Source organism: Streptomyces sp. ISL-100 (genome assembly GCF_018614615.1).
Classification (GTDB): domain Bacteria; phylum Actinomycetota; class Actinomycetes; order Streptomycetales; family Streptomycetaceae; genus Streptomyces.
Genome location: NZ_JAGGOK010000027.1, coordinates 57,391 through 115,061, shown reverse-complemented (window position 1 = coordinate 115,061; position 57,671 = coordinate 57,391). Strand labels below are relative to the sequence as shown.

Sequence of the window (57,671 nt, the reverse complement as noted above, 5' to 3'; positions counted from 1 at the left end):
GTCCGGCAGCACCTCACCCGTGACGGGATCGACGACCTCCGGAAAAAAGTGGTCCTCCCAAATGTGCAAACCGTCCTTGGTCTCCACGCACTCCTGGGCCACTCCCGGGCCGATGACCTCCGACAGCCCGTATATGTCGACGGCGTCGATCGCGAACCGCTCCTCGATCTCGCGCCGCATCTCCTCGGTCCACGGCTCGGCGCCGAAGATGCCAACTTTGATGGATGTCGTACGAGGATCGACGCCCTGGCGCTCGAACTCGTCGAGCAGCGTCAGCATGTAGGAGGGCGTCACCATGATGACCTCGGGCCTGAAGTCCTGGATCAGCTGCACCTGACGCGCGGTCATGCCGCCGGACGCCGGGATGACGGTGCAGCCGAGGCGCTCGGCCCCGTAGTGCGCGCCGAGGCCGCCGGTGAACAGGCCGTATCCGTACGCCACATGCACCTTGTGGCCGGGGCGGCCGCCCGCCGCGCGGATCGAGCGGGCGACCATGTCGGCCCACATGTCCAGGTCGCGTTCGGTGTAGCCGACGACCGTCGGGCGGCCCGTCGTACCGCTCGATGCGTGGATGCGCCGGATGTCGGACTCGGGAACGGCGAACATGCCGAAGGGGTAGTTGTCGCGCAGATCGGTCTTGACGGTGAAGGGGAAGCGGGCGAGGTCGGCGAGCGACCGGCAGTCGTCGGGACGCAGGCATGCCTTGTCGAACGACTGCCGGTAGAACGGGACGTTCTCGTACGCGTGCCGCAGAGTCGCCCGCAGCCGTTCCAGTTGCAGCGCGCCGAGCTCCTCGCGGCCGAGCTCCTCCGCCGCGTCCAGCAGAACCGTCATAAGTGACTCTCCATGACTCTCCCGCACCGACCGGACAACCGATCATTCGGTTGATCCTCTGGGGGCCAGTAATCCAGGAGCCCGGTCGGGCGTCAAGAGAAAAGCATTGCCTTGGGCGACCAGCAGTTGTAATGATCTTGTGCATGAGGGCCACGGGGACATTCAGCGCGTACGACGGGACCGAGCTCGCCTACCACGTCGTGGGCGAGGGAGAGCCTCTGATCTGCCTCCCCGGCGGCGCCATGCGCGCCTCCGCCTACCTCGGTGACCTGGGAGGACTCTCCGCGCACCGTCAGCTCGTCCTCCTCGACCTGCGCGGCACCGGCGGCTCCGCTGTCCCGGCCGACCCTTCGACGTACCGCTGCGAGCGGCTGGTCGCCGACGTCGAGGCGCTGCGCGAGCATCTGGGCCTGGAGCGGATGGACGTGCTGGCGCACTCGGCGGCGGGCAATCTGGGCATGCTGTACGCCGCTGCCCACCCCGGCCGCGTCCGCCGCCTGGCGCTCGTCACGCCGACCGCGTGGGCCGCGGGGGTTGCCGGTGACACCCGAGGACCGGCTGGCGGCGGCGCGGCTGCGAAAGGGCGAGCCGTGGTTCGAAGAGGCCTACGCCGCCCTCGACGCACAGCTGCGCGGCGTCGACACGGCCGGCTCGGCGTACCCGTTCTTCTACGGACGCTGGGACGCGGCCGCACAGGCGCACGCCGCGGCAAGTCCGCAGCAGCTCAACCGGGCGGCGGCAACGGTGTTCGCCACGGAGAGCACGTTCGACCCGCCGGCGACGCGCACCGCGCTGGCGGCGCTCGCAGTGCCCGTTCTCGTGCTCGCCGGGGAACGCGACGGCGTGCCCACCCCGGAGCGTGCCGCCGAGATCGCCGCCCTCTTCCCCGACGCCGAGTTGGCCGTCCAGCCCGGCGGCGGGCACTTCCCGTGGCTCGACGACCCGGGCTGGTTCGCCCGTACCGTCGGCGCCTTCTTCGACGCCGGGCTGCGGAGCGTACGGGCGAACGGCGTCCGGATCGCGTACCGCGCCTGGGGAGACCCCGCCGCGCCGCCCGTCGTACTGCTGCACGGCAGGTCCGGGAACAGCGCCCACTGGACGCACATCGCGGAGCGGCTCGCCGCCACCCGCCGGGTGTACGCCCCGGACCTGCGCGGGCACGGGATGAGCGACTGGCCGGGCAGCTACACGTACCCCCGGATGCGCGACGACGTACGGGCGTTCCTCGACGCGCTCGGTCTGGACCGTGTCGCCCTCGTCGGGCACTCCATGGGCGGCTCGGTCGCCTCGCTGGTGGCCCAGGCGTATCCGGAGCGGATCGGGCTGCTCGTGCTGGAGGACCCGCCGCCGCCGTTTCCCGCTGACCCGCGGCGACCGGTTCCCCGCCGTACGGACGAGGAACTCGACTTCGACTGGGAGGTCGTGCCGGCGACGGACGCGCAGTACAACGATCCCGACCCGGCTTGGTCCGAGGGGCTGGCAGGCATCACCGCGCCCGCTCTCCTGATAGCCGGCGGCTCCACCAGCCACCTGCCGCAGGACAGGCTCGCGCGGATGGCGGAACTGATTCCCGGCTGCCGCCTGGTGACCATCGACGCGGGCCATCACATCCATCATGAGCCCGAGGCGTTCCTCGCGGAGCTCAAGACGGCCGGCTGTTACTGACGCAATGTCTAGCAATGCGGCGTACCGACTGGTAATAATCATGCTGCCGGACTGCCACGACCGCCCAGGAGGCTCACGTTGACCGCTACCGACCGTTCCGCGCGTCTTCTCGTGGGTCTCCTCGCCGCAGCGGGCGCCGCCCACATCGTGGCGCCAAAGCAGTTCGACGCGATCGTGCCCGAGGTGCTGCCGGGAAGCCCCCGCGCGTGGACGCACGCGAGCGGCGTCGCCGAGCTGCTGCTTGCGGCGGGTCTCGCCGTGCCCCGTACGCGGCAGGTCAGCGCGGTCGCCGCCGCGTGCTTCTTCGCGGGCGTGTTCCCGGCCAACGTGAAGATGGCGTACGACTGGCGCCACAAGCCCGCCCCGCTCAGGGCCCTCGCCTACGCGCGGCTCCCGCTCCAGGTCCCGCTGGTGCTCTGGGCCGCCAAGGTGGGGCGGGAAGCCGCCCGCTGACTCAACGCCGGTGCGTGCGCGTGGTCTTGCGCCAGCCGAAGGGGCCGGGCAGATCCACCGAGGTGGTGCGGCGGCCCGTACTGCTGGTGGTGCGCCGGGGGCCGTTCCTGCCGCCCGTGGTGATGGACCAGGAGCGGCGGTTGATGTTCAGCCGCACCCCCGGGAGGATCCGGAAGCTCTTGCGGAATGTGATCGGCATGTGTGACGTCCTCCTGGGGTGGGACGGGATGGGTTGCTGTACGGGTTTCCCGTCCCGCCCGCGCCATGCCGCCTCCCGCCTGCCTCCGCCCCGCCGAATCTCGCTGGTGGAACGGAAACTGGCCTGCTTAGGATCCGACCGTGACCACGCCGACGGACGAACCCACCGAAACCTTCCCCCCGGCCGTCGTCCGGCGTCTCGCGCTGCTGGGAGAACGAGTCGCGTCGGGCGCCACCCCCGACGAGCGGGAACTCGCTGAACTGGCGGGGCTGATGGCGGGACCCATGGTGGAGTCGCCGGAGGCGGCGCTCGTCCTGGCCGGGCTGTACGAGCGACTGGGGCCCCTCATCGGCGGACCGCCCCCGCTGTCGTGGCGTACGGCCGCATTGCCGGTAAAGGTACGGATCGCCTGGCTACGCGCCGAGTTGCTCAACGAACCGACGGTGGTGCGGCAGGAGCTTCCGGGCGAACTCCTCTACCAGGCCGTGCGGCAGGCGAGCGTCACGAGTGCGCACCGGCCCAACCCCCTCGTGGCCGAGCTGGCGGGCAGCGGCGACCCCGTGCTCCAGGCCGAGGCGCTGCGGCTGGCCCGGCAGGGACTGCACGCCGGACTGCTGGCCCCCGCGCTCGTCCGCGAACACCTGGTCGGCCTGCTCGGCGCCGACAGCGCCGAAGTCGTGGCCGCCGCACTGGGCGAACTCACCCAACCATGGGCCGCGCAGCACCCCTTGCCGTCTGAACTCCTGGCCTCCTTTCTCGCCGCGAGCCCGGCGGCCACACGTCCCGGGGCGGCCGACGCCGCGCTCGCGGCCGCTGCCCATCACGGTCACCGCGACGTAATGCGGCAGGCTGTCGAGAATCCGGACCTGCCGCCACGTCTTCGGCGGCGGGCCCTGGAGCTGCTCGGCGACCTGGCCGAACGCGGCGACATCGGTGAACTGACGACCCTCGCCGCACAAGACCCGTTGCTGCTCGGCGGGCCGGCGGTGACCTGCCTGCGCGGTCTCCACCGGCGCGGGCACTTCCCGGACGACCGGGCCGTCCGGTCCATCGTCGGCCTGGCGCTCGCCGACCACACCATCGCCCCGGACGAGATCGCGACGGTCCTTTTCACCTGCCGCCAGGTGATGTTCCGGCTGCTGGTGGACGTGGCCGCCGACGATCCGAGCTGGCCCCGGCGGCTCGCCCTGTTGGTCGCCCTCGCCGGGCAGGGGCCGGGGGAACTGCCGATCGGGGAGGAAATCACGCGAGTGCTTCGCCTGTCTCCCTCACCCGGGCCGTTCCTCGACGCGATCCGTCGGCTGCGCCACGCCGAGGCCGAAGACGCCGTGATCGACCTCCTGCCCTCGGCACCCTTGGCGGCCCTGAACGCTCTGGAGGCCATGGGCGGGCACCGGACGGTGACGGCGCTGGCCGAAGGGCTCGGCCTGCCGCCGGACGGGGGGCCGGACACGGCCCCGGGCGAGGGCGAGGGTGTGATCGTGCCGCACCTTCGCGCCGTACGGAACCAGGCCCTTGAGGTCCTGTGGCATCTGAGCCACGAGCCGCACCAGCGGCACCGCATCCTCGTCCGTCTCGACCCAGCCGATCTGCCGGCCCGCATCGCGACCGATCTGGGCGCCCCCGATGAGCGGGAACTGGCCCTCCTCAGTTCCCACTTGGACCCGGACAAACCGGTGGAGGCCCTGTGTCGGCTGGCGGCCCACGGTGGCGCCCGCACGCTGCCGCTCGTATCCGACCTGCTGCTCGCCGTTGTGCGCGAGCAGGCGGCGGTATCGGAGCCGGGCGGCGCCGACACCCGGCCGCCCGCCAGTGGAGAGCCGGCCGGCGAACCCGCAGTGCCTCAGGAGGTGATTGACGCCCTGTACGCACTGGGCTGCCGCCTCCACGAGCGGGGGAAGATCAGACCGGCCTGCCTGCTCGACGCCGCCGATGCGCCGGAGGCCGGTCACGCCCTCGTCGCGACCGTGGCGCTGGATCTGCTGGACCGGCCCGGGCTGTCCGGCGGCGAGCAGTCGATTCTGCTCGGCATGCTGCTCGACGCCCCCAGCCCGCGCACCCGCCCGCGAGTGCACCGACTGCTGCGCTCCCGTGACCGGCATGTGCGCAAGCGCGTCATCGCGCTGCTCGCCCAGGACGCCACGGGACACGATGCCCAGGCGTTGTCAGCGACGTTGATCACCCTGACCGCCGCCCACGACATCCAGACCGTACGGCAGGCGCTCCTGGCCCTCGGTCAGGCGCGGGCAGGCTGGGCATCCGCCGCGATCGCCGCATGTCTGAGCCACCCGAACATGAACGTCAAAAAGACCGCCGCCGAGGTCCTTGCCCGGGCGGGCACAGCGGCGGCGGCGCCCGCCCTGCTCTTCTGGCTCGGGCACCACGACAATCCGGGCCTGCGCGCCACGCTCGTCAAAGCGCTGCGCGGGATACTCGGCGCCGCATACGCGGCGACCCTCCTCGCCGCCGCCGAACGCGGCGAGGACAGCCGCACGCGCGAACTGCTCCTGGCCGGCCTCGACGGCGTACTGCCGGCGCGTTCGGTTCTCGCCCTGGACGGCCAGGCATCACCGGTCGCACCGACGCTGCTCGCCCTGGTGGCGGCCGGGCGGGTGGCTCTCGCCTCCGGGACGATCGCGGATCTGGCGGTACCGCTGGCCAGACACGGCATCACCGTACCCGCGGCCCGGAAACCGCAGCCGGAGCCCGATCCGGACGAGAACGGAAAGGACCCCGAAGTCGCGTCGCTGCTGACCGAAGGCTGGAACTCCTCGGTCGCGCTGCGCATCGCGGACCGGCACGAGCCGCCGCACCCCGACCGCCTCCGGGAACTGCGGCCCATGCTGGCGGACTGGCTGCGCCTGGCGGGCTCCGCGCCCAACTCCGCAGGCACCGCACGAAGTCGCGTACTGGGGCTCACGCTCAGGCTGTGCCCCGCACCGCGGTCGGCCGGCGAACTGGCGACCTTCGCCCGGTTCGTTCACGTCCTGCTCGACGGGCTCACCGACGCTCGGGGCGGGCACGGGCACGACCTCGTCACGCTGCTGGAAGAGGTCGCGCCGATCCTGCCGGCCGTCGAGAAGCTGTCGGTGACGGACGCGGTACGCGCACTGCCCGCCGAGGCCGCCGGGGGCCGGTCCGTCCTGCCGCTGCTGCGACGATGTGGCGCGGTACTGGTCCGCACCGACCTCGACCGCGCCCTGGCCGCCGTCCGGCTCGGTGCTAACCCGTGGCAGGCTGAGACGGTCGTACTGCGTGACGCTTTCGCCGTTCCGCGCCCACCGGTTCCGGCCGGGACAGAGGCCGAGGCATGGGGGACCCGGCTGCGCGAGGCGGTACGTACGCCCAGCGGCCTGGAGGAATTCCGCCGCAACGCACCAGCCGACGACGCTCCGGGCTCACGGGACCGGCTGCGCGCCCTGATCGACGCCTATACGGCCGCTGGTCCGGACGTCCGCGACGCTCTCCTCGACTGGATGACGGTTCTTCAGCCCCTCGACGCACCGGCCTGGACCATCACGGAGACAACCGACGCACCGGCTCCGCGACTCGTGCACATTGACGATCTCGACCAGCCACGTTCCGCCGCACAGCGAGAGCGCCTGCTGGCCATGCTGAACGCCGCGGCCCCGGACCGCCGGGACGCCGCCGCCCTGACGCTCGCGAAGTGGCCGGAGCCCGAGATCGCCCGTCACGTGCTGCGAGCGTTTCTCCGGGGCAGTGTCACAGTGCCCGTCAACGCCGGTCTGGCCCGCACGCTGAACTCCTTCAGCGAGACGGAACTTACGAGCGACGAAATCCTGCCCGGCAGAGTGGTCTTCGCGGCCCGGCGACTCGACGACCCGGAGGGCCTGCGGCCGCTCCTGCCCCTGCTGCTGCGATGGTGGGAGCACGGCCCGCCCGCCATCCGCCCGGAAGCCGGACAAGCCCTGAACGGTGTCCCCGCGGACATGCTGGCGGCAGCCCTTGCCGACCGCATTGACGCAGGCGCCTGGGGGCTCCTGGACCTGCTCGCCGGCCGTCCACTGCTGCGCACTCCCCAACTGGACCGGGTCAACCGGCGGCTGCGCGCCGCAGGGCGCGACGACCTGGCGGACCGGCTCCGGTTCGTCGACGGCCCGCTGCGCGGCCCGGACGCCGAACAGCGGGACGCCGCCGTACTGGCCGAGCTGCGCGAGCGCGCACGAACGGCGCCCGGCCCTGCGGATCGTCCGTCCCGGGAGGACCTCCTGAACCTGGCCCGCACGGGTGACGCCGAGCAGATACGCCGCGCACTCAACCGCCTGGCCGAGGAGCACCACGGGCCAGCCCCGGACCAGGACCCCGCGCTGCGGCTGCTGATCGGTGAGCTGCTGAAGCACCCGAGGCCCAAGGTCCGTCTCCACGCCCACCGGACCTCGCGGGCGATGCTCGGCCGGCCGGCCCACATGCACCACACGGCGGTCCTGCTGGACGACCCCCAGCCCGACGTGGCGCGCCTGGCCGTCCGGACGCTCTGCCACGCCGCCTGGGAACCCGCGATCCCCACCGTGATCGACATGCTCACGCACTCACATCCCGTCGTCCGCAAGGCAGCACGCGAGGGACTGACCCGGATGGGCGCGTCGGTCGTCCCTGCTCTCAGACACGCCGCAGACCACGCCCGCCCCGACAAACGGTCCCTCTATACGGACCTGCTCACCCGGATCACGTCCGCCGACGACAGGCCCTAGGCCAGCCGAGTACGGCCGTTCAGTCCGGGGCCCGCACCGGACCCGTCGCCAGGACGGTCTCGACCGTGTCCGCCTCAGTGGCCGGCTTGTCCTCCCGGTAGCGCACCACGCGCGCGAAGCGCAGCGTCACGCCCTCCGGGTAGCGCGTGGACCGCTGAAGCCCGTCGTACGCGATCTCGACGACGAGTTTTGGACGTACGGTCACCACATGGCCGCTGTCGCCGGTGGCCAGCTCCAGCAGGCGCTGCGTCTGCCAGTCCAGCATCGCGTCGGTGAGTCCCTTGAAGGTCTTCCCGAGCATGGCGAACGTACCGTCCGGCCGCCGGGCGCCCAGATGCAGATTGGAGAGCTTGCCGGTCCGCCGGCCGTGTCCCCATTCGGCGGCCAGAACCACCAGATCGAGCGTGTGTACGGGCTTCACCTTGAGCCACGACGTGCCGCGCCGCCCGGCCTGGTACGGAGCGGCCAGCGCCTTGAGCACCACCCCTTCGTGGCCGCGCTCCAGTGTCTGCGCCAGGAAGTCTTCGGCCTGCGGCGCGTCGTCGGGGCCGGTCACCACCGTCCGGCGTACGCGCATCGGCTCGGGCACCAGCCGCGCCAGCCGCTCGTACCTGTCCGCGTACGGCAGGTCCAGGAGGACTTCATCGTCGAGCGCCAGTACGTCGAAGAAGACGGGGGACAGGGGAAGCGCCTCCCGCGCGGCCGCCACGTCGAGGCGGGAGCCGACGCGGCCCGCGATGTCCTGGAACGGGAGAGGCCTTCCTTCCGCGTCGAACGCGATGACCTCGCCGTCGAGAATGAACGGGTCACCGGTCAAGTCAGCGGCGACGGAAGCGAGTTCCGGTACGCGGTCCGTAATGTCGTCCAGGGTGCGCGTGAAGACGCGTACCCGGGTGCCGTCGCGGTGCACCTGCACCCGGATGCCGTCCAGCTTCTCCTCCACCGCGCAGGGCCCCAGCTTGCCGACCGCCGCGCCGACGCTCTGCCCGGGATGCGCCAGCATCGGCGGCACGGCGCGGCCCACCTGGAGGCTGAACTCCGCGAGCGCCGCGGGCCCTCCCGCCAGCAGCGCCTGACCGACCGCCACCAGCGAACCGCTCAGCATCACCGTCCGCCGCACATCGGCGGCGGGCACCGACGCCGCCGCGGCCAGCCCTTCCGCCGCCAGCGCGTCCAGCGCCCCTTGCCGCACCTCACCCGTGAGCAACCCGAACAGGAACTGCTGCTCCTCGTCGGTCGCCGCCCCCATCAGCTCCCGCACCAGCCGCCCCCGCTCCGCCTGCGCGCCCGGCCCGGCGACGCCCGCGAACGCGGTCAGCGCCGCGTCCACCTCACGCACGGTCAGCGTGGGTTCAGCGGCAGGGGTGACGGGCTCCCGCAGCAGACTCCAGCCGGTTCCGATGCGACCCTGGGGGAGGCGGCCCGCCAGATAGGGGATCGCGATCGGTACGTCGTCGGGCCCGGCGCTGCGGAAGAGCTCCGCCAGCAGCGCGGTCTTGCGCGAGCGCGCGGACGTCGAGGCGATCTCCCGCGACACCCGGGCGAGTGTGGCCAGCAGCATGCCCCCATCCTGCAACGCTGCCCGCCGTCCCGCCGCCCCTCAGCCCTATGGTCGGGCTGTGGCCCTCTTCCGTATCGAACGCCGAACACCGCTCTCCGTCGACGAGGCATGGCGGCGCCTGACCGTGTGGGAAGACCACGCCGCCCAGGTCCCGCTCACCCGCATCACCGTCACCACCCCGCCGCCGACGGCCGTGGGGACGGTGCTCGTGGCCCGCACGGGCCTGCGGCGCCTCGGCTTCGACGACCGCATGGAGGTCGTGGCCTGGGATCCGCCGGAGAGAGGCGGCTCCGGGCACTGCCGGCTGGAGAAGCGGGGCGCGGTGGTTCTCGGGTGGGCCGAGATCGACGTACGCCCGGCTCCGGGCGGGGCCGTCGTCGTCTGGACTGAGGACCTGCGGCTGCGGGGGCTTCCCCGGGCGCTCGACGGGGTGATCGAGCTCGCGGGCGGGATGGTCTTCGGCCGGGCGGTCAAGGGCCTGCTCGGCTCGCAGCCCGGCAGGTAACCGCCACCGCCCGGACCGGGACGGCGAACGGCCGTGCGATCGGGTGACTCTCGCGGTCGGACGACATGCGAGGACGGCCGGGAGGTTAATCGTGCGGTCATGAACCTTCAGCCCATTCCTGTGTACCGCGCTAGCACCCCGCGTGCCCGACGTGTCCGTACTGCCGGCGTCCTGTACGTCGCAGCCGCCGCCGCAGCCGCCGCGCTCCTGAGTGGCTGCGGGAACAGCGGCGACGACAAGACGGCCCGCGCCGCCGCCGGGCAGCCGGAGGTGCGGCAGACCCCCTCGCCGAGCCCCACGGGCTCCGCCCGGCTCACCGAGGACCAGGCCGCGCGCAAGGCCCTGGTCACGACCGCCAAGGTGACGGCAGACAAGGCGGCCGCCACGGCGGTGGGCGAGGTGTCGGGAAGCACGCTGCTCTCGATCGAGCTGAAGCGCTCGCCCCGTGGCGCCAGCCCCACCGCCAGCCCCACCGGCAGCCCGAGTCCGAGCCCGAGTCCCACTGGCAGCCCGAGCCCCGGCGCCCGTGGTGCGGTATGGGTCGCGGAGGTCTCGGAGAAGGACGGCACGGAGCACACCGTCCGCATCGACGCAGCGTCCGGTGACGTGATCCGGGCGCGGACGGACGCGGGTCAGGACGCCGACGACAAGGCGGAACGGGCCGAATGGCTCACCAAGATCAAGCAGACTCCGGAGCAGGTGGCCAAGGCCGCCACCGACCGGAAGAAGGGCACGGTCACCTCCATGGAGCTGGATGACGCCGACAGCGGTGACGTCATCTGGTCCGTCGAGGTCGTGACCACCGACGACTGGAACAAGACCACGTACGACATCGACGCGACGACCGGCGAAGTTCTGAGCGAGGACGTCGACCGCGACTGACACGTCGCGTCCCACCGGACGCGGTGGGCGACCGGCAGCCTCCTAACGGCCCCCGGAGCCCGCCGCGACGGTACGGGCCCATCGGTAGTCCGCCTTGCCGCTCGGCGAGCGCTGTATCTCCGGGGTGATCACCATCTGGCGGGGAATCTTGTACCCCGCGAGCCGGGTGCGGCAGTGAGCCTGGATGGCGTCCAGGCCAGGGGCGTCCGCGCCGTCGCGCAGCTGCACCACGGCCGCCACCCGATTGCCCCACTTCTCGTCCGGTACGCCGGCCACCAGCGCGTCGTACACATCCGGATGGGACTTGAGCGCCTGCTCGACCTCCTCCGGGTACACCTTCTCGCCGCCGGTGTTGATGCACTGCGAGCCCCGGCCGAGCACGGTAACGATGCCCTCCTCGTCCACCGTCGCCATGTCGCCCAGCAGCACCCACCGCTCGCCGCCCGCCTCGAAGAAGGTCTCGGCGGTCTTCTTCGGGTCGTTGTAGTAGCCCAGCGGGACATGCCCGCGCTGCGCGATCCGGCCCACCTCGCCGGGTGCGACGGGGGCGTACGTCGCCGGATCCACCACGGCGGTACGGGAGTTGACGCGCAGCCTGAACCCCTTGCCGGGACCCGAGTCGTCCGTCGCCGTGCCGTTGAAGCCGGACTCGGACGACCCGAAGTTGTTCAGCAGCATCACATGCGGCACCAGCGCCTGGAACTGCTCACGCACCGTCTCCGACATGATCGCGCCCGACGAGGAGACGCTGAACAGCGACGAGCAGTCGGTGCCCTTCATCGGGCCGTTCAGCGCGTCGATCAGCGGCCGCAGCATCGCGTCGCCGACCAGCGACACGCTGGTCACTTTCTCCTTTTCGATCGTCCGCAGCACCTCCTCGGGCGCGAACTTCCGGTGGACGACGACGCGCTGGCCGAAGAAGAACCCGATGAAGGCGGTGAGCGTCGACGTGCCGTGCATCAGCGGAGGAGTGGGGAAGAAAGTGATCCCGTCGCCGCCGGCCGCCACCCGCTCCGCCAGCTCCTGCGGGGACTTCACCGGATCGCCGGTGGGCGCGCCGCCGCCGAGCCCGGCGAAGAACAGGTCCTCCTGGCGCCACATCACCCCCTTCGGCATGCCGGTCGTGCCACCGGTGTAGATGATGAACTGGTCGTCGGCCGAGCGCGGCCCGAACCCCCGGCCGGCCGCCCCCGACGCCTCGGCCTCCGCGAACGGCACCGGCAGGACCGCGGGCTCCGGCGTGCCGCCGGTCGGCGTACCGACCCGTACGAGATGCCGGAGCTTGTCCGTCTGCGGCAGGGCGGCCGCGACCCGCTCGGTGAACTCGGCGTCGAAGACCAGCGCCACCAGGTTCGCGTCGCGGTAGAGGTAGACCAGCTCCTCCTCCACATAGCGGTAGTTGACGTTCACGGGAACGACGCGCGCCTTCAGGCAGGCCAGCACGGTCTGGAGGTATTCGATGCCGTTGTAGAGGTGCAGCCCCAGGTGCTCGCCGGGCTTCACGCCCGCGTCGATCAGATGGTGGGCGATGCGGTTGGCCGCCGCGTCCAGCTCGGAGTACGTGAGCCTGCGCTCCGCGCCCGTACCGGGATGGTCGGCGTACACGAGCGCCTCACGGTCCGGAACCGCGTCGACGACCGACTCGAACAGGTCGGCAAGGTTGTACTCCACCGTTCCTCCTGACCCAGGCTGCGGAATTCTCATCAGAGCAAACGGCGCCACAAGTGGGAAGGGGCTGCGCCGAATAAATCTGACTGACTGTCAGAAAGCTATTGAAGTGGGCGCCGCCCTACTGCAACCTGTTCTCGTTCCTGAGACGGGAGGCAGTCAAATGGGTGGTGGTACGGAACACCTCACCGTGCGGCGCGAAGGCGCCACGCTGGTGCTCACCTTGAACAGGCCGGAGGCGAAGAACGCGCTGTCGCTGCCGATGCTTGTAGGGCTGTACGACGGCTGGCTCGCCGCCGACGCGGACGACGAGATCCGCTCCGTCGTGCTGACCGGCGCGGGCGGCGACTTCTGCGCCGGTATGGATCTCAAAGCTCTCGCGGGCGACCGGGGCATGGGCGGTGACCAGTACCGCGAGCGGATGAAGGCCGACCCCGACCTTCACTGGAAGGCGATGCTGCGCCACCACCGCCCCCGCAAACCGGTCGTCGCCGCTGTCGAGGGTTACTGCGTAGCAGGCGGTACGGAGATCCTCCAGGGCACCGACATCCGCGTCGCCGGACAAAGCGCCACCTTCGGCCTCTTCGAGGCCAGGCGGGGGCTGTTCCCCATCGGCGGCTCGACCGTACGCCTGCCGCGCCAGATTCCGCGCACCCACGCCCTGGAGATGCTGCTCACCGGTCGCCCGTACCCGGCGGCGGAAGCCGAGCGCATCGGACTCGTCGGCCATGTCGTCCCCGACGGCACCGCCCTCGACAAGGCCCTCGCCATCGCCGGGCAGATCAACGCCTGCGGCCCGCTCGCCGTCGAGGCGATCAAGGCGTCGGTGTACGAGACGGCGGAGATGACCGAAACCGAAGGCCTGGCGGCCGAACTCAAGCGTGGCTGGCCCATTTTCGACACCGCCGACGCGAAGGAGGGCGCCCGCGCCTTCGCCGAGAAACGCGATCCACTCTACCGGCGCGCCTGAGAAGGAAGCCTGAGAAGGAGCCGTACATGCCCGAAGTCCTCAGTGCCCCGCTCGTTGTCGAGTTCCCCTTCACCCGCTCCCTCGGCCCCGTACAGAGCGCCTTCCTCACCGGACTTCGCGAGCGCGTCGTCCTCGGCGTGAAGACCGCCGGCGGCGGGGTGCTCGTGCCGCCCGTCGAGTACGACCCGGTGACCGCCGAAGAGATCCGCGACCTGGTCGAAGTCGCCCCCACGGGCACCGTCACCACCTGGGCCTGGAACCCGGCCCCGCGCCGGGACCAGCCCCTCGCAACGCCCTTCGCCTGGGTCCTGGTGAAGCTCGACGGCGCCGACACCGCCCTCCTGCACGTTCTGGACGCGCCGGGCCCCGACGCCGTACGCACCGGCATGCGCGTCCGCGTCCGCTGGGCCGGCGAACGTACGGGAGCCATCACCGACATCGCCTGCTTCGAGCCGTACGAGAGCGAGAACAGCGGGCCGGCGGCCCCGCACGACGGCGGCTTCGCCGACCCTGTCACCGGCATCACCACCCCCGCCCGCCTCGACTACACGTACAGCCCCGGCCGCGCCCCCACCGACTACATCAACGCGCTCGCCGAGCAGCGCACCGTCGGTGAGCGCTGCCCCTCCTGTCGCAAGGTGTACGTCCCGCCCCGCGGCGCCTGCCCCACCTGTGGCATCGCGACCGCCGAGCGGGTCGAGGTCGGCCCCCGCGGCACCGTCACCACCTTCTGCATCGTCAACATCAAGGCGCGCAATCTCGACATCGAAGTCCCGTACGTCTACGGGCACATCGCACTCGACGGCGCCGACCTGGCCCTGCACGGCCGGATCGGCGGCATCCCGTACGACCAGGTGCGGATGGGTCTGCGCGTCGAGCCGGTGTGGACCGAGGGCGGCCGCTATCCCGACCATTACCGGCCCACCGGCGAACCGGACGCCGACTACGACGCGTACAAGGAGCTGATCTGATGCCCGGGATGCGTGAGATCGCGATCGTGGCATTCGCGCAGACCGATCACCTCCGCTGCACCGACGAGGTCTCGGAAGTCGAGATGCTGATGCCGGTGCTGCACGACGTGCTCGGGCGCACCGGCCTGAAGACCAGCGACATCGACTTCACCTGCTCCGGATCGAGCGACTACCTCGCGGGCCGCGCCTTCTCCTTCACCATGGCGCTCGACGGTGTGGGCGCCTGGCCGCCGATCTCCGAGTCCCATGTGGAGATGGACGGCGCCTGGGCGCTGTACGAGGCCTGGGTGAAGCTCCTGACCGGCGAGGCCGACACCGCGCTCGTCTACGCGTACGGCAAGTCGTCACCCGGCGAGCTCCGCGACGTACTGACCCGCCAGCTCGACCCGTACTACGTCGCCCCCCTCTGGCCGGACTCCGTGTCCCTCGCCGCGCTCCAGGCGCAGGCGCTGATCGACGCGGGCGACACCGACGAGCCCGCCCTCGCGGCGGTCGCGGCCCGCAGCCGTACCGCCGCCGCGGCCAATCCGCACGCCCAGCTCGGCGGATCCGTCCCCGCCGGCGAGTACCTCGTACAGCCGCTGCGTACGGGCGACTGCCCGCCCATCGGCGACGGCGCGGCCGCGGTGATCCTGGCGGCGGGCGACACCGCGCGCCGGCTGTGCGAGCGACCCGCCTGGATCCGCGGCATGGACCACCGCATCGAGGCGCACAGCCTGGGCGTACGCGACCTCACCGACTCCCCGTCGGCCCGGCAGGCAGCCGAGCGGGCCGGGGCCTTCGAACGGCCCGTCGACACCGCCGAGCTGCACGCGCCCTTCACCTCCCAGGAGGTCGTCCTGCGCAAGGCCCTGCGCCTGGGCGGTGACGTGAACGTCAACCCGTCCGGCGGGGCGCTCGCCGCCAACCCCGTCATGGCGGCCGGACTCATCAGGCTCGGCGAGGCGGCGGCCCGTATTCACCGCGGAGAGTCCGACCGGGCGCTCGCGCACGCCACTTCGGGGCCCTGCCTGCAACAGAACCTCGTCGCCGTCCTGGAGGGGGAATGATGACCAAGGAGCCCGTCGCCGTCGTAGGCATCGGCCAGACGAAGCATGTCGCCGCCCGCCGCGACGTCTCCATCGCCGGTCTCGTGCGCGAAGCCGCCCAGCGGTCCCTGGACGACGCCCGGTTGACGTGGGCGGACATCGACGCCGTCGTCATCGGCAAGGCCCCCGACTTCTTCGAGGGCGTGATGATGCCGGAGCTCTACCTCGCGGACGCGCTGGGCGCCGTCGGCAAGCCCATGCTCCGCGTCCACACGGCGGGCTCCGTCGGAGGCTCCACCGCCCTCGTCGCCGCCAACCTGATCGCCGCCCGCGTCCACGGCACGGTGCTCACCCTCGCCTTCGAAAAACAGTCCGAGTCCAACGCGATGTGGGGCCTGTCCCTGCCCGTCCCGTTTCAGCAGCCGCTGCTCGCCGGGGCCGGCGGCTTCTTCGCGCCGCACATCCGGGCGTACATGCGCCGCAGCGGCGCACCCGACACCGTGGGCTCCGTCGTCGCGTACAAGGACCGCCGCAACGCCCTCAAGAACCCATACGCCCACCTCCACGAGCCCGACATCACCCTTGAGAAGGTCCAGGCCTCGCCGATGCTCTGGGACCCCGTCCGCTACTCCGAGACGTGCCCCTCCTCCGACGGCGCGTGCGCGATGATCCTCACCGGGCGGGCCGGCGCCGCCCGCGCACCGCACCCGCCCGCCTGGGTGCACGGCGGCGCGATGCGCAGCGAACCCACCCTCTTCGCCGGCAAGGACTTCGTCTCCCCACAGGCGGGCAAGGACTGCGCCGCCGACGTCTACCGCCAGGCGGGCATCACCGATCCGCGCCGGGAGATCGACGCCGTCGAGATGTACGTGCCCTTCTCCTGGTACGAGCCGATGTGGCTGGAGAACCTGGGCTTCGCCGCCGAGGGGGAGGGCTGGAAGCTCACCGAGTCCGGCGTCACGGAACTCGACGGTGACCTGCCCGTGAACCCGTCCGGCGGTGTCCTGTCCACCAACCCCATCGGCGCCTCCGGCATGATCCGCTTCGCCGAGGCCGCCCTCCAGGTGCGCGGACAGGCCGGAGAGCACCAGGTCGACGGCGCCCGCAGGGCCCTGGGCCATGCCTATGGCGGCGGCGCCCAGTTCTTCTCCATGTGGCTGGTCGGCGCCGAACCGCCCACCGGGTGAGAGCCGTCGCGGCCTGTCCGTCGCCGGGGACGATCGCTAGGCTGACCGGCGGACGACGAACCGGGAGGAGCAGGGACGTGGCCGAGAGCATCACTGCGCAGCGGGTTACGGGCTGGGACAAGCCGGAGCAGCTGGACCTGAGCAAAGCGGACTGGCAGTCGGGCAGTCAGGGGGCGGGCGACGTTCAGATCGCGTTCGTCGAGGGATTCATCGCGATGCGCAATGCCGCTGCCCCCGGCAGCCCGTCACTGATCTTCAATCCGGCCGAGTGGCGAGCCTTCGTCCTGAACGCGCGGGACGGCGCCTTCGATCTGACCTGAGCCTGTTGAGCTCTCCGATTTGGCCCGGCAGTCGGCGACGAGGTACGGCAGGCCGGGAACCATCATCAGCAGAGGGACCCACAGTGGCAGTTCGAAGAGCGGATCGTCACCGGTCAGCCAGGCCGTGAGGAAGGTGGCAGGGAGCCCGATCAGCAGCTGGACGAGCAACAGCTTTCTGAACCCGAGGCTCCCGCGCCGTATCTCCCAGGTGACCACGACAATCGCGAGGACGGCGCAGAAGACGAGGCGGCTCGGGATGACGGGCCGCTCGTACGACCAGTGCAGCAAGTGTGAGAGCAGTAGCATCGGGCCGAAGACGCACGGGATCAGCGCCGCCATGCGCAGTGCCCGCTGACGCAGCGGCTTGCGTGCCCGGGCCCAGGCGGCGGCGAAGGACTTCACGTCCTCCCCGACGACGTCCTTCGCGTCACGCCCGGCCGCCGCGGCGTCGTCCAGGTGTGCGGAGAGCTCGTCGAGCATCTCCCGTACGGAGGCGTCGTCGATGCCGCGGTACTCCCAGTTGCTCTTGCATATGGCCACTACGTGCTCACGCGTCATGGTGTGTTTCCCCCGGGTCGTTGTTCAGGGTCCGCCCGACCGCCTCGGAGAAGTGTTGCCAGGCGGCGCGGCCGACGGTCAGTTCGGCCCGCCCCTCGTCGGTCAGCCGGTAGTACTTGCGCGGCGCGCCGCCCGTGGCCGAAGGGGCGCGGAAGGTGTCCACGAGACCCGTTCGTTCCATCCGGGCCAGCAGCGGATAGATGCTGCCTTCGCTGACCAGATCGAGCCCGGTCGCGGCGAGAGCCTCGACGAACTCATAGCCGTAACGCGGCCGCTCGGCGATCAGCGCGAGCAGGCACAGGTCGAGCACGCCACGCAGAAGCTGACTGCGCCGCTGGTCACCTGCGGCGGCGGGCAGCTTCTCTGTCATGCGGTACAAGATAGTGCGGGCTATCTTGCGGCGCAAGACACTGCCGTGCCCCGACGCCGGAAGGGCCCCCGGGCCACGTACCATGGCGACATGTCCTTCCTCCGCCGCCGCCCCTCCGCCACGCCCGCGGGCCCGGAATTCGACGTCCTGGCCATGGACCCGGGCGACTGGCCGGGCAACCTCGGAGCGGGCCTGCTGCCCGCGCCCGACGGCAGCTGCCAGGGTGTCTTCCTGCGCTACGACCTGTTCGGCGGCCGGGGCCCCGCGATGATCATCGGCAACCTGCCCGAGGGCTCGCCCGCCAGGGAGCTCGAGGAGGGCCAGGTGCCCTTCGAGGTGGCGCAGCTGCTCGTGGCGCTCGAGAACGACGAGCCCGTCGAGGTGACCGGCAGCGAGGACATGCCGGTCATGCAAGGTGACAATCTACTCATCGTGCGGCGTATCAAGCTCTCCGAAACCCGCATCTCCTGCGTACAGTTCGACCGCAGCGACAATGTGCTCGTCACTATCGCCAGCTGGGACCGGCCGATCACCGACGACCTGTACGCGCTGCTCAAGCCCTTGCCCGCGGAGCTGTTCCAGCAGGGCTGAGGACCCTGTGAGGCGAGGAGTGGTTGTGGGAGATGTGGCAGTCGGGGCACCGGACGCGCAGCAAATCCAGCATTCGAAGGTGAAGAAGCAGCGCCCCTTCTGGAAGGAATTCCCGCTTCTCGTCGGGATCGCGCTGCTGCTGGCGCTGCTGATCAAGACGTTCCTGCTGCAGGCGTTCTCCATCCCCTCGGACTCCATGCAGAACACCCTCCTCAAGGGCGACCGCGTCCTCGTCGACAAGCTGACCCCTTGGTTCGGCTCCGAGCCGGAGCGCGGTGAGGTCGTCGTCTTCCACGACCCGGGCGACTGGCTCAAGAACGAGCCGATTCCTGAGACGAACGTCGTCCAGGAGGCGCTCAGCTTCATCGGGCTGATGCCGTCGGCCGAGGAGAAGGACCTGATCAAGCGGGTCGTCGGAGTCGGCGGCGACACGGTGGAGTGCGAGGGCACGGGTCCGCTGAAGGTCAACGGCAAGGCGCTCGACGAGCCGTACGTCTTCCCTGGGAACACGGCGTGCAGCACGGACGACGACGGGCAGTTCAAGGTCACGGTGCCCGCCGGCCACATCTGGGTGATGGGCGACCACCGGCAGGCCTCCGGCGACTCCCGCTACCACCAGCACGAGCCCGGCGCCGGCATGGTGCCGGTGGACGACGTGGTGGGGCGCGCGGTCATGGTCGCCTGGCCGCTCGGCCGGCTGGACAACCTGCCGGTGCCCGGCACCTTCGAGCAGTCGGGCATCGACGCCCGACGCTGACCGAGCCTCAGCCCGCCGTGGGTGAACAGGCCGTACGCGGCGGCCTGTTCACCTGTGGCCGGGTGGGAGCTACGTGTGCGCCGCAGCCGGCCTCCCCAGCAGGGTGACGATCTGTGCGGCCGAAGTACCCAGCCCCGTAGGGCCGCTCAGCTGCCACGGGGTGCCGCTCGTGCCACCGGTGCCGCCCCGCAGGTCCTCGTCGTGGTAACGGACGCATTTGTGGTGCCAGTTCAGGATCCCGGCCATCCAGTCCTGAAGCTCACGCACATAGCCGTCGAGTACGTTGCGTGCCTCGGCGTCCAGCGCGAAGTCGTCGTAAAGGACGGGCAGTTCGACCTTGATGACATGCTGGAACTGCTGCATCCGTCCCTTCATCAGCTCGTGCACCATGTCGACTCCGGTCGGATAGTCGACCCCGAAGAAGTTCTGCACCACCAGGACGGCGTTGTGCACCTCGCCCTCGTACTCGATCTCTTTCTGGTACGAGAAAAGGTCGTTGATCAGCGTGGCGTAGTCGACGGCGGAGTTCTCCAGCGAGCGGATGGGGCCGCTCCGGTAGATGTCGTCGGGCACCCGGTCTCCGTGCGACAGCCGGCACAGCCGCATCGTCATGTCCGCGCCGAAGGTGAACCGCCGCATCTCGATGTAGTCCACGGGGTCGGGAATGCGGTGCAGCGCCTGATTGGCCAGCTCCCACTCCCAGCTCGCGATCATGTCGTCGACCGACTTGCGGAACGTGCGCCGCGACGCCTCGTCCATCGGCCCCGCCGTCCGCTCCCACAGGTCGGCGAGCCCCCGCTCCATCGCGTCGGTCGGCTGCGGCGTGGGCTCCCCGTCCAGCGGCATGAAGAGCCTCAGCCGCTCATTGGCCGCGTGTGCCCCGGCCAGGTCGCGGGTGCGCCCGTAGATCACGGGGTAAAGATCGTCACCGTACGTTCCCCAGGTCAGCCAGTTCGACGACAGATCCAGTTCCTCCGGCGTCGCGTCCGGATGGAGGCCCGCGGAGCAGAGCGGCAGGTCGATGTTGCGCGCCCGCCGCTCGTCCCAGACATGAGACGCAGGCCGCCCCGGCTGCGGCTCCAGCATCCCCATCCGCCGTGCCCAGGCGATGTTCCGGTCCCGCGCGCCCGGCAGATGCGGACTGAGCTGAAGCCCGTACGGAAAGTCCAGATCAGGAACGATGGACGGACCGACGTGCTGGTACGGCACATGGGTATGCCGACGCCAGCGCGCCGCCTCCGCCCGCGGGGTGAGGTGGATCGTTGCCGCCGCCATCCCCCAGCCGCTCTCGCCGGGCGCGGCCGGGGCGGCCTGCGCGGCCGCCCCGCCGCCGTTCATGTACCGGCTCGATCGCATGTGCCACTCATGCCCGCCCGACTGCCAGTCCTGCAGCCCCTTGGCGTAAGCCAGTACGGCGGCGGTCTCGGCGGGGCCGAGGCCCTTCTCGGCGCAGAGCGGCCCGACTTCGGTGAGCGCGGTGTTCTCGAACTGCTGGAGCCGCGACGTCAGCAGATCGTTGACGGCCTCGGCCGCCTCCTGCGTCGTACAGCCCAGAAAATGCTCAAGCACCAGCACACCATTGCTGTTCTCGCGCTCGTCCTCGACCTCTCGCTGGTACGAGAAGAGGTCGTTGCGCAGGTGTACGGCGTCCGAGAAGGCGTCGCGCAGCACGCCGAGCGCCCGTGAGTGGGCCACCGTCGCCGGGACCTCGGCGTTCGACGCGAACTCCACGATCCCCGCCGACCAGGGCGCGCCGCCGACCTTCCTGCGCATCTCGATGTACTCGACGGGGTTGGCGATCCGCCCCTCGTCCATGTTGGAGAGTTCCCACAGGGATTCGTTGAGCAGATTCCTGGTCGACTCGGCGAACCGTTCCCGCCACGCGCCCGTCATGCTGGGCACGGTCCGCGCCCACAGGTCCGCGAGCCCCGCCTCGACCGGATTCCCCGGCTCCGGAGTACCGTCCGCCAGATCCATCGGCATGAAGGCCGGCAGCCGGTCGAGGTAGCGCTTCCCGCCCTCGCGGTCCAGGGTCCGCTTGAAGGTCTCCAGGAAGTGGTCGTCGAAGAAGAAGACCCACACATACCAGTCGGTGACCAGCGCCAGTACGTCGGACGAGCAGTCGGGATGGGTGTACGCACAGAGCAGCGCGTAGTCATGGGCTTCCAGGTCGCGCTCCTCCCAGATGCCGGAGCCCTCCAGCATCTCCATCCGGCGTGCCCACTCCCTCGTGTGCCGACGGGCCTCGTCGACATGGGGATTGAGCCGCGCCGGATACGGAACGTAGAAGTCCGGCAGGGTGAAGGGCTGCTGTGCCATGTACGTCCGGCCTTTCCAGGACGTCCGCGCACCCACTGTGGGCGCGGACCGGTCAATTCCGCCCAGCCCTACCCAGCGCCCCTTTCCGCCACTCGCCACGCCAATTAGTCATACAAGAGGGCGCCATCGCCCGTCGTGGCCGATGGCGCCCCTGTTCCTGCCGTGAGCCGCTAAGAGGCGAGTACGCGCACGTCAGAGGCCTTCACGTAGGCCACCCGGTGCCCGAACTGGATCTCGTAGTACGCCTCTTTGCCGCGTATCACCCGGTGCCCCGCCGTTTCGAACGTCGGCGCGAAGAAGTACTCGCCCGGTGCACGGTCGCCCACCACATAGCGCTGGCCCGCGAGCAGCTTGTAGGGCAGCGGCGAGACCGCCTGCACCGGTACGGACGTCCCCGCGTACGCCGCCCCCTCCGGGTAGGCCCGCCCGTACACCGGCACGTCGGCGGCCCCGTCCTTCGGCGTCAGCAGCAGACCGCGGGAATTCACGGCGGTCGGCTGCGTGCCCGGATTGTGGAACCACGCCTGCTGCCCCAGATACCAGATCGCGGTCCAGTCACCCCTGCGCTCGGCGACGGCGTACTGCTGACCGGTCGACGCGCGGGCGCCTGTGTCATTGACGCCGGTCGTCGAGTCCTGGCCGCCGGGACGCAGCCCGATGTCCTTCACCAGCGGAGCGTCGGCGGCGGGCGCGGTGTGCAGCCGGACGGCGCCCGAACCGTGCGGGGCACACGGCTGGCCGGCCTTCACGCAACCGGTGTAGAGGGGCTGATGCCTGGCGTACTCCGGCCGGATGGTCACCACACCGCTGTTCGGACCCGCCGACGGCGTGAAGGGCCTGCCGAGCAGCTTGAAGTAGTGCGCCCAGTCCCAGTACGGACCGGGGTCGGTGTGCATCCCGCGGATGTTCGCGGTGGTCGTTCCCGGGACGTTGTCGTGGCCCAGGATGTGCTGCCGGTCGAGCGGGATGTCGTACCGCTTCGCCAGGTACTTCACCAGCCGCGCCGACGTGCGGTACATCGCCTCGGTGTACCAGGCGTCCGGCGAGGTCAGGAAACCCTCGTGCTCCAGGCCCACCGACTTGGAGTTGATGTACCAGTTGCCCGCGTGCCAGGCCACGTCCTTGAGCGGTACGTGCTGTGCGATGTGCCCGTCCGACGAACGCAGCGAGTACTGCCAGGACACGTACTCCGGGTTTTGGACCAGCTTGAGTGTGGTGTCCCAGGTGGCCTCGGTGTCGTGGACGATGATGTAGTCGACGCCCTGGCTCCTGGGCCGGTCGCCCTTGTCGTGGTTGCCGTAGTCGCCGTCCCCGAACTCCTCGTACGGCGCGGGAATCCACTCGCACGCCACCGTCTTCGGACACTCGCTGAGCCCGGTGTCGGCGGTCCGCAGCCCAAGGTCCGCGACCTGTGTACGGTCGGGTACGAGCCCCGGGTCGCCGACCAGCGCGACCTGCTGACCGCTGTCGGTCGTACGCCGCTCGCCCGCCCCGATCACGTCGTACACATCATTGGCGTACGTCGTCGCCGTCGCCGTGTCGTCGGCCCCGGAGAAGCGGGCGACCGCCCCGTACCAGTCGGCCGGGTCCGCGCTGAGCGGCCGCCCGAGCTGCTTCTGCGCGGCGGCCAGCAGCGCCGCCCCGCCCCGGATGTTCGCGGCGGGGCTCTGCCGCAGCTCCGCGTCCGGCAGCCCGGTGAGGGTGGCGGCTCGCTCCAAGGTCTTGAGCCGGGTGGGCAGTTCCGATGCCTTCGGCAGCTCGACCTCGCCACCTCTGCGCACCGCGCGCGCGTCGTCACCGCGCGGGTCTTCGTCCAGGTCCGTGTGGTGCGGTGCTTCTTCGCGCGCGACTTGGAGTGCGGCCTCGGCGTCGGTGAGGTGCATCGGGCCGTAGCCGCCGGTCACACTCGGCGCGCCGGCGTGCGAGTCCCAGCGGGACTGTAAGTACGACACGCCGAGCAACACGCTCTGCGGCACCCCGTACTGCGCGGCGGCAGCGGCGAAGTCGCGCTGCAACGCGCCGGACGCGGGCGGCTCCGCGGTGGCGGAAGGGCCGGCCGACAGGAGCGGCAGAACGAGCGCGACGGACGCCACGAAACCCCCCGCCTGCCAGGCGCGTCCGCGTGCGACGCTCGTGGACCGTGACGTGACGGATCCTTGCAATGCGGCCTCCAGGGACGAGTGGTACGCGAAGGGCCTGCGGGCTGGGACTCGACTACAGGGGTATCGGGTCCCGGACGATCCGTCAATGAGCCTGGGTCGCAGTCGATTTCGCACGTCAGCACTGGTGCGACGGAGTTTCGCAGCGACGGCGTACGGGCCTGCGACGCGTCAGTGGTGTAAACCAATAACCGTACAGGGGCCGGCCGGGATTTGACGTCAGGTCGCGTCGCGGCCGGCGCGCACCGACTTCAGAGCGAGCAGCAGCACGCCGATGTCGTCGAGGTACATCGGGTCGGGCATGAGATCCGTCGGCAGGACGAGGTAGGCGACAGCGGCCCAGAAGACCCAGGGGCGATCTTCCGGAACCCCCGCCGCTCGCACACTCCGGCGGGCCCGGACCAGCCGTACGAGCACGAATACCGCCACGGCGAGCGTCGCCACCACCAGAAACACGGCGACGGCGACCAGGATCCAGGCTTCGGTGCTCATGAGACCTCCGGGCGGCTCGCGTCGGGCACACTCTCTCTCACTCTCACCGTCTGCCCGTGCGCGGGGCGGTTCAGGCACCGGAGGACGGTATGTCGCGCGTACGGGCCCACCTCAGCAGGTCGTCCATGGCCCAGGTGTTCACCACACGCTCGGGAGGCACCCCGCACTCCTCGGCCCTGGCGCACCCGTAGATCTGCCAGTCGAGCTGTCCGGGCGCGTGCGCGTCGGTGTCGACGGAGAACAGCACACCCGCGTCGACGGCTTGGCGCAGCAGCCGCCGGGGCGGATCGAGGCGCTCGGGCCGGCTGTTGATCTCCACGGCCGTGCCCGACGCGGCGCAGGCGGCGAAGACCTCGTCGGCGTCGAACTGCGACTCGGGCCGCCCGCGTCCGGTGATCAGCCGGCCGGTGCAGTGACCGAGGATGTCCGCGTGCGGGTTGCTCACGGCGGCGACCATACGGCGGGTCATGGCGGCGGCGTCCATCCGCAGTTTCGAGTGCACGGACACGACCACGATGTCGAGCTGGTCGAGCAGCTCGGGTTCCTGGTCGAGCGAGCCGTCGAGGAGAATGTCGCACTCGATGCCGGTGAGCAGCCGGAACGGCGCCCAGCGCTCGTTGAGCTCGGCCACCACTTCCAGCTGTTCGCGCAGCCGCTCGGGAGACAGCCCGCTCGCGACCGTCAGGTTGGGGGAGTGGTCGGTGAGGACCGCCCACTCGTGCCCCAGCGCCGCGGCGGTCCGTCCCATCTCCTCGATGGGGCTTCCGCCGTCCGACCAGTCGGAGTGCAGATGGCAGTCGCCGCGCAGCAGCGCGCGCAGGTGCTCGCCGCCCTCGGTCCGCGGCCCCCCGCTCTCCTCCTCCAGCCGCTTCAGGTACGCGGGCATCCCGCCGGCCAACGCCTCGCGCACCACCTGCGCGGTCTTGGGCCCGACGCCCTTGAGCGTCTCCAGCGAGCCCGCCGCCGCCCGGCTCGCCGTCTCCTCTTCGGGGAGTGCGGCGACGGTGGCGGCGGCGGTGCGGAACGCGCGTACGCGATAGGTGGGGGCCTGGGCCCGTTCCAGCAGGAACGCGATCCGTTCCAGAGCCTCGACGGGATCCATCGGCACCTCTTGTCGGGTGGGTCCGGCAGTACGCACCCGGGCCGGCCGGGGTGTCCAGCTTCACCCAGCACTCCGTCCCCCGCACGTCCGGCTACGGCGGACGATTTCCATCCCTCCTGCCTGGGCCGGAAGAAGTGCGCCGGGAATCAGTGCGCGCCCGGCTTCTGCCGCACAGGCTCGCGCTCCGCACCGGCGGGCGCGGCCCTGGGGCCGATGAACAGTGTGGTCAAAAGCGCCAGCAACAGCAGCCCCGCGCAGACATAGCTGGAGATCTCGAGGCCGGCGGACATCGCCTCACGTGCGGCGTCCGCGGTCCGCGCGGTCAGCGGGTCGGCCGACAGTGACGGGATCGCCGATCCGGCGCTCTCCGTCACGACTTCGCTGAGCTCTTCGGCACGCCGGCCCGAAAGGCCGGTGCTGGTGAGGCGATCACGCAGGCTGGAGGTGAGTGTGCTGAAGAACAGCGTGGTGAGCACGGCGATGCCGAGGGCCGCGCCCAGTTCACGTGCCGCGCTCTGGATGCCCGCCCCTTGTCCGGCGCTCTCGACGGGGACGTCCACGAGGACGACGTTGGTGACCTGCGCCGTGGCGAAGCCGACACCGACGCCGTAGACGAACAGTGCGATCGCGATCAGCCACCAGGCGCTGTCGGTTGCGGCGATCAGTCCGAGCATGGCCAGGCCGGCGGCCTCGAGAAGCAGCCCGAGCCGTACCAGTGCCAGGGAGGGGGCCGCCATCGAAAAGCTCGCACCGCTCGCGCAGAAACTCCCCACGGCGAGAGCGACGAGTGCGAGCCCCGCTTGGAACGCGCTGTAGTCCAGAGCGAACTGCAACCAGAGCGGCATCACCGCGATGATGCCGAACTCGCCGAGGCCGACGAGCATCGTCACGACGTTGCCGTTGAGGAAGGACGGGATGGAGAACAGCCGGACGTCCATGAGTGGTTCGGCCTGTGAGCGGCCGAGCGCCGCCTGCCGCCGCCAGAACGCGACCAGGGCCAGTGCCGACGCGACGAAGGCGACGAGAACCGGAGAAGGACCGCTGCTCCAGGAGAACCCGCCGATGGTGAGCGGCTCAACGCTGACCAACCAGCCGTAGGTACGTCCTTCGATCAGCGCGAACGCCAGCAGGCCGAGCCCCAGCGCCGAAAGCGCGCCGCCGAGGCTGTCGAGACGCCCCTGAACGCGCGGCGACGCGGGCAGGTGGACCAGGGTGCCCACAATGATCAAAGCCACGAGCGGGATGTTGATGCCGAAGGCCCAGCGCCAGGAGAAGTCCGCCAGCCAGCCGCCCAGCAGCGGACCGACGGCCGCTGCGGCGCCGATCGTCGATCCCCACACGGCGAACGCCTGGCCGCGGGCCTTCCCGGTGAAGGTCGCGTTCACCAGGGCCAGCGACGCAGGCAGAATCGTGGCTCCACCGGCGCCTTGAAGGAACCGCGCCAGGATCAGCAGGCCGCCGTTCGGTGCGACCGCCGCGGCCACACTCGTCAGGCCGAACACGACGAGGCCGGCGAGGAAGATTTTCCGGGCGCCGTGCAGGTCGCAGAGGCGCCCGGTGATCAGAAGCAGCGCGGCGAAGGCGATGGCGTACGACTCCTGGATCCATTGGGCCTCACTCGAGGTGATCCCGAGATCGTCGATGACCGGGGCGAGGATCACGTTGACGATCGTGATGTCCACGACGATCAGGGCCACGCCCAGGGACACGGCGATGAGGCCGAGCCACTGACGCATGGGAGGGGACTGTGCAGTGCCGTTCAAGATGACTCCACCTTCAATATAACTTTGCGGCAAAGCTAACTAGCTTTGCCGCAAAGCTAGAATGCGCCGAGGTAGGTTGTCAACGGAGCGGTAGAGCGGCCCACGGCGCAGATCGGAAGCGGTACATGTCCATGGAGAAGGCGAAGCCCGTCGGCGTCGAGGAGCAGCGAGACCGCCTCATGGACGGCCTGCGCGCGTTCGGTGCCAACTACACCGAGTTCACCCAGCGCTTCGCGAACTGGCTGGGCCTGCACTCCACGGACGCCGCGGCGCTCACCGAGATCCTGTACGCCGAGGACAAGGGCTCGCCCCTGTCCCCCGCCCGGCTGAGCGAGCGCATCTCCCTGTCGTCGGGCGCGACGACCATCCTGCTGAACCGCCTCGAAACGGCAGGGCACATCGTCCGTACCCGTGAGCACACCGACGGCAGAGTCGTGACCCTGCGCAGCAGCCCGGACATCAGGCCCCGGGCCGAGGAGTTCTTCGGCCCCTACGCCATACGCATGGCCGCGGAGATGTCGCAGTACACCCCCGAGCAGCTGCGACAGGTCGAAGACTTCGTCAGCCATCTGCGCGCGACGATGGAATCGCTGCTCGCGCACGAGTACGGGGAGCGCCGGCCAGGCACCCGGCCTTCCCCCGGCCGCAGCTGACGCCGGCTAGGGCCGCCCCGCCGCCGGCACCCGCTCACCCTCCGGCCCCGGACCCGGCGGCGTACCGTCACCGAACGGACGACCGCCCAGCGCCTCACGGTGATGCGGGGCCGACCACCCCGACAGATCGGGCCCCAGCGGCACGATGCCGGTCGGGTTGATGCCGGTGTGCACCTGGTAATAGTGGCGCTTGATGTGGTCGAAGTCGACGGTGTCCCCGAATCCGGGTGTCTGGTAAAGGTCGCGCGCGTACGCCCACAGCACGGGATCCTCCGCCAGCTTCCACTGGTTGCACTTGAAGTGGCCGTGATAGACCGCGTCGAAGCGCACCAGCGTGGTGAAGAGCCGGATGTCCGCCTCCGTGATCGTGTCCCCCACGAGATAGCGGCGGTCCGCGAGCCGCCGCGACACCCACCCGAGCCGACGGAACACGTCTCGGCAGGCGTCCTCGTACTCGCCCTGGTCCGTCGCGAAGCCCGTCCGGTACACCCCGTTGTTGACGTCCCGGTAGACGCCTTCCATGACCTCGTCGATCTCCGGCCGCAGCGGCTCAGGGTAGAGATCGGGTGCGCCCGGCCGGTGCAGCGCAGTCCACTCGGTCGCGAAGTCCAGCGTGATCCGCTGGTAGTCGTTGGTCACCAGTTTGCCGCTCGGTACGTCCACGATCGCGGGGACGCTGACCCCTCCGGGATACCCCGTCTCCCGCGCGTCGTAGGCCTCGCTCAGGTACCGGATGCCGAGAACGGGGTCGCGGTCCCCGGGATCGAGGGTGAACCGCCAGCTGCGGTCGTCCTGGATCGGATCGGCGACGGCCAGGGAAAGGGAGCTCTCCAGCCCGAGCAGCCGCCGCGAGACGACCGCACGGCTCGCCCAGGGGCAGGCGCGGCTCACCACGAGCCGGTAGCGGCCCGCCTCGACCGGCCAGCCTTCCTGGCCGTCGGCCGTGATGCGGTCCGCGAAGTGGCTCTTCGACCGCGTGAAGGTCCTCTTCCCGTACGCGGCATTGCCGTCCGTGTCGTCGTCGTGGGCGCGGCTCATCGTGGCCTCCCTTCCCGGTCGGGTACTGAGCTCCCTCCCCGTCGTTGCCCAGTACCCCAAACCCGCTCGCGCACGCGGTTGACCCCCCTGCCGGTGCCCCGCGCTCAGGACGCCGCCCGCGCCAGCGCCCGGTCCACCTCCGCCGGCGACAGCGCGTGCTCGATCGCGAGGATCCCGGCGCCGGCCGCCGCCGCGTTCTCCCCCGTACGGCTCGGCTCGATCCGCAGGACATGCGTGGCCAGCGGATGCGACCGCCGGTACACCGCCTCCCGTACGCCCGCGAGCAGCTGGTCGTGCACGGCGGCCAGCGCCCCGCCCAGCACCACCGTGTCCGGATTGAAGAAGTTGACCAGGCCCGCCAGCACCTCGCCGACCGCGCGGCCGGCCTCGCGCACCATCCGTACGGCGTCACGGTTGCCCGACTTCACCAGCCGTACGACGTCGCTGCCGGACGCCGCGTCCAGGCCGAGCCCCGCCAGCCGGGCCGCGATCGCCGAACCGCCCGCGACCGCCTCCAGACAGCCCGAATTGCCGCACCGGCACAGATGCGCTTCGTCACCGACCCGGATGTGCCCGATGTCGCCGGCACAGCCCTGCGCGCCGCGATGCAGCCGCCCGTCGGCGACGATGCCGCAGCCGATGCCCGTACCGACCTTGATGTACAGCAGATAGCGGCAGCCGGGGAACGCGGTCCGCTGCTCCCCGAGCGCCATCACATTCACGTCGTTGTCGACGAGCGCCCGCACCCCGAACCGCGCCGCGAAGAACTCAGGAATCGGGTACTGGTGCCAGCCCGGCATGATCGGCGGATCGACCGGCCGCCCCGTCGAGAACTCCACCGGCCCCGGCACGCCCACCCCGATGGAACGCAGCGTGCGCGGGTCCAGATCCGCCTCCTTCAGCAGCGTGTGCAGCGTGCGCTCCACATGGCGCAGCACGGACTCGGGCCCGTCACCGATCGACAGCGGGTCCTCGCGCGTGGCGAGCGTCGCCCCGCCGACATCCATCAGCGCCACCCGGCAGTGCGACGCCCCGAGGTCCACCCCGGCGACCGTGTGCTCGCGCGTGCGCAGCTGAAGCCTGCGGGGCGGCCGCCCACCGGTCGAAGGGCCGTCGGCCTCCTCGTCGACGAAGCCGTGCGCGATGAGCGCGTCCACCCGCTGGGAGACGGTGGAACGAGCAAGGCCGGTGAGCCGCGCGATGTCGGCGCGGGTCCTCACCGCCCCCGAACTGATCAGCGTCAGCACCTGGCCCGGGGAATGGGCGGCGGCGGAACTGCTGTGGTCCATGGCAGTCACCATAAGGACGACTTCCGCTGCTCACAAGGTAGTTGGTGTTCGAACATCGGCATAAGTAGGGTCCAACTCGCCTTCACCTAACCCTGCTTGAACCCTTGACAGGTCAAAGCCCGGTCAGGACATTGCTCAGCAAACGCTTTCTGAGGAGCCTGGCAATGGCGATGCTGACGATGCAGGGCGTATCGAAGAGCTTTCTCGGGGTGAGAGTGCTGCACGATGTCGGCCTCGACCTCGAACCCGGCGAAGTGCACGCCGTCGTCGGAGAGAACGGGGCCGGCAAGTCCACCCTCATGAAGATCCTCGCGGGCGAGCACACCGCCGACACCGGCACCATCACGCTCGACGGTACGGCGCACCATTTCGCGCACCCCGCCCAGGCGCAGGCCGCCGGAATCGGCATCATCCACCAGGAGTTCGCCCTCCTCGCGCACCGCACCGTCGCCGAGAACGTCTTCCTCGGCCGCGAGCCGACCCGGCGCGGCCTCGTCGACCGCCGGGCGATGGAGCGGCGTACCGCCGAACTCCTCGCCGAGATCGACGGAACCGGCATCACGCCCCGGACCCTCGTCCGCGACTTGTCCGTGGCCCGTCAGCAGACCGTCGAGATCGTCAAGGCGCTCGCCTCCGACGTCAGCGTCCTCGTCATGGACGAGCCGACGGCGCCGCTCGCCGACCACGAGGTGGAGTTACTGTCCGCGCTCGTACGCCGCCTCACCGCGCGCGGCCTCGGCATCCTCTACATCTCGCACCGGCTCCGTGAGGTCTTCGACCTGGCCGGCCGCATCACGGTCCTCAAAGACGGCCGCCGCGTGACGACACTCCGTACCGACGCGACCGATATCGACGAGGTGGTACGGGCCATGGTCGGCCGGGACCTCGGCTCCTACTACCCGCCGCGCGCCCGCCCTGAGGAGATCGGCGCGGCGAGACTCACCGTCACCGGCGGCGGCAACGACCGCATACGCGGTATCGGCCTCACGCTCCGCGCCGGCGAGGTGGTGGGCGTGGCGGGCCTCCAGGGGTCCGGCCGTACGTCGCTGGTCCGCGCGCTGTTCGGCGCCGCGCCCTTCACCACCGGCGCCATGACGGTGGGCGGCGGCCCGCTGCGGCCGACGCGCCCGCGCCAGGCGATACGGGGCGGAATCGCGCTGGTCACCGAGGACCGCAAGGCGGAGGGGCTGGCGCTGCGTCAGTCGGTACGCGACAACGCCCTCCTGGTCACCCGCGCGGTCCCCGTTCGCGGCAGGCCACCGGCGGCGCGGGCGCTCACGGCCCTCCTCGAACGCGTACGCCTGCACGCCCACGGCGAAGACCAGCAGGTCCAGTTCCTCTCCGGCGGCAACCAGCAGAAGGTCGTCATCGCCAAGTGGCTGGCCGCCCGTCCTCAGGTCTTGCTCTTCGACGAACCGACGCGGGGCGTCGACGTGGGGGCGAAGGCCGCGATTCACACCCTGGTCCGTGAACTCGCCCGCGAGGGTCTGGCCGTACTGAGCATCTCCTCCGAGCTGCCCGAACTGATCGGCATGAGCGACCGCATCCTCGTCATGTCCGAGGGCCGTCTGGCGGGCGAACTTCCCGCCGGCGCCCCGGAAGAAGCCATCATGCGCCTGGCCACGGGTGGCACCGAAGCCCCAGAGGAGGACGCTGCATGAAGCCGCCGAATCCAGCCCGTCCGGCGTTTGAGGACACGCCCGCAGGGCCTCCCGGGGGTCTGGGGGCTTGCCCCCAGTTCGGGAAGGGGCGGGTCGGGGAACAGCTCCGCAGGACACCGAGGCGGCCCCGGTGAACGCCCTCCGCACCGCAGCCGCCGCCCCGCCAACAGTCACCCGGCTCCGCCTCACCGACCCGGTAACCGGCGTCTGGCTGGCCGCCCTCGCCGTCACCCTCGTCGGATGGATCGTCGTAGCCGCTGACGGAGGCGACTTCCTCACCCTCACCAACGTCGTAGGCATCCTCCAGAACTGCGTAGCCCTCGGCCTCGTCGCCGTAGGCCAGTCCGCCGTCATCCTCACCGGTTCCCTCGACCTCTCCGTCGCCTACCTCATCAGCCTCGGCACCCTCGTCGCCGCCGAGACCATGGAGGGGGCCGGCGTCCTCACCGCCGTCATCGCCGTGCTCGCGCTCTCCGGCGCCGTCGGCCTCGCCAACGGCCTCGTCGTCACCGGCCTCAAGGTCAACGCCTTCATCGCCACCCTCGGCGCCGCGTTCATCCTGCGCGGCTGGATCGAGGACAACTACGCCGGGCCCGCCGGCAAGGTGCCCGCCTCCTTCCAGCACCTCGGCTACGACCGCATCGGCCCCGTCCCCGTCTCCCTCTTCCTCCTCGCCGCCGTAGCCGTCGCGATGTGGCTGATCACCCGTCGCACCCGCCTCGGCCACCACATGTACGCCACCGGCGGCGACGAACACGCCGCGCGCCTGTCCGGCGTACGCACCCGCCGTACCGTCATCACCGCGCACGTCCTGTGCTCGCTCTGCGTCGGCGCGGCAGCGCTCTTCCTCGCGTCCCGGCTCGGCGCCGGCGCCCCCTGGGCCGGCACCGAAGCCCGCTACGACCTGGAATCGATCGCCGCCGTCGTCCTCGGCGGCACGGCCCTCGCCGGCGGCAGAGGCGGCGTGGCCGGCACCCTCGGCGGCGTACTCGTCCTCGCCGTACTCGACAGCGTCTTCAACCAGCTCTCGGTCGACCCGTTCTTCAAGAACGTCGTCCGCGGTGTCGTCATCATCGCCGCCGTCGCCCTCTACGCCCGCCGCTCGCCGGGGAGGCAGGCATGACGACCACAACAGCCGCCCCCGCCAAGAGAGTTGTGCGATCCCTCGGAACCGGCGCCCCCGTCTACGCCCTCCTTGCCGTCCTGCTCGCCGCCCTCGCCCTCACCGACCCCGCCTTCTACGAACCCGACCGCTTCCTCGCCTTCATCAAGCGCGCCGCACCCCTCGTCATCCTCGCCGCGGGCCAGTACCTGGTCATCGTGTGCGGCGAGTTCGCCCTCTCCGTCGGCGCGATCGTCACGGCGGGCGTCGCCTCTGGACCGGCGGCTCCCCGCACGGCGCGCTCCCCACCGCCTTCCGCCAGCTCGGCCGCGGCACGGCCCTCGGCTGGCTCCCGTGGGCGGTCCTCGCCTGCGCGGCCGCCGGAGCGGCCGCCGCCCTCCTCATGCGCTCCGACTTCGGCCGTACGCTCATGGCCACCGGCGACAGCGAGCGCGCCGCCGCGCTCGCCGGGGTCCGCGTGGCCCGCGCCCGCACCATCGCGTTCGTCCTGTCCGGTACGGCCGCCGCCCTCGCCGCGGTCCTGGTCGGCGGCTTCTCCGGCGTCTCCGCGCAGGCGGGCCGCGGCTACGAGTTCGAGGCGATCACCGCCGTCGTCCTCGGCGGAGTGGTCCTCGGCGGCGGTCGCGGCTCGGTCGTCGCCGCGATGGCGGGCGCGTTCTCACTCCAGGCGCTGTTCACCCTGCTCAACCTCCAGGGCGTGTCCGGCGCCCTCGAATCCACCGTCCAAGGCGTCATCGTCATCGCCGCGGTGGGCCTCGGAGCCGCCGACTGGTCCCGGCTGCGCCGCCGCCGTACACACTCCTCGGGAGGGAAACCCTCATGACGTCGTCCACGCGCGGACGCGCCCTCGTCCCGGCCGCCGCCGCACTGCTCTCGGCCGCCCTCATCACTTCCTGCTCCAGCGACGCGCCACCAGGCGCACCCACCGGGCCCTCCTCGCCCACAGCGGAAACCGGCGAGCACTCGAAATTCTTTCAACAGGCGGAGTATGACCGCCAGTTGAGCCTTTCGTCCCGGAAACCCCAGGGCCCGGCCGACAAGCCCTGGGAACAGATGCTGAGCCCCAAGATGGCCGACACCACCACGCACAAGAAGGAAGGCGGCGACGGAATCCACCTCTGCTTCTCCAACGCCGGTGTCTTCAACCCGTGGCGCCAGGTCGGCATGAAGAACATGAAGGCAGAGGCCGGACTGCACAAGGAGATCACCAAGTTCACCGTCCTCGACGCCCAGGGCAAGGACGACAAGCAGATCTCCGACATCCAGGAGCTCACCGGCCGCGGCTGCGACGCCCTGATCGTCTCCCCGAACACCACCGCCACCCTCACCCCCGCCGTGAAGCATGCCTGCGGCAAGGTTCCCGTCATCGTCTTCGACCGCGGCGTCGAGACCGACTGCGCGGTCACCTTCATCAACCCCATCGGCGGGTACGGATACGGGCAGGTGGCCGCCGAATTCCTGAAGGAGAAGGTCAAGCCCAAGGGCAAGATCCTCGCCCTGCGCATCTCGCCAGGTGTCGACGTCCTCGAAACACGCTGGTCGGCCGCGACGGTCGTCTTCGACGACAGCGAACTCGACGTCGTTGACGTGAAGTTCACCGAGGGCGACCCCGCCAAGACCAAGTCGGTCGTCGCCGACGCCCTCACCCGGCACGGCGACATCGACGGCGTATGGATGGACTCGGGCGCGACGGCCGTCGCCGCCGTGGAGGCGTTCGAGGACGCGGGCAAGGACGTACCGCCGATCACGGGGGAGGACCAACAGGACTTCCTCCAGGCCTGGCAGGACAAGAGCCTCACCGCGATCGCCCCTACGTACCCGACCTTCCAATGGCGTACGCCCGTGATCGCCGCCCTGCGCATCCTGAAGGGCGAGGAAGTCCCCAAGGAGTGGAAGCTCCCGCAGCCCACCGTCACCCAGGACAATCTGGCCCAGTATCTCAAGCCCGGCATGCCGCCTCTGCACTACGCGATGTGCGGCTGCGAGGACCTGCCCGGCTTCCCGAAGGTGTGGGGTGGTCAGGGATGACGAGCCGGCACCATGCGAACCCCGTCGGCGCCAACCCGTGGATCTGGCACTCGCCGGTGACTCACGAGGCGCTCACCGAGGCCCTGCCCAGGCTTGCCGCCTGGGGCTTCGACTGCGTCGAACTGCCGCTGGAGGGCCCGTCCGACTGGGACCCGTTCCACGTGGCGAAACTTCTCGACGCGACAGGACTCGTCCCTGCCGCGGTCATCGCCGTCATGCCCCCGGACCGCGGTCTCGTACGGTCCGACCCGCGGACGGTCCTCACCACCCAGGACTACCTGCTGCGGTGTGTCGACGCGGCGCACGCCATCGGCGCGCCCGTCGTCGCCGGACCGGTGTACGCCGCTGTCGGCCGCACCTGGCGCATGGACCGCACGGAACGGGCCGCCGTGTATGAGGAATGGCGCCAGAACCTGGCCCCCGTCCTTCGCCACGCGGCCGCCGCACGGGTGACCATCGCCGTCGAGCCGCTCAACCGCTACGAGACGAGCCTGCTCAACACCGTGGCCCAGACCGTCGAGGCGATCGGCCCGCTGCCCGCACGATCCATCGGCGTAGCACTCGACACGTACCACCAGAACATCGAGGAGCGCTCCCTGCCCGCCGCGGTCCGCGCTGCCGCCGGCCGCATCGCGCACGTCCAGGTGTGCGCCAACGACCGCGGCACTCCGGGCGCCGACCACCTCGACTGGCCGGGCTTCCTCGCCGCGCTCGCCGCGAGCGGCTACGAAGGGCCGCTCTGCATCGAATCGTTCACCGCCCACAACGACGCCATCGCGGTCGCGGCGTCCGTCTGGCGCCCACTCGCCCCCTCGCAGGACACCATCGCCACCGAGGGCCTGGCCTTTCTGCGCCGGGCTCTCGCCTCCCCTCCCGAGAGGACCGGTTCATGAGATGTCATGCCCGTGACATACCCCGCTTCGGCGGTATACCGCGCATCCGCGACATGCGCAGAGCGCTGACCGCCTTGCTCATGGCGCTGCTGCTCGGCGCGACCGCACTGCCCGCCACCGCCGTCGAGAAGGCCCCCGCCTTCCGCGCGCTGCTCTTCACCAAAGCGGTCGGTTACGTCCACGGGTCCATCCCCGCCGGAATCCAGATGTTCAAGGAGGAGGCGGCCGAGAACAACTTCGAGGTCGTCCAGACCGCTGACTCCACGGTCTTCGACGACGCGAAGCTGGCGGACTTCGACGTCATCGTCATGCTGCAGAACTCCGGCATGGTCTGGGACACCGACGCCCAGCGCGACGCCCTGAAGAAGTACGTACGCGGCGGAGGCGGCATCGTCGCCATCCACAACACCCTCGACATGGGCGTCGAGGAAGAGTTCCCGTGGTGGGACGAGGCCATCAACGGCGGCGTCCACATGCCCGCCCACTCGCCCGGCGTCCTCCAGGGCACAGCAAAGGTCGCCGATCGCGTCCACCCCTCGACCAAGGGCCTGCCCGAGCGCTGGGAACGACCCGAGGAGTGGTACAACTTCGACGCCAACCCGCGCGGCGACGTCCACGTCCTGGTCACGGCCGACGAGACGACGTACAACCCGGGCAGCGCCGCGATGGGCGCCGACCACCCCATCTCCTGGTGCCGCAACACCGAGGGCGGCAAGGTCTGGGCCACCGCCATGGGCCACGACACCCCCGCGTACAGCGAGGCGTACTTCCGCGACCATGTCGTCGGCGGCGTCCAGTGGGCGGCGGGCAACAAGCCCGGCGACTGCGGAGGCACGGTCTGGAGCGGCTACGAGAAGGTCGCCCTCGACGAGAACACCGCCGACCCCATGGAACTCGACGTGGCCAAGGACGGCCGGGTCTTCTACGCCCAGCGCAGCGGCGAAGTGAAGATCTTCGACCCCGCCACGCACGCCACCACCACCGCGGGGAAGCTCGACGTCTACACCGGTGGCGAGGACGGACTGGTCGGCATGGAACTCGACCCGGCCTTCGCCGACAACCACTGGATCTACCTCTATTACGCCCCCTCCGGAGCCAAGGACGACGTCAACCGCCTCTCCCGTTTCACCGTCAAGGGCGACACCCTCGACCTGGCGAGCGAGAAGAAGCTCCTCGACGTACCGGCGTACCGCGACCGCACCTTCCCCGAACCCGGACACACCGGCGGCGCCGTCGAGTTCGGGCCGAACCGCACGCTCTACCTCGGCACGGGCGACGACGTACCGCCGAACCTCGACCCGGACTGGCAGGGGTACGCCCCGATCGACTGGCGCCCCGGCAAGCAGATGCTCGACGCCGCCCGCACCGCCGGCAACACCAACGACCTGCGGGGCAAGATCCTGCGAATCAAGCCCACCGACTCCGGCGGCTACACGATCCCCAGGGGCAATCTCTTCGCCAAGGGCACGGCGAAGACCCGCGCCGAGGTGTACGCCATGGGCTTCCGCAACCCGTTCCGCTTCACCGTCGACCCCAAGAACGGGTACGTCCACGTCTCCGACTACGGGCCCGACCGCGGGCTGCCCACCACGGATCGCGGCCCGGAGGGGCTGGTCGAGTACAACGTCATCAAGAAGCCCGGGAACTTCGGCTGGCCGTTCTGCCACGGCAACAACCAGGCGTACGCCCCGTACAACCCGGGCACCAAGGAAGTCGGCCCGAAGTTCGACTGCGGCAACCCCACCAACCCTTCGCCCAACAACACCGGCCTCACCGAACTGCCCCCGCTCCAGCAGCCGGAGATCTGGTACGGCTACGGCGCCTCCAAGGAATTCCCCGAGATGGGCACGGGCGGCTCGGCCCCGATGAGCGGCCCGGTCTACCACTACGACCCGAAGAATCCCTCCAAGACGAAGTTCCCGGCCTACTTCGAGGGCGCGAGCTTCTTCTACGAGTGGTCGCGCAACTCCGTCAAGGAGATCCGCTTCGACCGGGACGAGAAGCTCCTCGAGATCAACGACTTCCTGAAGTCGCAGAAGTTCAACAAGCCGATGGACATGACCTTCGGCCCCGACGGATCGCTGTACGTCCTCGAATGGGGCAGCTCCTTCGGCGGCGGCAACAACGACTCCGGCCTCTACCGCATCGACTACGCACAGGGGCAGCGCATCCCCGTCGCCAAGGCGGCCGCCTCCGTCACCAACGGCCCTGTGCCCCTGACCACGGCATTCTCCAGTGCCGGCAGCCAGGACCCGGACGGCGACAATCTCACCTACGCCTGGGACTTCGACGGCGACGGCACGTACGACTCACCCGACCCGAACCCCACCCACACGTACACCGCCAAGGGCGACTTCAACGCCCAGCTGAAGGTCACCGACTCCACCGGCAAGTCCGGGTACGCCAACATCCCCATCACGGCGGGCAATACGGCGCCAAAGGTCACCATCGACTTCCCCGTGGACGGCAAACTCATCAACTTCGGCGACAAGATCCCGTACAAGATCACTGTCACCGACCCGGAGGACGGGCCTGTCGACTGCACCAAGGTCACCGTCAACCCGGCCCTCGGTCACGACGACCACGAGCACCCCACCACCGACATCCCGGGCTGCGAGGGAACCGTCGACACCGGCGACCTGGGCGGCCACCCCGAGGGCGCCGACCTCACCTACGTACTCAACGCCAAGTACACCGACAAGGGCGGCGAGAGCGTAGGTGAGGTCGGCGCCCTCACCGGCTACGGACGCTCGGTCCTCCAGCCCAAGCACAAGCAGGCCGAGTACTACGACGCCCAGTCCGGCACCCGCGTCGTCTCCCAGGCGGGCGCCGAGAACGGCAAGCGCATCGGCGACGTGTCCAACGGCGACTGGGTGGCGTTCCACCCCATGAGCGTCGAAGGCATCGGCAAGGTCAGCTACAAGCTGTCCAGCCCCTACGGCGTCGGCGCGATCGAACTGCGCGCCGACGCCCCCGACGGCAAGCTCCTCGCCACCACCCCGGTACCGAACACCGGCGGCTGGGACACCTACCAGGCCACCCCGGCCGTCCCGGTCGAGGCGCTCGCGGGCACCCACAAGCTCTATCTCGTCTTCACGTCACCGCAGAACAACTCGTTCGACGTCGACGCCGTCGAATTCCAGAGCCCGTAGACAAAGCCACTGGCCCACCCGGCTGAAGATCACCGGGTGGGCCAGTGCATTCCCCCTCTTCGCCCTCTCCTTCAGCGGGTACCGACCGCCGCGCGCACGGCCCGCCGGGCCATCGCGCAGTCGTCGTGCAGCCGCCGCAGCAGCAACCGCTGCTCCTCGCCGGTCGGAACCGCACCCGCCGGCGCCTGCCCCGCCGCCCCGCTCACCGGAGCGGCCTCGCGCATGGTGCGCTGGACAGCGGTCTCGTACGTACGGATCTCCCGCGTGAGTACGAGCATCAGGTTCACCAGGAACGCGTCCCGCGCCGCGGTGCCCGGCGCCTGCGCCAGCTGGCTGATCTGCCGCCGCGCCACCGGAGCGTCGCCCAGCACCGCCCACAGCGTCGCCAGGTCGTACCCCGGCAGGTACCAGCCCGCGTGCTCCCAGTCGACCAGAACGGGACCGGCCGGCGACAGCAGGATGTTGGAAAGCAGGGCGTCGCCGTGACAGAACTGCCCCATGCTCTGCCGCCCGCCGGTCGCGTGCGCGACCCCGTGCAGCAGCTTCTGAAGATCTCCCAGATCCCGGTCCGTGAGCAGACCCAGTGCGTGGTACCGGGAGATCCGCGAGGCGTAGTCGAGCGGCGCGTCGAAGGTTCCGGGCGGCGGCCGCCAGGAGTTGACCCGCGTGATCGCACCGAGGACCGCTCGCAGATCGGCACGCGGCGGAGCCTCGGCCGGATGCCGCGTGAGGGCCGCGACCCGGCCCGGTATCCGCTCGATCACCAGAGTGCAGTTGTCCGGATCCGCGGCGATCAGCCGTGGCGCGCGCACCGGTGGACGGTGCCGGACGAACGCGCGATAGGCAGCTATTTCGTGCCGGAACCGCTCCGCCCACGCGGGGGAGTGGTCCAGTAAGCACTTCGCGACCGCGGTCGCGCGGCCTGTGGTGCCGACGAGCAGTACGGATCGTCCGCTGCGGCGCAGTACCTGCACCGGATTGAACTCCGGGCAGATCCGGTGCACCGAGGCGATCGCCATCCTCAGCTGCGCGCCCTGAGGGCCGGACAAGTCGAGTCTCCCGCTGAGCGGTTGAGTGCCCAGCCCCGCCGCCGCGCGCCGGGCCCGGCCCGCGCCGAGTGACGCTCCGCCGGCGTGGTTGGGGTCGAGATACGGTCCGCTGCCCGTCGCCACTGGACGGTACGGCCGAGGCGGGGCGGACACGGAGGACGATGCTGTGTACATGGGACAGATCCCTTCGCGCGCCGACGAGTTACGTGCGCCACCCGCCCCGGCAACCGGTCAACACCCTGGGGAGTACCGGCCGGTCGCCGGAACGGGGTGGCGCTTTCTTACCTGACACCCGCCTGCGGGTGGCACACCATGTGGCGGACCCTGGCGAACCCTGGCGAATATCCCCGACGCATCTGACACGGGGCTACTGTCGAAATCAGCCGAGAACCTGGGGGCTTGACGTGACCGGAGAACCCAACACCCGCCTGGCAGACCTGTTCGGCCTCGCCGGCTGGTCCAAGGGCGAACTCGCGAGACTGGTGAACCGGCAGGCGGCGGCCATGGGCCATCCGCAGCTGGCGACCGACACCTCGCGCGTACGACGCTGGATCGACATGGGGGAAGCCCCACGCGATCCCGTGCCCAAAGTGCTGGCAGCTCTGTTCACCGAGCGACTCGGCCGTGTCGTGACCATCGAGGACCTCGGGTTCGACCGGCACGGGCGCACGGGGAAACGGCGAGACGTCAGGAACGCAGAGAATCCCGACGGTCTTCCGTGGGCGCCCGAACGGACGGCAGCGGTCCTCACCGAATTCACGGGAATGGACCTCATGCTCAACCGACGCGGCTTGGTGGGCGCGGGCGCCGCGCTCGCCACAGGCTCCGTACTCAGCAGCGCCATGCACGACTGGCTGCACACCGACCCCGCTCTGACGGCCGACGCTCCACGCATCGACGACCCCCTGCACGCCGACCCCGCTGGGTACGACCGCTATGAGGCCGCCCCCATCGGGTCGCAGGAGATCGAAGAGCTCGAGCGTTCCGTCGAAGTGTTCCGCGCCTGGGACGCCGCCCGTGGCGGCGGGCTCCAGCGCAAGGCGGTAGTGGGCCAGCTCAACGAAGTGGGCGGCATGCTCGCCTACCATCACCCCGACCATCTCCAGCGCCGGCTGTGGGGCGTCGCCGCCAACCTGGCGGTTCTCGCCGGCTGGATGTCGCACGACGTCGGCCTCGAACCCACCGCCCAGAAGTACTTCGTCATCGCCGCCCACGCGGCCCGTGAGGGCGGCGACCGCCCCCGTGCGGGCGAGGCCCTCTCCCGGGCGGCCCGCCAGATGGTGCACCTCGGAAAGCCCGACGACGCCCTCGACCTGATGAAGCTCGCCAAGTCCGGATCCGGCGACCAGATGCTGCCCCGCACCCGCGCCATGCTGCACACCATCGAAGCCTGGGCTCAGGCCGCCATGGGCCGCGGCCAGGCCATGCGGCGCACGCTGGGGGAGGCGGAGGAACTGTTCGTATCGGACAAGGGCGATGTCCCGCCGCCGAGCTGGATGCAGATGTTCGACGAGGCGGACATGCACGGGATGCAGGCCCTCGCCTTCCGTACGCTCGCCGAGCACGACCCCTCGGCGGCGATCACGGCACAGCGGCACGCCAAGCAGGCGCTCGATCTGCGGGCGGGCGGCAGGCAGCGGTCGAAGATCTTCGACTACCTCTCGCTGGCCTCCGCGTGCTTCATCGCGGACGACCCGGAACAGGCCGACCGGTACGCACGCCTCGCGCTGGTGTCGATGGGGGAGACCTCCTCACACCGCACGTGGGACCGGCTGCGCCAGATGTACCGGCTCACCGGCGAGTACGCGGGCTACCCGAAGATCGAGGACCTCCGCGAGGAGATCCAGCTGGCACTGCCGGTGAAGAAGACGAACAGGAGCGCCAGCATCTAGACCGGCTGCCCCGTACGACAACTACGCCCAGCTACTCTCCACTACTCCCACTCTTACGCCTACGCGGCAATCCGGGCGATCAGCAGGCACGCGTCGTGTTGACGCTCCGCCTCGCCGAACTCCTCCACGGTCAGCCGCACGCACTCCTGCGCGCTGCGGGCCTCGGCGAAGCGCGGCGCGAGGTCCAGCAGCCTGGAGGGGCCGGCATCGTCGGTGGCGCTGCGGCGCGAGATCCCGTCGGTGTGCAGGACCAGCAGGTCGCCGGGGCGAAGCTGCACTTCGGCCTGCTCGTACGCGGCAGCGGATGTCGCCCCGAGCAGTACGCCCTCGGGCGGCGTCAGCGAGCGCCCCGTCCCCTCGCGGAACAGCAGCGGGGCGGGGTGACCCGCCTGCGCCCAGGTGAGAAGCCGGCTGACCGGGTCGTAACGGCAGCACATGGCGCTGCCGAGCGCGGGCTGGGTCGAGGCTTCCAGCAGCTGGTTGAGATGCCCCATGAGCGCTCCGGGTGCGATGCCGGCCACGGCCATCCCGCGCAGCGCGCCGACCAGCATGGCCATACCTGAGGTGGCGGCGACGCCGTGGCCGGTCAGGTCGCCGACGGTCAGCAGCGTCTGGCCGTCGGGAAGTTCCAGGGCGTCGTACCAGTCCCCGCCGATCATCGCGCTCGACGCGGACGGCAGGTAGTGGGCGGCGAGATCGAGCGCGGCGGGCCCGCCGTGCGGGAGCCGCAGGGAACCGTGCCGCGGCGGCAGCACGGATTCCTGCAGCTCGACCGCGATCCGGTGCTCGGTCCGCGCGATGTGCTGTTGCCGCTGGAGCGAGTCACGTGTCTCGCGTACGGCCCGCTGGCTGCGGCGCAGCTCGCTGACGTCCCGCAGCACCGCCCACATCGAGGCGGTGCAGCCGTCGGAGTCGAGCACCGGCTCGCCCATCATGTGCAGGGTCCGTACGACGCCGTCGGTGCGCACGATGCGGAACTCGCCGTCGATCGGCTTCCCGTCGACCAGGCAGTCCGTGACCATCGAGGCAAGGAAGCCCTGGTCCTCGGCGAACAGCATGGACGGCAGCTCGTCCAGGGTCAGTGGCCCGCTCTCGGGCGGACGGCCGAAAATCTCGTACAGCTCGTCGGACCAGTTCGCCTCGTCGGTCAGCAGGTTCCACTCGGCGCTGCCGACCCGGCTGAGTAACGACGTGCCGCTCGCGGCGGCCGGAGGCAGGGCGGCGGGTGCCGACTCGGACTCGGCGGGCAACCCGGCCTTGAGCTGCCCCAAGTGGGCGCCCAAATCGTCGAGTTGATGGACCGCCAGGTCGCAGAGAGCTCGCTGCCAGCGCCCCTGCGGGTCCTCGTCGTCCACCGCGACCGCGTCCCGGCGCACCGCGGCCACATCGACACGCAGCCGACGGGTCTGCGAAATCAGTGCGTCGACAGAGCCCCGCTCGGGAGGCTGTGGCGCAGGACGGTCCGCGAACAGATGGGACGGCATGTGGTACTCCGATACAGGCACGGCCAGGCCAGTTCCGATGGATGGACCAGATACGACTGTGGCACAGCCGGGAAAGGCCCGTAAGGGATTTGGCAACACTCGATACGGTGGTGCTTCTGGCATATGTCAGAAGCCTCGCTGAGAGTGGCCGGATACGCTCCACGGGATGCCGGATGCACGAGAAGTCGTCCGGGATGTCAGGATAGAACCATGACGATCAAGGCTTACTTCGACATCACCATCAACGACCAGCCCGAGGGGCGCATCACCTTCAACCTGTTCGACGACGTGGTCCCCAAGACGGTGGAGAACTTCCGCGCGCTGGCCACGGGCGAGAAGGGCTTCGGCTACGCCGGGTCCTCCTTCCACCGCATCATCCCCGCCTTCATGCTCCAGGGTGGCGACTTCACCAGGGGCGACGGCACCGGCGGAAAGAGCATCTACGGCGAGAAGTTCGAGGACGAGAACTTCAAGCTCACGCACAACAAGCCGGGCCTGCTGTCGATGGCCAACGCCGGCAGGAACACCAACGGCTCCCAGTTCTTCGTCACCACCGTGGTGACGCCGTGGCTGGACGGCAAGCACGTCGTGTTCGGCGAGGTCGCCGACCAGGCCAGCATGGACCTCGTCAAGAAGATCGAGGGCTACGGCACGTCCAGCGGCAAGCCGAAGGCCAAGGTCACCATCTCCGAGTCCGGCGTCATCTGATCCCCTCCCGCTCTCTGAGCCTGTGACCCTGAGCGCGCCGGCCGACGCCACTCGTCGGCCGGCGCGCTCACATTTGGCCATGTTTGGATGTGTTGCCTCCGTTTCGCGTGGGAACGCGCCGTACGTAGGTACGTCTCGATCAGAGAGCAGGGATGGGAATGTCGAATCCGCAGCAGCCTGAACAGCGGCGCAGTGACAAGGGCGGCGCCACCTCGCAGGACAGCGCCGAACTCAAGGCGGCGCAGGCCGACCAGGCGGGGAAGCGCGGCAGCAAGCAGGCCCACGGGACCGACAAGGGAAACAAGGGTGGCGGAGAGGGCGGCGGGACGCCGCCGGACCAGCGAGCCGATCACCCGTGACCGGGCGGACCACCGTGACCGGGGCGGCTAGCCCTGGGTCCTGCGTACGCACTCGGTGACCACACCCCGCAGGCCACCGTTGCGGTGCAGCAGATCGCGCTGGACCAGCGCGCCGTTCCCGCCTTTCAGAAGCGCCGCGAGACGTTCCTGAGCGGGACCCGCGTCACCGCTGTCCTCCAGCGCGTCCCGGACATGAGCGAACAGCGCCCGCACCACCGCTTCGGCCGGTGCGGGACGCATCGTGTCCGGATGGATCAGTTCCGCCTCCAGTCCTGACCGCCCGGCTCGCCACGCGGCCAGCCGCAGCAGCACCACGGCATGCCGTGCGGGCGGCTCGCCGGCCCGCCATTGGCGGGCCGCCGTCTCGACCAGGCCGCGGACCAGCGTGGCCAGGAGCACCGTCGTGGAGGGATCCAGACAGACGTCGGCGACCCGTACCTCGACGGTGGGGTAATGGTGCGAGAGCCGGGCGTCGAAGTACACCATTCCCTTGTCCCGCAGCGTCCCCGTGGCCAGCATGGCGCCGACCTGCTCGTGGTACCGGTTGGCGCTGCCGAAGATCTCCACCGGACCTGACGACGGCCACCGGCCCCAGACCCGGCTGCGATAACTGCTGTAACCGGTGTCCTTGCCCTGCCAGAAGGGGGAGTTCGCGCTCATCGCGAGCAGCACGGACAGCCACGGCCGGATCCGGTCCAGGACGGCGACACCCTCGTCGTCGGAGTCCACCGACACATGGACATGGCACCCGCACGTCAGCTGCTCCTGGGTGGTCAGTCCGAACTGCTCCTCCAGCCACCGGTAGCGCTCGCCGCTTCCGACGGCCGGACTGACCGGGAGCGGAGACGTCGCCAGCGCGGCAACGGCCGCGCCCAGGTCCCGCGCGTGGCGCGCGGCCTCGGCCCGCCAGCGGACAATCTCCTCCGCGAGATCTTCCATCGCGGTTTTCGGCCGGGTGGCGATCTCCAGCATCTGCCGTTGCAGCTCCGCCTCGAAGACCGGGGGATCACCGCCGCCCTCCCGGGACACGGCTGCCAGTACCGCTGTCGACAACGCCCGCGGCTCGCCGGTCCGCGCATCCACCAGGAGGAGCTCCTCCTCCACTCCGACACTACGCACGACGACTGCCTCTCCGCGTTGCGGTTTCTTTGCCTCTGCCCCGCGCGAGGGTCTTAATGCCGCGAACTCACCGGCTCGCGAGAGGTACCGCCCGACGGATGCCCACGACTAGGAGGCCTGGGCCTTGCGCTGCCCCCGTTTGCCGCTGAGGGCCTTGATGAGCTCTTCGCGCGTCATGGAGGAACGGCCGGGCACACCGGCATCCGTGGCGCGCTGGTACAGCTCAGCCTTGGTCAGAGAATCGAGCGACGAAGCCTTCTTCTCGGCCTCGGGCTTGGGCTTGGGCTTCGCCGCACGGCCGGCCCGGCGTTTGTCGGCGGCGTCCTTGATCCGGGCGACGGGGGCGTCGCCGGCGGCCGACTTGCCCTTGCCCCGGTCCTTCGGGCTCCTGGCCTGGTCGACGCTGGCCCGCAGCGCCTCCATGAGGTCGACCACGTTGGTGGCCTGCGCCGGGGGCTCCGCCTTCTCGACCGACTCGCCGGTGCGCTTGGCCTCGATGAGTTTCCTCACCTGTTCCTGGAAGGTGTCGTGGAACTCCTCCGGCTTCCACTCCATGCTGAGCGTCTCGATGAGCTGCTCGGCCATCTTCAGCTCGCGGCTCGTGACGTCGCTCTTCTCGGGCAGGCTGCCGATCTCCTCGCGCGGATTCCGGATCTCGTCGGCCCAGTGCAGCGTGTGCAGTGTCAGCAGGCCGCCCTCGGCCTTCACGGCAACCAGGTACTGACGATGCATGACGAACGTGGCGATCCCGGCCTTGTCCGCCTGGGCCAGAGCCCTCTCCAGCAGGGCGTAGATCTTCGCGTACTCCTTGCCCTTGGGAGCCAGGTAGTACGTCTTGTCGAAGAAGATCGGCTTGACCTGCTCAAGGTCCACGAACCCGCTGATCTCCACCGCCTGGGAGCGGCCCGGAGCGATGTCCTCCAGCTCGCCGGGCTCGATGAGTACGTACTCGTCCCCCGCGTCGTAGCCCTTGACGATCTCGTCCAGCGGGACCTCGTCGCCCGTGCGTTCGTTCACCCGTTTGTTGCGGACCCGGTCCGACGTTCCGCGCTGAAGCTGATGGAAGTGGACAGTGTGGCTGTCTGTCGCGGTGAACATCTGTACGGGCAGGGACACCAAACCGAACGTCAGAGCACCACTCCACACCGGACGCGCCATGGCAACCGCCACCTCCTTCTGCATCCATGGCACCCCCGCCCGCCGCGATGCGCATCCCGGCCGACGGCATCGGGGCAGCGCCCGCCCAGTCCGGTCAGTTGGCTGCCTTACGGCGCGTCCGGCACCAGCGTCACTGGAGCGCACGGACGGCCGCTGAGAAGACCGAAGGCATCCTGGCCGCCGCCGGTACGACCAGACGGGCGAGGGCCGCGTGACCGCTCATCCGTACGAGACCTTCGGTCAGCAGGCGGTGCCGCAGGGACAGCCGCCGCCAGTACCGCTCGTACGCCTGCGGCCGTCCGGCCCGCAGGCACCGCACAGCCGCTTCGGCCGACGCCAGCGCCAGCGCGACGCCCTCACCGGTGAGGGCGTCGGTGTAGCCCGCCGCGTCGCCCACGAGCACCACCCGCCCGGCGGTACGACGGCGAGCCCGCTGGCGCAACGGGCCCGCGCCCCGCACCGGGCCGGCGGCGGGCCCGTCCAGGAGCCGGCAAAGCCGCGGGAAGTGGGCCAGGTGCGCGCCGAAGCCGCACCTCGCCGTACTCAGCACGGCCACTCCGACCAGGCCGTCGCCGACCGGTGTCACGTACGCCTCGCCGAAGACGGACCAGTGCACCTCGACGAAGTCCGTCCACGGACTGACCCGGAAATGCTGTCGCAGCCCGAACCGCCGAAGCCGGCGGCTGGGCAGATCCAGGCCGAGCGAGCGGCGCAGCGGCGAGTGCAGGCCGTCCGCGGCCGCTAGCCAGCGCGCGCGCAGCCCCCCAGCGCTCACCGCGTCCGCACTCTGCCGCACCTCACCGACTCGGCCGCTGAGGACCACGACGCCGACTTCGGCCGCCCGCCGGGCCAGCGCCGCGTGCAGCTCCGTACGCCGTACACCGAGGCCCGGACCGTCGCTGAAGAGTGCCTGCGCCCGGTGGAGCCCGTCGACGTAGCGGATACCGCGCAGCGCGTGGCCGCCGACCTGTACGCCCAGTCCTTCCAGCGCCCGCACGCCGCCGGGCATGATCCCCTCACCGCACGCCTTGTCCACCGGCGTGCTGCGCGGTTCGATCACCACGGCCTCCATACCGGCCGACGCCGCGTGGATGGCGGTGGCCAGCCCGGCCGGCCCGCCGCCCGCCACGAGCAGGTCGATCACAGTGCCGCCCCCGCGCCGCTGCCGGCCGTGCGCCGCGGAGCGAGTCCGAGCGCCTCGTTCTCGCAGCGGATCCGTACGGTGAGCAGCGCCGCGTTGAGGACGGTGAAGAGCAGGGCGGTCAGCCAGGCGCCGTGCACCAGGGGCAGGGCCAGCCCTTCGGCCACCACCGCCACGTAGTTGGGGTGAGTCAGCCACCGGTACGGTCCGCCCGCCACCAGGGGCAGGCCCGGCACGACCAGCACGCGGGTGTTCCACCGCGGCCCCAGCGTGCGGATGCACCACCAGCGCAGTGCCTGCGCGGCCACCACGACAGCGACCATGGCCCAGCCCAGCACCGGCTCGAACGGCCGCCCCGCCCAACGGACTTCGGTCACACAGCCGACCAGCAGCCCGGTGTGCAGGACGACCATCACCGGATAGTGCCGCTGACCCGCCTCGACGGCGCCGCGGGCCCGGCTCCACCGTCCGTTGCGGCGGGCCACCACGAGTTCGGCGACGCGTTCCACGCCGACCGCCAGGACCAGCAAGGCGTACCAGAGCATGAATTCCTCTCCCTCCCGACTACCAGCGGAGCAGGACGAGTTCGGAGCAGAACCCCGGCCCCATGGCGAGCAGCAGTCCGGCGGTGCCCGCCGGCGGGCGGCGCTCGGCGAGGGTGTCGCGCAGGACGTGGAGCACCGAGGCCGACGAGAGGTTGCCCACGGCCGCCAGGGACCTCCAGGTGACGTCGAGCGCGCCGACGGGCAGTTCGAGCGCGTCCTCGACCGCTTCGAGCACCTTCGGCCCACCGGGATGACACACCCAGGCAGTGATGTCCTCCCGGCGCAGACCATGATCGACCAGGAAATCGTCGACCTGCGCGGCGAGGTTCTTGCGTACGACATCGGAGACACTGGCGTCGAGTACGACGCGGAAGCCCGAGCCGGTGATGTCCCACCCCAGCACATGCTCGCTGTCCGGGTAGAGATGGCTGCGCGTGTCCACCACAGCCGGTCCCTCCGCGCCCGCCGACCGGCGGGCCCCGCACGCGACCACGGCCGCGGCGCCGTCCCCGAACAGCGCGGTGGCGATGAGATTGGCCTGTGAGGCGTCGCTGCGCTGGAACGTGAGCGAGCACAGTTCCACGGACAGCAGCACGGCTACGTCGTCGGGACGGCCCAGCAGGTAGTCGTGCAGGCGCGCGATGCCGGCCGCGCCCGCCACGCAGCCCAGGCCGAAAACGGGGACGCGTTTGATGTCCGGCCGCAGCCCGAGCGGCCCCACGAGACGCGCGTCCACCGAAGGCGCGGCGATGCCGGTCACCGACGTGAACATCAGGAGGTCGACATCGCGCGGGGAAAGCCCCGCCGTGTCGAGCGCCGCGCCGACGGTCTCGGCGCCGAGGCTCACCGCCCCCTCGATGAAGGCGTCGTTGACCGCGCCGAAATCGCGGAGCCCCGCGTACGCGTCGAGGGGTAGCGCCGTATGGCGGTTGCGCACCTTCGCGCTGTCATGGAGCCGGTCGAGAACCCGGCGGTCACTTCCCTCGGGCAGACACACCCCGGCGACCATGTCCGTGATCTCGCGTTGGGCGTGCCGGTGCGGAGCGAGAGCTCCGTGAACAGCTGCGATCCGGGTCATCTGGGGTCCGAAGTCGGGGCGGGGGACCTGCGGGGACCTTGCAATGAGTGCCCGCGCTCACCGACGCCACACGCCATGTCGCTCGTCCGGCGGCGGCTGCGCGCGGCTGCCTAGCATGGGCGCGTGGACGCTGACGTTGTCGCTGTGAGGCGTCGCCCGCTGTCGGCGAGCGGGCTTCTGAGGGCATGCCACCCGGTCCCGACCGTCGCGGTCAGTCTCCTGATGACCGCGCTGGTGGTGGCCTGCGGGCAGGACGCGGCCGGGTGCCTGCTGGTGGCCGCCGCGGTGCTCACGGGACAGCTGTCCGTCGGCTGGAGCAACGACGCCGTCGACGCCGCGCGTGACTCCGCCGTCGGGCGGCGTACCAAACCCGTGGTCGCCGGCTCGGTCGGCGTCACCGCCGTACGCGGGGCGGCGTTCACCGCCGTGGCCCTGTGCGTACCGCTGTCCCTCGCGTACGGACTACTCGCCGGTACGGTCCACCTCGTCGGGGTCGCCGCGGCCTGGGCATACAACTTCGGCCTGAAGGCGACCGCGCTGTCCTGGCTGCCGTACGCCGTCGGGTTCGCCGCACTTCCCTCCTTCGTCTCGCTGGGGCTGGAGGGGCGGCCCTGGCCTCCCTGGTGGATCGTCGTCTCGGCGGCGCTGCTCGGCGTCGGCGCGCATCTGGCCAACGTGCTCCCGGACATCGGCGACGACCTGGCCACCGGCGTACGCGGCTGGCCCCAGCGACTGGGTCCCGCCCGGGCGCGCCTGCTGCTGCCGGTGCCGCTCGTGACGGCCACCGCGCTGCTGGCGTTCGCCCGGCCGGGCCCTGCCGGGACCGCCGGGGCAACCGCTGTGTCCGTGGCTCTCGTCCTCGCTGTCGGCGGCGCGCTGCTGGGCCGCCGGCGCCCGAGGCTGCCGTTCCTGGCTGCGATCGTCGTCGCGGCGGTCGATGTCGCGATGCTGCTCCGGCAGGGCGCGGCCGTCACCTGACGCGGCGCGCGCCTGCGTCCATACGGGCGACGGGCGGGGCTGTCGGCGCAACAAGACGTGCTCGAAGGGCTATGGGGTGGGGATCCTGAGTCACTCCCCCGAGGAAAGGTTCAGCGATGCTGGAGCGCAGCCGACGTAAGAAGCACACCGAGATCACCTTCGTCATCCCGGCCGGCCAAGCCTGCGGGCAGGTCAGCGTAGTCGGCGACTTCAACGACTGGGAGCCGGGAGCGCACCCCTTCACCGAACGGCCCGACGGTACGCGTTCCGTCACCGTCACGCTCCCGAAGGAACAGCGCTACGGCTTCCGCTACCTCGCCCACGGTGACTACTGGTTCAACGACGGCCACGCCGACGACCAGGACGGTCACAACAGCATCGTCCACACCTGACGACGCGCCGCTTCGGCGAGCGGTGAGTTCACCGACGGAGCCGACTGCGGATGGCATGGTTCAGGAACCGGAGTCACGACGGGGCTGCGGCCGGCGCGGCGTGGGCCGCGCCGCGGCATGGGATAGGGATTGAACTGATGGCAACAGGCACTGTGAAGTGGTTCAACGCCGACAAGGGCTTCGGCTTCATTGAGCAGGACGGCGGCGGCCCGGACGTGTTCGTCCACTACTCCGCGATCGAGGGCTCCGGCTTCAAGGAGCTCGCGGAGGGCGACAAGGTCCAGTTCGAGGTCACCCAGGGGCCCAAGGGGCCGCAGGCGGAGCGGGTCAACCGCACCTGAGGCACGACTCATTGCCCTGCCCCTGAAGCGTCGGCCTCGGGGCAGGGCTCCGGCCTGTGCCGGGATCGGCTCATTTTCGCCGGATAGCGGACCGTGGCGGCGCGGATTATGCTCAACTCGTCGTAATCGCGGTAGCCGTATGCCCGTCGGTGCGGAGACTTTCCCCGACAGCCACGGTCGTCGTGATGGTGTCAGGCATGCCCGCGCCCGCTGGTGAGCGGCCCGGCACCGGCAGAAGAGCGCCCGATCGAGTGGACCGGCTAACCGCGAAAGGACTGGGTACAGGCTGCTCAGTACTGGGACCGATCGGGCGGCCCAGCGGGCTGCCCTCAGGAGAAAGAAGTGCGGTAATGAGCGCTCAGCACCGTACGGCGTCAATCGCCCGGACCCCTGTGCAACAGGCAGCGCTGCTGGTCGGCGTCCTCGGTTTCATCCCCGGGATCACCACCGACTACGACACGCTGAAGTTCGCCGAGCACGACTCCGAGGCCAAGCTGCTCGGCCTGTTCCAGGTGTCAGTACTGCACAACATCGTGCACCTGCTGTTCGGCATCGCCGGTGTGGCCATGGCCCGCGCCCCGCTCACCGCCCGTAACTTCCTCATCGGTGGTGGTGTCATCTACCTGGCGCTGTGGCTGTACGGACTGTTCATCGACCATGACAGCTCGGCCAACTTCGTGCCGCTCAACACGGCCGACAACTGGCTGCACTTCGCTCTGGGCGTTGCCATGATCGCCCTCGGCATCCTCCTCACCCGCCGCCCCCGAGCCGGCGCGGGCCGGTAACCGGGGCCGGCGTGATCACTGTGGGGGTCGAGGAGGAGTACTTCCTGCTCGACCCGGATACGGGCCTGCCGGTGCCGCTGGCCGAAGAGGTGCGCGGATCGTCCGCTCTGGAGCCGGTGGTGGACCGGCAGGAGGTCCAGAGCGAGCTGCTGCAGGCACAGGTCGAGATCGCCACGCCGATCTGCAGCGAGCTCGAGGAGGTCGGCGGTCATCTGCTGCGGCTGCGCCACGCGGTCGGCGCCGCGGCCGAAGAGTTCGGATGCCGGCTCGCCACCTGTGCGACGGCGCCGTTCCGAGAGGTGGCGCCGGTTCCGGTGACCAGGCACCCGCGCTATCTCGCCATACAGGCCCAGGCTCCGCAACTCGTCGCGGAGCAGCTGGTCAACGGCATGCACGTACACGCTGCCGTGTCCGATCCGGAGATGGGCGTCGCTGTCCTGAACCGGATCAGGGTGTGGCTGCCCGTGCTGGTGGCCATGTCGGCGAACTCGCCACTGTGGGACGGCCACGACACCGGGTTCTCCAGCTGGCGCACCGTGATCTTCGGCCGGTGGCCGGTCAGCGGGCCTCCGCCGCATTTCGCCGATCTGGCCGACCATGAGCGGCGGGTCCAGGGGCTACTGGCGGCCGGGATCATCAGCGACCCCGGTCAGATCTACTGGCAGGCCCGGCTCTCGGACAAGTACCCCACGGTCGAGGTGCGGTGCATGGACGTGCAGCTCAGGGCTGATGATGCCGTCATGTTCGCGGGGATCGTGCGCGCTCTGGTCGCGACAGCCGTCAGCGACGAGAAGGCCGGCGTGCCGCTGACCGTGTGCGCGCCGGAACTGCTGCACGGCGCGAACTGGTATGCCGCACGTGACGGCATCAGCGGTTCGCTGGTGGACCCCGACGGCAAACTGCGCAGCGCGGGCGATGTGCTCTGCCGGCTGATGGACCACATCGGACCCGCTCTGGAGGAATCCGGAGACGCACGGGAGGTGACCTCCCTGGTCCATCGGCTGTTGCAGCAGGGCACCTCCGCGGATCTGCAGCGCCGTGCTCTGGCCGAGGGCGGCGTGCGCGCGCTGACCGATCTGGTCACGATGCAGGGGGCACCGCAGTGACGTCGTGGGCGATACGGGCTTCGCGCCAGCGCGGACGGGAAACCCCGATGCGTACCGGCGTCACGCCTGGTGAGAAGTGCACCAAGGGTTCGCCGGTGGGTGCGGGCAGACCGACTGCCGTGGTCAGCGACTGCGCCAGGTTCTCCACCGTGCCGGTATGAAGGGGCCACGGCCGGTGCTCGACCGGCGTGTCCCAGATCAGACCGGCGCGGCGCGTGAAGGCGTGCCACCGGGTAGTGAGCCATACGTCGCGCTCCGAAGGCGCCGTGACGGGTTCACCGCGTCGTACAGCCAGGCGGTACGAGGCTCCGCCACCGTGACGCATGCCGGCGTAGAAGTACGTGCTGTCGTCGCGCCGGAGCGTCAGCGAGCCCGAGTGGTACGGCGCACCCATGGCCCTCGCGGCCAGCATGGCCGCGGTGGACACCTCGATGGTCAGAAACCACAGGGCCTGACGCCCGCCGGGCCCTCGGACGTACGTCCGCAGATTCGTCTCCAGGAAGCTGCCTGCCGCGGGGGCGGGAGGGGGCACACCTGCGGGGCGTACATCGGCCATCACGAACGGCGAGAGGGTGACCCAGGCCGAGTCGTCGTAGGTGTCTGCCGTCAGTCCGCCGGGAAGCAGCGCCTGAACGTCGGCGGGCCGGTAGCGCCAGTGCACGAACGCCTGGTTCAACCAGGCGGCCCGCAGCACCAGCAGCCGAAGGTGCTGCTCCGCTTCGGCGGAGACCACGCACTCACCCATGTCCCTATCTTGCCCCCGCGTCAGTAGCCCGAGGCGAGTGGCAGCGCATGACGTAGGCGGCGGTGTCCTGCCGCTGCCGGCGCTCTGGGCGCCGGTGGGCGTGCTGTGCGCCGCGCCGCCGCGCACCCAACGGCGCCTGCTGCTCGGCTGGGTACGACGACGGGCCGCACGCATCCCGGCCGCCTGACCGGCACAACAGCGGGCGACTCGCACCGGATGCGATCACGGCTCTGTTGGGGTGCTATGAGGGAAGCAGACGTCAGCACTTGTCTGCCGAGTTGCTTCCTGCCACGCGAGACGCGGGCGAATTCCACAGGGCTTCGAGGTGTTTTCCCAGCCCTCTTCCTGACGAGCGCCGCCGGGCGCCAGCCAGGGCTGTCGGTGCACTGCCGCGAAGAGGAGGTGGTTGGTGATGCGAGTAGCAGTCGTCGGACAGGGTTACGTCGGACTGACGGGTGCCGTCGCGCTGGCCCTGCAGGGGCACAGCGTCACCGGCGTCGAGCAGGACCCGGGCCGGCTGCGCATGCTGAACGCCGGCCAGGCGCCGGTTTTCGAGCCCGGCCTGCCCCAGCAACTGGCTGCCGCGCTGGCCACCGGGAGGCTGCGGTTCGTCGGCGGGCTGGCGGAGAGCCATCGGCGGACGCCCTTCGACATCGTGCTGATCACCGTGGGTACGCCGCCCGGACCTGACGGGGCCGCGGACCTGTCCCAGGTGAGCGCTGTGCTGGACGAGGTCGGGAATCTGCTGCCCGTACCCCAGGTGGTGCTCAAGTCCACCGTGCCGCCCGGCACCAGCAGCAGACTGGCCGACGCGCGCCCCTGGCTGCGCGAGCGTTACGCGTACAACCCGGAGTTCCTCAATCAGGGCAGTGCCCTGGAGGACTGGGCCGTCCCCGCCCGGGTCGTCGCCGGCACCTGGAGTGACGACAGCCTACGGGCGCTGCGTGAGCTGTACGCCGGTGTGGCCAGTCCATGGGTGGCCACAACCCCCACCAGCGCCGAGATGATCAAATACGCGAGCAACACCTTCCTCGCCATGAAGATCAGCTTCTCGAACGAGATCGCCCGGATGTGCTGCGGGCCCGACATCGACGTCGACCGCGTCCTGCAGGGCGTCGGCTACGACCCCCGCATCGGACACGCCTTCCTCCAGCCCGGCCTGGGCTACGGCGACTCCTGCCTGCCGAAGGACACGGCCGCCCTGGCCCACTGGGCGAGCAGTGTCGGTATACCGGCTCCCCTGCTGCAAGCGACGATCGCTGTCAACGACGCGCAGGCGGGCCTGGCCCTGCAGATTCTGCGCACCGAACTCGGCGTTGCCCTGCGTGACGCGACGATCGCCGTGCTCGGCGTGCGCTACGAGCCCTGGAGCGACGATCTGCGGGCCGCTCCCAGCCGCAGCGTCGTCCCGGCGATTCTCGGCGAAGCAGCGTGTGTACGGGTCTGGGATCCGGCCACCGACGCCGCGGCCGTCGCCGGGCTCTTCCCGGCCGCGGATACCGTCGCGGACCTGCCCGACGCGCTCACCGGCGCACACGCCGTGGTCCTGCTGACCGAATGGCCACAGGCCATCGAGGCGGACTGGCAGCAGCTGTCCTCGCGACTCGCCGAGCCGCGCCTGCTCATCGACGGCAAGAACTGCCTGCCTCCCGAGCGGATGGCCGGCCTTCCCATCCGGTACCGGAGCATCGGCACCAGGATCCCCACGCCGGCCACGACCGCGACCGCCGAGCCGCAACTGGAGGCGTGAGGCGACGGCGCGGACGCAACTGCACCGAACTGGGGCGTATCGGGCAATAACATCCCTTATCAAATAGGGCGTGGACAGCTCCATGACTCCGATGATGAGGAGAGCGTTCAGGTGAAGCAGTCACCTGCCGGGGACTGGGGCCCGGAACCCTCGGCGTGGGCACCCATGCGCCGACCGGTGTTCCGAGCCCTGTGGATCGCCCAACTGGCGGCCAACCTGGGCACCTGGATGCAGACCGTCGGAGCCCAGTGGCTGATGGGTGACCTCGGCGGCGGCGCCTTCGAGGTCGCCCTGGTGCAGACGGCCACGACATTGCCGGTCTTCGTGCTGGTGGTGCCCGCCGGGGCGCTGGGGGACATCCTCGATCAACGACGGTTGCTGCTCGGCGGGCAGCTTCTGATGTTCCTCGGCGCGGCGGGGCTGGCCGGCGTGACGGCTGCCGGTGCGGCGACTCAGGGGCTGCTCCTCGGGCTGACCGCGCTGATGGGGGTGGGTGAGGCGTTCTGTATCTCCTCCTTCCAGGCCATTCAGCCCGAGCTGGTCAGCCGTGAGGAGATCCCGCAGGCCGCCCTGCTCAACAGTGCGAACGGCAATGTGGCGCGGGCCGCGGGTCCCGCTCTCGGCGGCGCGATGATCGCCGCCACGGGACCCGAGGCCACGTTCGCCCTCAACGCGCTGTCCTTCCTCGGCGTTCTCGTGGTGCTGTACACCTGGAAGCGCCCGGCGACCCACAGGCCGCTCGGCTCGGAGCACATCCGTGACGCCATCCGGGCGGGTGCCCGGTACGTCCGCAGCGCGCCACTGTTCGGGGCGGTCATCGGCCGCTCGGGACTCTTCATGATCTTCGCCGGAGGTCTGTGGGCTCTGCTCCCGACGATTGCCAGGGGGCCACTCGGTCTCGACGCCGGCGGCTACGGGCTGTTGCTCGCCAGCGTGGGCCTGGGGGCTGTCCTGGGGGCGCTGCTGCTTCCGTCGATCCGGCCGCACGTGAAGACGAACACGCTGGTGACGGGCGCCATGGTGGTCTACGCGGCGACGATGGCGGCGATCGGCCTGGTGCCGTACGCGCTCGGCGTCGCCGCCGCTTTGATCGTGTCCGGCCTGGCGTGGGTGGCGGTCCTGTCGACGCTCTCCGCCTCCGCTCAGGTGCTGTTGCCCGCGTGGGCGCGGACCCGCGGTCTCGCCTACTACCAGTTGGTCTTCATGGGCGGCCAGGCGATCGGCGGTGTGGGGTGGGGCATGGCCGCCGACTGGCTCGGCGTGGGCACCGCGTTCGTGGTGTCGGGCATCGGCCTGCTGGTGACCACGCTGGTGAGCATGCGGCCGCTTCCCATGCCGTCCGAGCCGGTCGACGTGCGCCCGGCACAGGTCTGGGCCGATGTACCCGACGTCGCGATGCCGGGACGGGACGCGGGGCCGGTTCTGGTCACCGTCGAGTGGCGGGTGGACCCGGAGAATGCCGAGGCGTTCATCGAGGCGATGCGCCCGGTGGGCAAGTCGCGTCGGCGTACGGGCGCGTCCATGTGGGGGCTTTTCGAGGACATGGCGGATCCGACGCTCTTCCTGGAGACGTTCACCGTCGGCTCGGAGCGGGAGCATCTGCGCCTGATCATGGAGCGCGGGAACAAGTGGGACCAGGAGCTGGAGGCCCGGGCCATGGCGCTGATCCGTCCCGGCTCCAAGCCGCACGTACGCCACATGATCTGGGCGTACGCCTCCGGCCGCGACGAGGAGCTGTCGTCCTTGCCGTGAGCCGGGCGGCGGGCTCGCCGCACGAATATCTATCGTGGTGATGGTAGACATCCGGGTTCTCGGTGATTAGAGTTTCTGACGTAGCCAACAAAGTCAGCTCAGTGCGGCAGCGACGACCGCGCCAGCGGTGCAACGGCACCGCATGAAGGGCAGTGAACCGGAATTGATCAGCAAGGGAGGAGCAGACGCCATCAGGATCACCTGAGTGAGGAACCAGGTCCCTCAGGTACCGCAGACCCCGGATTGGAAGGTGGTCCCCGGTTAGGCATCCAAAATCCCCGCATCTCCGGCCTCCCCGGCGGACATGCGGAAGAACAAGAGTCGGCGCCAAGCGCCGATAGATGGTGTTGAACCCCTAAGGCCCCGGTGCCGGACGCACCGGGGCC

General features: G+C 70.4%; 49 protein-coding genes and 2 pseudogenes (1 of these 51 running past the window's edge). 30 read left to right on the top strand and 21 right to left on the bottom strand.

Annotation, left to right across the window (positions count from 1 at the left end):
• A protein-coding gene (gene paaK, locus J7E89_RS12465) for a phenylacetate--CoA ligase PaaK (RefSeq protein WP_214972730.1) crosses the window boundary here: on the bottom strand, positions 1-834 show its 5' portion. 456 nt of this gene lie to the left of the window's left edge; 834 of the gene's 1,290 nt are visible here — the first part of the coding sequence; the start codon lies at positions 832-834; its stop codon lies beyond the left edge, outside the window.
• Between the two features lie 143 nt (positions 835-977).
• Between paaK and J7E89_RS12460 the strand changes: the two are divergent.
• Positions 978-2,499, top strand: a pseudogene (locus tag J7E89_RS12460) (alpha/beta fold hydrolase).
• 78 nt (positions 2,500-2,577) lie between these two features.
• Positions 2,578-2,952 carry a DoxX family protein gene (locus J7E89_RS12455; RefSeq protein ID WP_214972728.1) on the top strand — a complete coding sequence of 125 codons (375 nt, stop codon included), beginning with the start codon at positions 2,578-2,580 and terminating at the stop codon, positions 2,950-2,952.
• Position 2,953: 1 nt separating this feature from the next.
• On the opposite strand, the gene J7E89_RS12450 is transcribed toward J7E89_RS12455, so the two are convergent.
• Positions 2,954-3,151 (bottom strand): DUF4236 domain-containing protein, encoded by a 198-nt coding sequence (locus tag J7E89_RS12450; protein ID WP_214972726.1) that lies wholly within the window; start codon positions 3,149-3,151, stop codon positions 2,954-2,956.
• 140 nt (positions 3,152-3,291) lie between these two features.
• On the opposite strand from J7E89_RS12450, the gene J7E89_RS42045 reads away from it, so the two are divergent.
• Positions 3,292-7,863 carry a HEAT repeat domain-containing protein gene (locus J7E89_RS42045; RefSeq protein ID WP_214972724.1) on the top strand — a complete coding sequence of 1,524 codons (4,572 nt, stop codon included), beginning with the start codon at positions 3,292-3,294 and terminating at the stop codon, positions 7,861-7,863.
• Between the two features lie 19 nt (positions 7,864-7,882).
• Here J7E89_RS42045 and J7E89_RS12440 read toward each other — a convergent pair whose 3' ends face one another.
• Complete coding sequence (locus tag J7E89_RS12440) at positions 7,883-9,424, bottom strand: ATP-dependent DNA ligase (RefSeq protein WP_214972722.1); 1,542 nt, start codon at positions 9,422-9,424, stop codon at positions 7,883-7,885.
• Positions 9,425-9,482: 58 nt separating this feature from the next.
• On the opposite strand from J7E89_RS12440, the gene J7E89_RS12435 reads away from it, so the two are divergent.
• Both J7E89_RS12435 and J7E89_RS12430 read left to right on the top strand, forming a co-directional pair.
• On the top strand, positions 9,483-9,929 hold the full coding sequence (locus J7E89_RS12435; protein WP_214972720.1) for an SRPBCC family protein: 447 nt from the start codon (positions 9,483-9,485) through the stop codon (positions 9,927-9,929).
• A 99-nt stretch (positions 9,930-10,028) separates the two neighbouring features.
• Positions 10,029-10,811: a PepSY domain-containing protein gene (locus tag J7E89_RS12430; protein WP_214972718.1), complete on the top strand. Its 783-nt coding sequence runs from the start codon at positions 10,029-10,031 to the stop codon at positions 10,809-10,811.
• 42 nt (positions 10,812-10,853) lie between these two features.
• Here J7E89_RS12430 and J7E89_RS12425 read toward each other — a convergent pair whose 3' ends face one another.
• Complete coding sequence (locus tag J7E89_RS12425) at positions 10,854-12,482, bottom strand: acyl-CoA synthetase (RefSeq protein WP_214972712.1); 1,629 nt, start codon at positions 12,480-12,482, stop codon at positions 10,854-10,856.
• 160 nt (positions 12,483-12,642) lie between these two features.
• Between J7E89_RS12425 and J7E89_RS12420 the strand changes: the two genes are divergently transcribed.
• From J7E89_RS12420 to J7E89_RS12400, 5 genes are all read left to right on the top strand, one after another.
• A complete protein-coding gene (locus J7E89_RS12420; RefSeq protein ID WP_214972711.1) occupies positions 12,643-13,449 on the top strand; it encodes a crotonase/enoyl-CoA hydratase family protein in 807 nt (268 codons plus the stop codon).
• Between the two features lie 26 nt (positions 13,450-13,475).
• Complete coding sequence (locus J7E89_RS12415) at positions 13,476-14,420, top strand: Zn-ribbon domain-containing OB-fold protein (protein WP_214972710.1); 945 nt, start codon at positions 13,476-13,478, stop codon at positions 14,418-14,420.
• Positions 14,421-14,428: 8 nt separating this feature from the next.
• Positions 14,429-15,469, top strand: coding sequence for a thiolase domain-containing protein (locus tag J7E89_RS12410; protein ID WP_214972784.1), 1,041 nt, complete (start codon positions 14,429-14,431; stop codon positions 15,467-15,469).
• On the top strand, positions 15,469-16,635 hold the full coding sequence (locus J7E89_RS12405) for a thiolase domain-containing protein (protein WP_214972782.1): 1,167 nt from the start codon (positions 15,469-15,471) through the stop codon (positions 16,633-16,635). The genes J7E89_RS12410 and J7E89_RS12405 overlap by 1 nt, the downstream gene beginning before the upstream one ends.
• A 77-nt stretch (positions 16,636-16,712) precedes the next feature.
• The gene (locus J7E89_RS12400) at positions 16,713-16,955 is read left to right on the top strand and encodes a DUF397 domain-containing protein (protein WP_214972709.1); all 243 of its coding nucleotides are present in this window, start codon (positions 16,713-16,715) and stop codon (positions 16,953-16,955) included.
• Here J7E89_RS12400 and J7E89_RS12395 read toward each other — a convergent pair.
• Positions 16,881-17,513 (bottom strand): hypothetical protein, encoded by a 633-nt coding sequence (locus tag J7E89_RS12395; protein WP_214972708.1) that lies wholly within the window; start codon positions 17,511-17,513, stop codon positions 16,881-16,883. The genes J7E89_RS12400 and J7E89_RS12395 overlap by 75 nt on opposite strands.
• The gene (locus J7E89_RS12390) at positions 17,503-17,883 is read right to left on the bottom strand and encodes a PadR family transcriptional regulator (RefSeq protein ID WP_214972707.1); all 381 of its coding nucleotides are present in this window, start codon (positions 17,881-17,883) and stop codon (positions 17,503-17,505) included. Before J7E89_RS12390 ends, J7E89_RS12395 begins: the two co-directional genes overlap by 11 nt.
• Positions 17,884-17,973: 90 nt before the next feature.
• Here J7E89_RS12390 and J7E89_RS12385 point away from each other — a divergent pair, with 90 nt between their 5' ends.
• Positions 17,974-18,474 (top strand): hypothetical protein, encoded by a 501-nt coding sequence (locus J7E89_RS12385; protein ID WP_214972705.1) that lies wholly within the window; start codon positions 17,974-17,976, stop codon positions 18,472-18,474.
• Entirely contained in the window at positions 18,377-19,231 is an 855-nt protein-coding gene (lepB, locus tag J7E89_RS12380) for a signal peptidase I (RefSeq protein WP_214972703.1), read from the top strand. Before J7E89_RS12385 ends, lepB begins: the two co-directional genes overlap by 98 nt.
• A 69-nt stretch (positions 19,232-19,300) precedes the next feature.
• Here the strand turns inward: lepB and J7E89_RS12375 are convergent, their stop codons facing one another.
• The 5 genes from J7E89_RS12375 to J7E89_RS12355 form a co-directional block, all read right to left on the bottom strand.
• Positions 19,301-21,550, bottom strand: coding sequence for a germacradienol/geosmin synthase (locus J7E89_RS12375; RefSeq protein WP_214972701.1), 2,250 nt, complete (start codon positions 21,548-21,550; stop codon positions 19,301-19,303).
• A 170-nt stretch (positions 21,551-21,720) separates the two neighbouring features.
• The gene (locus J7E89_RS12370) at positions 21,721-23,712 is read right to left on the bottom strand and encodes an N-acetylmuramoyl-L-alanine amidase (protein ID WP_214972700.1); all 1,992 of its coding nucleotides are present in this window, start codon (positions 23,710-23,712) and stop codon (positions 21,721-21,723) included.
• A gap of 216 nt (positions 23,713-23,928) precedes the next feature.
• Positions 23,929-24,201: a YkvA family protein gene (locus tag J7E89_RS12365; protein ID WP_214972697.1), complete on the bottom strand. Its 273-nt coding sequence runs from the start codon at positions 24,199-24,201 to the stop codon at positions 23,929-23,931.
• Between the two features lie 70 nt (positions 24,202-24,271).
• Positions 24,272-25,303, bottom strand: coding sequence for a PHP domain-containing protein (locus J7E89_RS12360; RefSeq protein ID WP_214972695.1), 1,032 nt, complete (start codon positions 25,301-25,303; stop codon positions 24,272-24,274).
• 146 nt (positions 25,304-25,449) lie between these two features.
• Positions 25,450-27,039 carry an MFS transporter gene (locus tag J7E89_RS12355; RefSeq protein WP_214972693.1) on the bottom strand — a complete coding sequence of 530 codons (1,590 nt, stop codon included), beginning with the start codon at positions 27,037-27,039 and terminating at the stop codon, positions 25,450-25,452.
• A 152-nt stretch (positions 27,040-27,191) separates the two neighbouring features.
• Between J7E89_RS12355 and J7E89_RS12350 the strand changes: the two genes are divergently transcribed.
• Positions 27,192-27,719: a MarR family winged helix-turn-helix transcriptional regulator gene (locus tag J7E89_RS12350; RefSeq protein ID WP_214972691.1), complete on the top strand. Its 528-nt coding sequence runs from the start codon at positions 27,192-27,194 to the stop codon at positions 27,717-27,719.
• Between the two features lie 6 nt (positions 27,720-27,725).
• On the opposite strand, the gene J7E89_RS12345 is transcribed toward J7E89_RS12350, so the two are convergent.
• Both J7E89_RS12345 and J7E89_RS12340 read right to left on the bottom strand, forming a co-directional pair.
• Complete coding sequence (locus J7E89_RS12345; RefSeq protein ID WP_214972690.1) at positions 27,726-28,757, bottom strand: glutathione S-transferase family protein; 1,032 nt, start codon at positions 28,755-28,757, stop codon at positions 27,726-27,728.
• A gap of 104 nt (positions 28,758-28,861) precedes the next feature.
• Complete coding sequence (locus J7E89_RS12340) at positions 28,862-30,046, bottom strand: ROK family transcriptional regulator (protein WP_251060439.1); 1,185 nt, start codon at positions 30,044-30,046, stop codon at positions 28,862-28,864.
• Between the two features lie 170 nt (positions 30,047-30,216).
• Here J7E89_RS12340 and J7E89_RS12335 point away from each other — a divergent pair, with 170 nt between their 5' ends.
• The 6 genes and pseudogenes from J7E89_RS12335 to J7E89_RS12310 all read left to right on the top strand — a co-directional run bounded on the left by J7E89_RS12335 (position 30,217) and on the right by J7E89_RS12310 (position 38,903).
• Positions 30,217-31,707, top strand: coding sequence for a sugar ABC transporter ATP-binding protein (locus J7E89_RS12335; RefSeq protein ID WP_214972781.1), 1,491 nt, complete (start codon positions 30,217-30,219; stop codon positions 31,705-31,707).
• Between the two features lie 130 nt (positions 31,708-31,837).
• Entirely contained in the window at positions 31,838-32,830 is a 993-nt protein-coding gene (locus J7E89_RS12330) for an ABC transporter permease (RefSeq protein ID WP_214972686.1), read from the top strand.
• Positions 32,827-33,653, top strand: a pseudogene (locus J7E89_RS12325) (ABC transporter permease). Before J7E89_RS12330 ends, J7E89_RS12325 begins: the two are co-directional and overlap by 4 nt.
• Positions 33,650-34,858 (top strand): ABC transporter substrate-binding protein, encoded by a 1,209-nt coding sequence (locus J7E89_RS12320; protein WP_214972684.1) that lies wholly within the window; start codon positions 33,650-33,652, stop codon positions 34,856-34,858. The pseudogene J7E89_RS12325 and the gene J7E89_RS12320 overlap by 4 nt, the downstream one beginning before the upstream one ends.
• The gene (locus tag J7E89_RS12315; RefSeq protein ID WP_214972682.1) at positions 34,855-35,751 is read left to right on the top strand and encodes a sugar phosphate isomerase/epimerase; all 897 of its coding nucleotides are present in this window, start codon (positions 34,855-34,857) and stop codon (positions 35,749-35,751) included. Before J7E89_RS12320 ends, J7E89_RS12315 begins: the two co-directional genes overlap by 4 nt.
• 53 nt (positions 35,752-35,804) lie before the next feature.
• On the top strand, positions 35,805-38,903 hold the full coding sequence (locus J7E89_RS12310; protein ID WP_251060455.1) for a ThuA domain-containing protein: 3,099 nt from the start codon (positions 35,805-35,807) through the stop codon (positions 38,901-38,903).
• A gap of 71 nt (positions 38,904-38,974) precedes the next feature.
• Here the strand turns inward: J7E89_RS12310 and J7E89_RS12305 are convergent, their stop codons facing one another.
• Positions 38,975-40,126, bottom strand: a complete 1,152-nt coding sequence (locus J7E89_RS12305) for an aminoglycoside phosphotransferase family protein (RefSeq protein ID WP_214972673.1) — start codon at positions 40,124-40,126, stop codon at positions 38,975-38,977.
• A gap of 230 nt (positions 40,127-40,356) precedes the next feature.
• Here J7E89_RS12305 and J7E89_RS12300 point away from each other — a divergent pair, with 230 nt between their 5' ends.
• Complete coding sequence (locus J7E89_RS12300) at positions 40,357-41,844, top strand: hypothetical protein (protein WP_214972671.1); 1,488 nt, start codon at positions 40,357-40,359, stop codon at positions 41,842-41,844.
• 59 nt (positions 41,845-41,903) lie between these two features.
• Here the strand turns inward: J7E89_RS12300 and J7E89_RS12295 are convergent, their stop codons facing one another.
• Positions 41,904-43,328: a PP2C family protein-serine/threonine phosphatase gene (locus J7E89_RS12295; RefSeq protein ID WP_214972669.1), complete on the bottom strand. Its 1,425-nt coding sequence runs from the start codon at positions 43,326-43,328 to the stop codon at positions 41,904-41,906.
• Between the two features lie 210 nt (positions 43,329-43,538).
• Here J7E89_RS12295 and J7E89_RS12290 point away from each other — a divergent pair, with 210 nt between their 5' ends.
• Together J7E89_RS12290 and J7E89_RS12285 are read left to right on the top strand one after the other, a co-directional pair.
• Positions 43,539-44,036 carry a peptidylprolyl isomerase gene (locus tag J7E89_RS12290; RefSeq protein ID WP_214972667.1) on the top strand — a complete coding sequence of 166 codons (498 nt, stop codon included), beginning with the start codon at positions 43,539-43,541 and terminating at the stop codon, positions 44,034-44,036.
• A gap of 158 nt (positions 44,037-44,194) precedes the next feature.
• Positions 44,195-44,395, top strand: a complete 201-nt coding sequence (locus J7E89_RS12285) for a hypothetical protein (RefSeq protein WP_214972659.1) — start codon at positions 44,195-44,197, stop codon at positions 44,393-44,395.
• 27 nt (positions 44,396-44,422) lie between these two features.
• Here the strand turns inward: J7E89_RS12285 and J7E89_RS12280 are convergent, their stop codons facing one another.
• The 5 genes from J7E89_RS12280 to J7E89_RS12260 form a co-directional block, all read right to left on the bottom strand.
• Entirely contained in the window at positions 44,423-45,514 is a 1,092-nt protein-coding gene (locus J7E89_RS12280) for a glutamate--cysteine ligase (RefSeq protein ID WP_214972657.1), read from the bottom strand.
• A 108-nt stretch (positions 45,515-45,622) separates the two neighbouring features.
• Complete coding sequence (locus J7E89_RS12275) at positions 45,623-46,696, bottom strand: Ku protein (protein ID WP_251060438.1); 1,074 nt, start codon at positions 46,694-46,696, stop codon at positions 45,623-45,625.
• 106 nt (positions 46,697-46,802) lie between these two features.
• Positions 46,803-47,816 (bottom strand): NAD(P)/FAD-dependent oxidoreductase, encoded by a 1,014-nt coding sequence (locus tag J7E89_RS12270; protein ID WP_214972655.1) that lies wholly within the window; start codon positions 47,814-47,816, stop codon positions 46,803-46,805.
• Positions 47,813-48,358, bottom strand: coding sequence for an isoprenylcysteine carboxyl methyltransferase family protein (locus J7E89_RS12265; RefSeq protein WP_214972653.1), 546 nt, complete (start codon positions 48,356-48,358; stop codon positions 47,813-47,815). Before J7E89_RS12265 ends, J7E89_RS12270 begins: the two co-directional genes overlap by 4 nt.
• A gap of 19 nt (positions 48,359-48,377) precedes the next feature.
• Positions 48,378-49,436 (bottom strand): type III polyketide synthase, encoded by a 1,059-nt coding sequence (locus J7E89_RS12260; RefSeq protein ID WP_214972651.1) that lies wholly within the window; start codon positions 49,434-49,436, stop codon positions 48,378-48,380.
• Between the two features lie 123 nt (positions 49,437-49,559).
• On the opposite strand from J7E89_RS12260, the gene J7E89_RS12255 reads away from it, so the two are divergent.
• The 5 genes from J7E89_RS12255 to J7E89_RS12235 all read left to right on the top strand — a co-directional run bounded on the left by J7E89_RS12255 (position 49,560) and on the right by J7E89_RS12235 (position 53,038).
• Positions 49,560-50,414 (top strand): UbiA family prenyltransferase, encoded by an 855-nt coding sequence (locus J7E89_RS12255; protein WP_308315449.1) that lies wholly within the window; start codon positions 49,560-49,562, stop codon positions 50,412-50,414.
• 116 nt (positions 50,415-50,530) lie between these two features.
• Positions 50,531-50,806, top strand: coding sequence for an isoamylase early set domain-containing protein (locus J7E89_RS12250; RefSeq protein ID WP_214972649.1), 276 nt, complete (start codon positions 50,531-50,533; stop codon positions 50,804-50,806).
• Positions 50,807-50,943: 137 nt separating this feature from the next.
• A complete protein-coding gene (locus J7E89_RS12245; protein ID WP_214972647.1) occupies positions 50,944-51,147 on the top strand; it encodes a cold-shock protein in 204 nt (67 codons plus the stop codon).
• 350 nt (positions 51,148-51,497) lie between these two features.
• Complete coding sequence (locus J7E89_RS12240; protein WP_214972645.1) at positions 51,498-51,932, top strand: DUF4383 domain-containing protein; 435 nt, start codon at positions 51,498-51,500, stop codon at positions 51,930-51,932.
• Positions 51,933-51,943: 11 nt separating this feature from the next.
• Positions 51,944-53,038, top strand: a complete 1,095-nt coding sequence (locus J7E89_RS12235; RefSeq protein ID WP_214972643.1) for a glutamate--cysteine ligase — start codon at positions 51,944-51,946, stop codon at positions 53,036-53,038.
• Here J7E89_RS12235 and J7E89_RS12230 read toward each other — a convergent pair.
• Positions 53,013-53,783 (bottom strand): YqjF family protein, encoded by a 771-nt coding sequence (locus J7E89_RS12230; protein ID WP_214972641.1) that lies wholly within the window; start codon positions 53,781-53,783, stop codon positions 53,013-53,015. The two genes, J7E89_RS12235 and J7E89_RS12230, sit on opposite strands and share 26 nt — an antisense overlap.
• 37 nt (positions 53,784-53,820) lie before the next feature.
• Between J7E89_RS12230 and J7E89_RS12225 the strand changes: the two genes are divergently transcribed.
• The 3 genes from J7E89_RS12225 to J7E89_RS12215 all read left to right on the top strand — a co-directional run bounded on the left by J7E89_RS12225 (position 53,821) and on the right by J7E89_RS12215 (position 57,285).
• Entirely contained in the window at positions 53,821-53,970 is a 150-nt protein-coding gene (locus tag J7E89_RS12225) for a DUF6629 family protein (protein ID WP_214972639.1), read from the top strand.
• A gap of 225 nt (positions 53,971-54,195) precedes the next feature.
• On the top strand, positions 54,196-55,533 hold the full coding sequence (locus J7E89_RS12220) for a UDP-glucose/GDP-mannose dehydrogenase family protein (RefSeq protein ID WP_214972637.1): 1,338 nt from the start codon (positions 54,196-54,198) through the stop codon (positions 55,531-55,533).
• Between the two features lie 111 nt (positions 55,534-55,644).
• A complete protein-coding gene (locus tag J7E89_RS12215; protein ID WP_308315448.1) occupies positions 55,645-57,285 on the top strand; it encodes an MFS transporter in 1,641 nt (546 codons plus the stop codon).
• Positions 57,286-57,671 lie beyond the last annotated feature (386 nt).

Coding starts and splice junctions, on each gene's coding strand:
- J7E89_RS12450 (WP_214972726.1), bottom strand. CDS start 3,151: ATGCCGATCACATTCCGCAAGAGCTTCCGGATCCTCCCGGGGGTGCGG.
- J7E89_RS12440 (WP_214972722.1), bottom strand. CDS start 9,424: ATGCTGCTGGCCACACTCGCCCGGGTGTCGCGGGAGATCGCCTCGACG.
- J7E89_RS12430 (WP_214972718.1), top strand. CDS start 10,029: ATGAACCTTCAGCCCATTCCTGTGTACCGCGCTAGCACCCCGCGTGCC.
- J7E89_RS12420 (WP_214972711.1), top strand. CDS start 12,643: ATGGGTGGTGGTACGGAACACCTCACCGTGCGGCGCGAAGGCGCCACG.
- J7E89_RS12415 (WP_214972710.1), top strand. CDS start 13,476: ATGCCCGAAGTCCTCAGTGCCCCGCTCGTTGTCGAGTTCCCCTTCACC.
- J7E89_RS12410 (WP_214972784.1), top strand. CDS start 14,429: ATGCGTGAGATCGCGATCGTGGCATTCGCGCAGACCGATCACCTCCGC.
- J7E89_RS12405 (WP_214972782.1), top strand. CDS start 15,469: ATGACCAAGGAGCCCGTCGCCGTCGTAGGCATCGGCCAGACGAAGCAT.
- J7E89_RS12395 (WP_214972708.1), bottom strand. CDS start 17,513: ATGACGCGTGAGCACGTAGTGGCCATATGCAAGAGCAACTGGGAGTAC.
- J7E89_RS12390 (WP_214972707.1), bottom strand. CDS start 17,883: ATGACAGAGAAGCTGCCCGCCGCCGCAGGTGACCAGCGGCGCAGTCAG.
- J7E89_RS12385 (WP_214972705.1), top strand. CDS start 17,974: ATGTCCTTCCTCCGCCGCCGCCCCTCCGCCACGCCCGCGGGCCCGGAA.
- lepB (WP_214972703.1), top strand. CDS start 18,377: ATGTGCTCGTCACTATCGCCAGCTGGGACCGGCCGATCACCGACGACC.
- J7E89_RS12375 (WP_214972701.1), bottom strand. CDS start 21,550: ATGGCACAGCAGCCCTTCACCCTGCCGGACTTCTACGTTCCGTATCCG.
- J7E89_RS12365 (WP_214972697.1), bottom strand. CDS start 24,201: ATGAGCACCGAAGCCTGGATCCTGGTCGCCGTCGCCGTGTTTCTGGTG.
- J7E89_RS12360 (WP_214972695.1), bottom strand. CDS start 25,303: ATGGATCCCGTCGAGGCTCTGGAACGGATCGCGTTCCTGCTGGAACGG.
- J7E89_RS12355 (WP_214972693.1), bottom strand. CDS start 27,039: ATGCGTCAGTGGCTCGGCCTCATCGCCGTGTCCCTGGGCGTGGCCCTG.
- J7E89_RS12350 (WP_214972691.1), top strand. CDS start 27,192: ATGTCCATGGAGAAGGCGAAGCCCGTCGGCGTCGAGGAGCAGCGAGAC.
- J7E89_RS12345 (WP_214972690.1), bottom strand. CDS start 28,757: ATGAGCCGCGCCCACGACGACGACACGGACGGCAATGCCGCGTACGGG.
- J7E89_RS12340 (WP_251060439.1), bottom strand. CDS start 30,046: ATGGACCACAGCAGTTCCGCCGCCGCCCATTCCCCGGGCCAGGTGCTG.
- J7E89_RS12335 (WP_214972781.1), top strand. CDS start 30,217: ATGCTGACGATGCAGGGCGTATCGAAGAGCTTTCTCGGGGTGAGAGTG.
- J7E89_RS12320 (WP_214972684.1), top strand. CDS start 33,650: ATGACGTCGTCCACGCGCGGACGCGCCCTCGTCCCGGCCGCCGCCGCA.
- J7E89_RS12315 (WP_214972682.1), top strand. CDS start 34,855: ATGACGAGCCGGCACCATGCGAACCCCGTCGGCGCCAACCCGTGGATC.
- J7E89_RS12310 (WP_251060455.1), top strand. CDS start 35,805: ATGCGCAGAGCGCTGACCGCCTTGCTCATGGCGCTGCTGCTCGGCGCG.
- J7E89_RS12305 (WP_214972673.1), bottom strand. CDS start 40,126: ATGTACACAGCATCGTCCTCCGTGTCCGCCCCGCCTCGGCCGTACCGT.
- J7E89_RS12295 (WP_214972669.1), bottom strand. CDS start 43,328: ATGCCGTCCCATCTGTTCGCGGACCGTCCTGCGCCACAGCCTCCCGAG.
- J7E89_RS12290 (WP_214972667.1), top strand. CDS start 43,539: ATGACGATCAAGGCTTACTTCGACATCACCATCAACGACCAGCCCGAG.
- J7E89_RS12285 (WP_214972659.1), top strand. CDS start 44,195: ATGTCGAATCCGCAGCAGCCTGAACAGCGGCGCAGTGACAAGGGCGGC.
- J7E89_RS12275 (WP_251060438.1), bottom strand. CDS start 46,696: ATGCAGAAGGAGGTGGCGGTTGCCATGGCGCGTCCGGTGTGGAGTGGT.
- J7E89_RS12265 (WP_214972653.1), bottom strand. CDS start 48,358: ATGCTCTGGTACGCCTTGCTGGTCCTGGCGGTCGGCGTGGAACGCGTC.
- J7E89_RS12260 (WP_214972651.1), bottom strand. CDS start 49,436: ATGACCCGGATCGCAGCTGTTCACGGAGCTCTCGCTCCGCACCGGCAC.
- J7E89_RS12250 (WP_214972649.1), top strand. CDS start 50,531: ATGCTGGAGCGCAGCCGACGTAAGAAGCACACCGAGATCACCTTCGTC.
- J7E89_RS12245 (WP_214972647.1), top strand. CDS start 50,944: ATGGCAACAGGCACTGTGAAGTGGTTCAACGCCGACAAGGGCTTCGGC.
- J7E89_RS12240 (WP_214972645.1), top strand. CDS start 51,498: ATGAGCGCTCAGCACCGTACGGCGTCAATCGCCCGGACCCCTGTGCAA.
- J7E89_RS12230 (WP_214972641.1), bottom strand. CDS start 53,783: ATGGGTGAGTGCGTGGTCTCCGCCGAAGCGGAGCAGCACCTTCGGCTG.
- J7E89_RS12220 (WP_214972637.1), top strand. CDS start 54,196: ATGCGAGTAGCAGTCGTCGGACAGGGTTACGTCGGACTGACGGGTGCC.